Annotated in this window: 54 protein-coding genes and 1 tRNA gene (1 of these 55 cut by a window edge); 31 read left to right on the top strand and 24 right to left on the bottom strand. The window is 55.3% G+C overall.

The window, feature by feature from the left end; genetic code table 11:
• Positions 1 to 122, top strand: a protein-coding gene (gene prfB, locus CUC55_RS15970; RefSeq protein WP_170063900.1) for a peptide chain release factor 2 (it extends 1,010 nt beyond the left edge of the window). Within the gene, positions 1 to 122 belong to an annotated coding region that runs on past the window's edge; the region does not span the whole gene.
• A gap of 77 nt (positions 123 to 199) precedes the next feature.
• On the top strand, positions 200 to 670 hold the full coding sequence (locus tag CUC55_RS15975) for a cysteine hydrolase family protein (protein WP_067642815.1): 471 nt from the start codon (positions 200 to 202) through the stop codon (positions 668 to 670).
• Here the strand turns inward: CUC55_RS15975 and CUC55_RS15980 are convergent.
• Positions 667 to 1,161 carry a hypothetical protein gene (locus CUC55_RS15980; RefSeq protein ID WP_170063901.1) on the bottom strand — a complete coding sequence of 165 codons (495 nt, stop codon included), beginning with the start codon at positions 1,159 to 1,161 and terminating at the stop codon, positions 667 to 669. The genes CUC55_RS15975 and CUC55_RS15980 overlap by 4 nt on opposite strands.
• Before the next feature lie 11 nt (positions 1,162 to 1,172).
• Positions 1,173 to 1,946, bottom strand: a complete 774-nt coding sequence (locus CUC55_RS15985; protein ID WP_103088761.1) for an NAD kinase — start codon at positions 1,944 to 1,946, stop codon at positions 1,173 to 1,175.
• A gap of 209 nt (positions 1,947 to 2,155) precedes the next feature.
• On the opposite strand from CUC55_RS15985, the gene CUC55_RS15990 reads away from it, so the two are divergent.
• Complete coding sequence (locus CUC55_RS15990; RefSeq protein ID WP_103088497.1) at positions 2,156 to 3,067, top strand: PhzF family phenazine biosynthesis protein; 912 nt, start codon at positions 2,156 to 2,158, stop codon at positions 3,065 to 3,067.
• 408 nt (positions 3,068 to 3,475) lie between these two features.
• Positions 3,476 to 3,724: a hypothetical protein gene (locus tag CUC55_RS15995; protein WP_067642823.1), complete on the top strand. Its 249-nt coding sequence runs from the start codon at positions 3,476 to 3,478 to the stop codon at positions 3,722 to 3,724.
• Between the two features lie 576 nt (positions 3,725 to 4,300).
• Here CUC55_RS15995 and CUC55_RS16005 read toward each other — a convergent pair.
• Both CUC55_RS16005 and CUC55_RS16010 read right to left on the bottom strand, forming a co-directional pair.
• Complete coding sequence (locus tag CUC55_RS16005) at positions 4,301 to 4,444, bottom strand: DUF1127 domain-containing protein (protein ID WP_077100706.1); 144 nt, start codon at positions 4,442 to 4,444, stop codon at positions 4,301 to 4,303.
• A gap of 339 nt (positions 4,445 to 4,783) precedes the next feature.
• The gene (locus CUC55_RS16010; protein WP_082760104.1) at positions 4,784 to 4,930 is read right to left on the bottom strand and encodes a DUF1127 domain-containing protein; all 147 of its coding nucleotides are present in this window, start codon (positions 4,928 to 4,930) and stop codon (positions 4,784 to 4,786) included.
• Between the two features lie 546 nt (positions 4,931 to 5,476).
• On the opposite strand from CUC55_RS16010, the gene CUC55_RS16015 reads away from it, so the two are divergent.
• Together CUC55_RS16015 and tig are read left to right on the top strand one after the other, a co-directional pair.
• Positions 5,477 to 5,561, top strand: a tRNA-Leu gene (locus CUC55_RS16015).
• Positions 5,562 to 5,753: 192 nt separating this feature from the next.
• Positions 5,754 to 7,226: a trigger factor gene (gene tig / locus CUC55_RS16020; protein ID WP_067644152.1), complete on the top strand. Its 1,473-nt coding sequence runs from the start codon at positions 5,754 to 5,756 to the stop codon at positions 7,224 to 7,226.
• Positions 7,227 to 8,362: 1,136 nt separating this feature from the next.
• Here the strand turns inward: tig and sthA are convergent.
• The 3 genes from sthA to CUC55_RS16040 all read right to left on the bottom strand — a co-directional run bounded on the left by sthA (position 8,363) and on the right by CUC55_RS16040 (position 12,607).
• A complete protein-coding gene (gene sthA, locus CUC55_RS16030; RefSeq protein WP_103088499.1) occupies positions 8,363 to 9,775 on the bottom strand; it encodes a Si-specific NAD(P)(+) transhydrogenase in 1,413 nt (470 codons plus the stop codon).
• Positions 9,776 to 10,019: 244 nt separating this feature from the next.
• Complete coding sequence (locus tag CUC55_RS16035) at positions 10,020 to 10,559, bottom strand: DUF1003 domain-containing protein (RefSeq protein ID WP_103088500.1); 540 nt, start codon at positions 10,557 to 10,559, stop codon at positions 10,020 to 10,022.
• Between the two features lie 113 nt (positions 10,560 to 10,672).
• Positions 10,673 to 12,607, bottom strand: coding sequence for an LTA synthase family protein (locus CUC55_RS16040; RefSeq protein ID WP_103088501.1), 1,935 nt, complete (start codon positions 12,605 to 12,607; stop codon positions 10,673 to 10,675).
• 222 nt (positions 12,608 to 12,829) lie between these two features.
• Here CUC55_RS16040 and CUC55_RS16045 point away from each other — a divergent pair, with 222 nt between their 5' ends.
• Entirely contained in the window at positions 12,830 to 14,509 is a 1,680-nt protein-coding gene (locus CUC55_RS16045) for an NAD+ synthase (protein ID WP_103088502.1), read from the top strand.
• Between the two features lie 593 nt (positions 14,510 to 15,102).
• Positions 15,103 to 15,930: a TolB family protein gene (locus CUC55_RS16055; RefSeq protein WP_103088504.1), complete on the top strand. Its 828-nt coding sequence runs from the start codon at positions 15,103 to 15,105 to the stop codon at positions 15,928 to 15,930.
• Positions 15,931 to 16,006: 76 nt separating this feature from the next.
• Here CUC55_RS16055 and CUC55_RS16060 read toward each other — a convergent pair whose 3' ends face one another.
• Positions 16,007 to 16,174 (bottom strand): Thivi_2564 family membrane protein, encoded by a 168-nt coding sequence (locus tag CUC55_RS16060; protein ID WP_103088505.1) that lies wholly within the window; start codon positions 16,172 to 16,174, stop codon positions 16,007 to 16,009.
• A gap of 128 nt (positions 16,175 to 16,302) precedes the next feature.
• On the opposite strand from CUC55_RS16060, the gene CUC55_RS16065 reads away from it, so the two are divergent.
• Positions 16,303 to 16,725, top strand: coding sequence for an OsmC family protein (locus tag CUC55_RS16065; protein WP_067642847.1), 423 nt, complete (start codon positions 16,303 to 16,305; stop codon positions 16,723 to 16,725).
• Here the strand turns inward: CUC55_RS16065 and CUC55_RS16070 are convergent, their stop codons facing one another.
• Genes CUC55_RS16070 through CUC55_RS16080 form a run of 3 tightly spaced genes read right to left on the bottom strand, consistent with a single transcriptional unit; the run spans position 16,726 to position 19,870 of the window.
• Entirely contained in the window at positions 16,726 to 17,217 is a 492-nt protein-coding gene (locus CUC55_RS16070; RefSeq protein WP_103088506.1) for a peptide deformylase, read from the bottom strand.
• Between the two features lie 17 nt (positions 17,218 to 17,234).
• Complete coding sequence (locus CUC55_RS16075) at positions 17,235 to 17,564, bottom strand: hypothetical protein (RefSeq protein ID WP_067642853.1); 330 nt, start codon at positions 17,562 to 17,564, stop codon at positions 17,235 to 17,237.
• A complete protein-coding gene (locus tag CUC55_RS16080) occupies positions 17,564 to 19,870 on the bottom strand; it encodes an FdhF/YdeP family oxidoreductase (protein WP_103088507.1) in 2,307 nt (768 codons plus the stop codon). The genes CUC55_RS16075 and CUC55_RS16080 overlap by 1 nt, the downstream gene beginning before the upstream one ends.
• 378 nt (positions 19,871 to 20,248) lie before the next feature.
• Between CUC55_RS16080 and mgtE the strand changes: the two genes are divergently transcribed.
• Both mgtE and CUC55_RS16090 read left to right on the top strand, forming a co-directional pair.
• Positions 20,249 to 21,619, top strand: coding sequence for a magnesium transporter (gene mgtE / locus CUC55_RS16085; protein WP_103088763.1), 1,371 nt, complete (start codon positions 20,249 to 20,251; stop codon positions 21,617 to 21,619).
• Positions 21,620 to 21,784: 165 nt separating this feature from the next.
• Positions 21,785 to 22,171 (top strand): MerR family transcriptional regulator, encoded by a 387-nt coding sequence (locus CUC55_RS16090; RefSeq protein WP_067642862.1) that lies wholly within the window; start codon positions 21,785 to 21,787, stop codon positions 22,169 to 22,171.
• Positions 22,172 to 22,178: 7 nt separating this feature from the next.
• Here the strand turns inward: CUC55_RS16090 and CUC55_RS16095 are convergent, their stop codons facing one another.
• Positions 22,179 to 23,147: an acetyltransferase domain-containing protein gene (locus CUC55_RS16095; RefSeq protein WP_103088508.1), complete on the bottom strand. Its 969-nt coding sequence runs from the start codon at positions 23,145 to 23,147 to the stop codon at positions 22,179 to 22,181.
• Positions 23,148 to 23,210: 63 nt separating this feature from the next.
• Complete coding sequence (locus CUC55_RS16100; protein ID WP_103088764.1) at positions 23,211 to 23,906, bottom strand: DUF599 domain-containing protein; 696 nt, start codon at positions 23,904 to 23,906, stop codon at positions 23,211 to 23,213.
• A gap of 504 nt (positions 23,907 to 24,410) precedes the next feature.
• Here CUC55_RS16100 and cobU point away from each other — a divergent pair.
• The 5 genes from cobU to ccoP all read left to right on the top strand — a co-directional run bounded on the left by cobU (position 24,411) and on the right by ccoP (position 28,501).
• Positions 24,411 to 24,935, top strand: coding sequence for a bifunctional adenosylcobinamide kinase/adenosylcobinamide-phosphate guanylyltransferase (cobU, locus tag CUC55_RS16105; RefSeq protein ID WP_067642868.1), 525 nt, complete (start codon positions 24,411 to 24,413; stop codon positions 24,933 to 24,935).
• A gap of 169 nt (positions 24,936 to 25,104) precedes the next feature.
• Complete coding sequence (ccoN, locus tag CUC55_RS16110) at positions 25,105 to 26,727, top strand: cytochrome-c oxidase, cbb3-type subunit I (protein ID WP_103088509.1); 1,623 nt, start codon at positions 25,105 to 25,107, stop codon at positions 26,725 to 26,727.
• 12 nt (positions 26,728 to 26,739) lie between these two features.
• Complete coding sequence (ccoO, locus tag CUC55_RS16115) at positions 26,740 to 27,471, top strand: cytochrome-c oxidase, cbb3-type subunit II (protein ID WP_067642873.1); 732 nt, start codon at positions 26,740 to 26,742, stop codon at positions 27,469 to 27,471.
• A gap of 11 nt (positions 27,472 to 27,482) precedes the next feature.
• A complete protein-coding gene (locus tag CUC55_RS16120) occupies positions 27,483 to 27,635 on the top strand; it encodes a CcoQ/FixQ family Cbb3-type cytochrome c oxidase assembly chaperone (protein WP_067642876.1) in 153 nt (50 codons plus the stop codon).
• Positions 27,636 to 27,637: 2 nt separating this feature from the next.
• Positions 27,638 to 28,501 carry a cytochrome-c oxidase, cbb3-type subunit III gene (ccoP, locus tag CUC55_RS16125; protein WP_067642879.1) on the top strand — a complete coding sequence of 288 codons (864 nt, stop codon included), beginning with the start codon at positions 27,638 to 27,640 and terminating at the stop codon, positions 28,499 to 28,501.
• 50 nt (positions 28,502 to 28,551) lie between these two features.
• On the opposite strand, the gene CUC55_RS16130 is transcribed toward ccoP, so the two are convergent.
• Together CUC55_RS16130 and CUC55_RS16135 are read right to left on the bottom strand one after the other, a co-directional pair.
• Complete coding sequence (locus CUC55_RS16130) at positions 28,552 to 28,902, bottom strand: VOC family protein (protein ID WP_067642882.1); 351 nt, start codon at positions 28,900 to 28,902, stop codon at positions 28,552 to 28,554.
• A 9-nt stretch (positions 28,903 to 28,911) separates the two neighbouring features.
• Entirely contained in the window at positions 28,912 to 29,313 is a 402-nt protein-coding gene (locus tag CUC55_RS16135) for an SRPBCC family protein (protein ID WP_067642890.1), read from the bottom strand.
• 114 nt (positions 29,314 to 29,427) lie between these two features.
• On the opposite strand from CUC55_RS16135, the gene ccoG reads away from it, so the two are divergent.
• From ccoG to gndA, 5 genes are all read left to right on the top strand, one after another.
• A complete protein-coding gene (ccoG, locus tag CUC55_RS16140; protein ID WP_067642893.1) occupies positions 29,428 to 31,014 on the top strand; it encodes a cytochrome c oxidase accessory protein CcoG in 1,587 nt (528 codons plus the stop codon).
• Positions 31,011 to 31,511, top strand: coding sequence for a FixH family protein (locus CUC55_RS16145; RefSeq protein ID WP_103088510.1), 501 nt, complete (start codon positions 31,011 to 31,013; stop codon positions 31,509 to 31,511). Before ccoG ends, CUC55_RS16145 begins: the two co-directional genes overlap by 4 nt.
• A complete protein-coding gene (locus tag CUC55_RS16150; protein ID WP_103088511.1) occupies positions 31,508 to 33,805 on the top strand; it encodes a cation-translocating P-type ATPase in 2,298 nt (765 codons plus the stop codon). Before CUC55_RS16145 ends, CUC55_RS16150 begins: the two co-directional genes overlap by 4 nt.
• Positions 33,802 to 33,978, top strand: a complete 177-nt coding sequence (ccoS, locus tag CUC55_RS16155) for a cbb3-type cytochrome oxidase assembly protein CcoS (protein ID WP_067642901.1) — start codon at positions 33,802 to 33,804, stop codon at positions 33,976 to 33,978. The genes CUC55_RS16150 and ccoS overlap by 4 nt, the downstream gene beginning before the upstream one ends.
• A 127-nt stretch (positions 33,979 to 34,105) precedes the next feature.
• Entirely contained in the window at positions 34,106 to 35,536 is a 1,431-nt protein-coding gene (gene gndA / locus CUC55_RS16160) for an NADP-dependent phosphogluconate dehydrogenase (protein WP_103088512.1), read from the top strand.
• Between the two features lie 38 nt (positions 35,537 to 35,574).
• On the opposite strand, the gene CUC55_RS16165 is transcribed toward gndA, so the two are convergent.
• Positions 35,575 to 36,636 (bottom strand): LacI family transcriptional regulator, encoded by a 1,062-nt coding sequence (locus tag CUC55_RS16165; protein WP_103088513.1) that lies wholly within the window; start codon positions 36,634 to 36,636, stop codon positions 35,575 to 35,577.
• 419 nt (positions 36,637 to 37,055) lie between these two features.
• Here CUC55_RS16165 and CUC55_RS16170 point away from each other — a divergent pair, with 419 nt between their 5' ends.
• The 3 genes from CUC55_RS16170 (at position 37,056) to CUC55_RS16180 (ending at position 41,140) form a co-directional block, all read left to right on the top strand.
• Positions 37,056 to 39,512, top strand: coding sequence for a beta-mannosidase (locus CUC55_RS16170; protein ID WP_103088765.1), 2,457 nt, complete (start codon positions 37,056 to 37,058; stop codon positions 39,510 to 39,512).
• Between the two features lie 90 nt (positions 39,513 to 39,602).
• Entirely contained in the window at positions 39,603 to 40,637 is a 1,035-nt protein-coding gene (gene mgrA / locus CUC55_RS16175; RefSeq protein WP_067642913.1) for an L-glyceraldehyde 3-phosphate reductase, read from the top strand.
• Between the two features lie 176 nt (positions 40,638 to 40,813).
• On the top strand, positions 40,814 to 41,140 hold the full coding sequence (locus CUC55_RS16180; protein WP_067642916.1) for an RcnB family protein: 327 nt from the start codon (positions 40,814 to 40,816) through the stop codon (positions 41,138 to 41,140).
• 107 nt (positions 41,141 to 41,247) lie between these two features.
• Here CUC55_RS16180 and zigA read toward each other — a convergent pair whose 3' ends face one another.
• On the bottom strand, positions 41,248 to 42,453 hold the full coding sequence (gene zigA, locus CUC55_RS16185; RefSeq protein ID WP_067642919.1) for a zinc metallochaperone GTPase ZigA: 1,206 nt from the start codon (positions 42,451 to 42,453) through the stop codon (positions 41,248 to 41,250).
• 80 nt (positions 42,454 to 42,533) lie between these two features.
• Entirely contained in the window at positions 42,534 to 43,544 is a 1,011-nt protein-coding gene (gene znuA / locus CUC55_RS16190; RefSeq protein ID WP_103088514.1) for a zinc ABC transporter substrate-binding protein ZnuA, read from the bottom strand.
• A 102-nt stretch (positions 43,545 to 43,646) separates the two neighbouring features.
• On the opposite strand from znuA, the gene CUC55_RS16195 reads away from it, so the two are divergent.
• The 3 genes from CUC55_RS16195 (at position 43,647) to CUC55_RS16205 (ending at position 45,752) form a co-directional block, all read left to right on the top strand.
• Positions 43,647 to 44,540 (top strand): ATP-binding cassette domain-containing protein, encoded by an 894-nt coding sequence (locus CUC55_RS16195; protein WP_103088515.1) that lies wholly within the window; start codon positions 43,647 to 43,649, stop codon positions 44,538 to 44,540.
• Positions 44,533 to 45,351 (top strand): zinc ABC transporter permease subunit ZnuB, encoded by an 819-nt coding sequence (gene znuB / locus CUC55_RS16200; RefSeq protein WP_103088766.1) that lies wholly within the window; start codon positions 44,533 to 44,535, stop codon positions 45,349 to 45,351. The genes CUC55_RS16195 and znuB overlap by 8 nt, the downstream gene beginning before the upstream one ends.
• On the top strand, positions 45,348 to 45,752 hold the full coding sequence (locus tag CUC55_RS16205) for a Fur family transcriptional regulator (RefSeq protein WP_103088516.1): 405 nt from the start codon (positions 45,348 to 45,350) through the stop codon (positions 45,750 to 45,752). Before znuB ends, CUC55_RS16205 begins: the two co-directional genes overlap by 4 nt.
• On the opposite strand, the gene CUC55_RS16210 is transcribed toward CUC55_RS16205, so the two are convergent.
• Positions 45,749 to 46,276, bottom strand: coding sequence for a gamma carbonic anhydrase family protein (locus CUC55_RS16210; RefSeq protein WP_103088517.1), 528 nt, complete (start codon positions 46,274 to 46,276; stop codon positions 45,749 to 45,751). The genes CUC55_RS16205 and CUC55_RS16210 overlap by 4 nt on opposite strands.
• A 14-nt stretch (positions 46,277 to 46,290) precedes the next feature.
• Positions 46,291 to 46,980, bottom strand: coding sequence for a fumarylacetoacetate hydrolase family protein (locus CUC55_RS16215; RefSeq protein WP_103088518.1), 690 nt, complete (start codon positions 46,978 to 46,980; stop codon positions 46,291 to 46,293).
• A gap of 137 nt (positions 46,981 to 47,117) precedes the next feature.
• On the opposite strand from CUC55_RS16215, the gene dusA reads away from it, so the two are divergent.
• Positions 47,118 to 48,131: a tRNA dihydrouridine(20/20a) synthase DusA gene (dusA, locus tag CUC55_RS16220; protein WP_067642938.1), complete on the top strand. Its 1,014-nt coding sequence runs from the start codon at positions 47,118 to 47,120 to the stop codon at positions 48,129 to 48,131.
• Between the two features lie 9 nt (positions 48,132 to 48,140).
• Here the strand turns inward: dusA and CUC55_RS16225 are convergent, their stop codons facing one another.
• Both CUC55_RS16225 and uvrA read right to left on the bottom strand, forming a co-directional pair.
• Positions 48,141 to 48,941 carry a DUF72 domain-containing protein gene (locus CUC55_RS16225; protein ID WP_103088519.1) on the bottom strand — a complete coding sequence of 267 codons (801 nt, stop codon included), beginning with the start codon at positions 48,939 to 48,941 and terminating at the stop codon, positions 48,141 to 48,143.
• A gap of 42 nt (positions 48,942 to 48,983) precedes the next feature.
• Complete coding sequence (gene uvrA / locus CUC55_RS16230) at positions 48,984 to 51,905, bottom strand: excinuclease ABC subunit UvrA (protein WP_103088520.1); 2,922 nt, start codon at positions 51,903 to 51,905, stop codon at positions 48,984 to 48,986.
• Positions 51,906 to 52,194: 289 nt separating this feature from the next.
• Between uvrA and CUC55_RS16235 the strand changes: the two genes are divergently transcribed.
• Positions 52,195 to 52,725: a single-stranded DNA-binding protein gene (locus tag CUC55_RS16235; protein WP_067642947.1), complete on the top strand. Its 531-nt coding sequence runs from the start codon at positions 52,195 to 52,197 to the stop codon at positions 52,723 to 52,725.
• A 34-nt stretch (positions 52,726 to 52,759) separates the two neighbouring features.
• The gene (locus CUC55_RS16240; RefSeq protein ID WP_067642950.1) at positions 52,760 to 53,017 is read left to right on the top strand and encodes a hypothetical protein; all 258 of its coding nucleotides are present in this window, start codon (positions 52,760 to 52,762) and stop codon (positions 53,015 to 53,017) included.
• A gap of 537 nt (positions 53,018 to 53,554) precedes the next feature.
• Here CUC55_RS16240 and CUC55_RS16245 read toward each other — a convergent pair.
• The gene (locus tag CUC55_RS16245) at positions 53,555 to 54,184 is read right to left on the bottom strand and encodes a MarC family protein (protein ID WP_103088521.1); all 630 of its coding nucleotides are present in this window, start codon (positions 54,182 to 54,184) and stop codon (positions 53,555 to 53,557) included.
• Positions 54,185 to 54,436: 252 nt separating this feature from the next.
• Between CUC55_RS16245 and gyrA the strand changes: the two genes are divergently transcribed.
• The gene (gyrA, locus tag CUC55_RS16250; RefSeq protein ID WP_103088522.1) at positions 54,437 to 57,268 is read left to right on the top strand and encodes a DNA gyrase subunit A; all 2,832 of its coding nucleotides are present in this window, start codon (positions 54,437 to 54,439) and stop codon (positions 57,266 to 57,268) included.
• Between the two features lie 112 nt (positions 57,269 to 57,380).
• Here gyrA and CUC55_RS16255 read toward each other — a convergent pair whose 3' ends face one another.
• Complete coding sequence (locus tag CUC55_RS16255) at positions 57,381 to 57,644, bottom strand: hypothetical protein (RefSeq protein WP_067642959.1); 264 nt, start codon at positions 57,642 to 57,644, stop codon at positions 57,381 to 57,383.
• Positions 57,645 to 57,671 lie beyond the last annotated feature (27 nt).

The raw sequence follows: 57,671 nt of genomic DNA on the forward strand, positions 1-57,671 counted from the left end.
CAGGCGTTGAAAGCACGGCTCCGGGCAATGTGCTCGATGGCGAGTTGAACGAATTCATGGAAGCAGCTCTTGCCCACCGCATCAGCGGTGGTGCGGATGTCGAGGTTGCCGATATCGACTGATCCTCCGGGACTTGTCGATAAAAGATTGGCCTCTCCCAATATGTTTTGCGGGAGGTTTTTTGTTTTGGAGGTGAGCAGTGAAGCAGGTGCTTTATATCGTCGATGTTCAACCGAGTTTCAGCCCGCCCGCCAAACTCGTTGACGATATTACCGAATTGGCCAAATCACTGCCATCGATCGCGAGTGTTGAACGTCACGACGAAAGCGTAACGCCATTCGAGCGTCAGTTGGGCTGGAAGCCGGGCAAAGCCGATGAGTCTCTCGTTCCTGCCGACCGCATTTTCATCAAGCATGGTTATGCACCACCGAAGGCGGCCATAGATTACCTGTGCTCACTTGACCTCGACCGCGTTCTGGTCTGCGGCATCCAGGCAGATACCTGCGTTCTGGCTGCCGGCTTTTCATTCTTTGATGCCGGATTGCAGCCGACGCTCGTTCCGTGGCTCACCATCGGCTCCAGCCTCGACCGTTCCGGCGCTCTGGGCGCGCGCTTGTGGCAACACCATTTTGGCGCGGTGCTTGCGGGTCCAGACGAACTGGAAATCTAGTTGGAAGCTCTTTCGATCTTCATATCANCGAGCTCATCGATCAGAACCGTCCATGCGTCCGCTTCTGTCTGGGTGGGATCGGNTTTCAGGTGGACAGTAACGAAAAGGCCGGGAACATTGGACGCGCCAGATGAGCTTTCGGGCCTGATGTCCGTCACGTAAACCTTCATCTGCGTAAATTCTTCGAGTTCCACAGTCTCCACGAGGCTCGGGCCGTCTGCGGTATAGGCAAGCTGCTGGAGGTAAATTCTGGCCGTACCGTCGCCCTGACGCACGGCAACAACCTTGTAATATCCGCGTGTCGGCTCGCCGCCGTTGGTCTGCGGGACGGTTGCGCCATCCTGCATCTTGGCAGTCTGTTCCCACATGCCGCTGCTTGCAACGAAAATTACCGAAGCGGGCAGGGCGTCGATATCTGATGTCTGCGCCTGGGCTGGGGCGCAGAAGATGCTGGCTGCGAGGAATGTGGTGGCAACAAGTGTTTTGATCATCATTGTCTTCGTCAATTCGTGAATTGTTCGGCAAGCACACGGTCCGACCACGAACGATCCGGGTCCGACAGAATTTTTGCGGTTCTGTCCTTGGATTGCGCAATACGCACCATCTGCACCGACTTGACCTCGATGTGATCAGCCACCGCGTTGACGGGGCGTTTTTCGCTCTCGAGAACATGGATATCGACGGTTACCTTATTCGGAAGAAGCGCACCACGCCAGCGCCGAGGGCGAAAAGCGCTAACCGGTGTCAGAGCCAGAAGTGGTGATTCGAGCGGCAGGATGGGACCGTGGGCCGAAAAATTATAGGCAGTAGAGCCTGCTGGCGTCGCAACCATCATGCCATCGCAGATCAGTTCTTCGAGCCGCGTTTTGCCGTCCACATCGACGCGCAACTTGGCTGCCTGATGGGACTGGCGAAAAAGGCTGACTTCGTTCATTGCAAGGGCAGTAAATTCCTCGCCATTGGCATCGATGGCGGTCATTCGAAGCGGATGAAACTCATTTCCGGTGGCCTTGGCTACACGCTCCGGCAGATCATNGACACGATAATCATTCATAAGAAAGCCGACAGAGCCACGATTCATGCCATAGATGCGTTTGCCGGAATTCATCGTTTCATTCAGCACTTGCAGCATGAATCCGTCACCACCCAGAACGATGATCACGTCGGCCTCTTCGAAGGAGGTATTGCCATACTGCTTGATGAGAGTGTCTCGCGCATCTTGCGCTTCATCGGTGGTCGACGCTACGAAACATAGATGATCAGTTGAACGCGACATGCCGTCACCCCTGTTGACGGTCTGTGGTACATGAAGAAGTCCTGTCAGGACAAGCTCTTTCAAGCCAAAGCGCATCAGCAGGCGACAGACGCATGTCTGGCCAGTGAAAAGTCCACAGCTTCTTGCCGACGCGTGATTAATCGGGGTTGCGGAGGCCGGTGAGGTCGGGCAGTTTGCGACAACGAACATCGATACGGAAGGTGTGAGGCGTGGCGATAAGTTACAGTATCTACGATGTTTTCACGCGCCAGAAACTGGCGGGCAATCCACTGGCTGTGATGTTCGGTGCAGATGGCCTTGACGATGAAACCATGCAGGCTATCGCTCGCGAAATGAATTTGTCAGAGACGGTCTTCGTCAAGACGTCCGATAATCCAGCCTATGCCGCGTCCTTGCGTATTTTCACGCCCGCTTTTGAACTGCCCTTTGCCGGTCATCCCACCGTCGGTGCTGCCATTGCGATTGCCGAAAGCAATCATGGCGAAGGCGAAGTCGATATGGTTTCAGTGCTTGAGGAGCTGGTTGGGCCGGTACGCTGCGCCATCCGCATTCGCCCGGGTGAGGCGAGTTTCGCCGAGTTCGATCTACCCAGAAAATCGTCCCGCGTGATTTTGCCTCTGAATCATGCTCAAATCGCCGATGCCATCGGGTTGGCAGAGGCACAGATCGGCTTTGAGAATCACGCGCCGTCGCTGTGGACGGCTGGCGTGCCGTTTTTGGTGATACCCGTTCAAAACCTCTCTGCGATGCAGGAAGTCGATTTCGATCCCACTCTATGGCTGAAACTGGCGCCATTGGTGGAAGGACGTCTGGCCTCGGCCTATTTATATTGCCGCGGTGGCGTCAATCACGCCGCAAAGTTTCATACGCGCATGTTTTCTCCAAGCATGGGCATATCGGAAGATCCGGCGACCGGCGCTGCGGCTGCCGCTTTCTCTGGCGCTATTCACCACTTCGATAGTCTGGCAGATGGACATTACCCTATCCTCATCGAACAAGGCGTCGAGATGGCCCGACCCTCTCACATTCACCTGCATATGGATGTGAAGGNAAAGGAGATCGCGCGGGCACGAATCGGGGGTCACGCTGTGCGCGTGGCAACAGGCACTTTCGATATTTGACGCATTCTTTTTGATGTTCCGCCCCCGACGCCTCGACTTCGTAACGGGCTTGTGATGGGGCGTTAATAACTTTCGGTCGCAAATCTTAACCTTTGGCCCGCAGGCGAGGAACTAAAGCGCTCTTCTTCCGTTTAATTCGGCGAAGGAGACGTGACATGAAGTCGCAAAACAGTTCCGATACTCGCCGTATCATAGAAGCCGCCAATAACACGGCCGCCTCTACATACAAGCCCCTCATCATACCATTGAGAGGAACGTATGTTGCAATGANTTTCCGTCGCTCTCTTCAGAATAGACTCGATATGAGAAAGAATTAGCCCGATTTTTCATTTGGAATGATCCTCCATGAGGATTTCAAGTTTCCCAAGTAAAAGCAATGTTCAAACATAGAAACGAAGGGAGAATGACATGAAGGCAGCTCTCATCCTCGCAGCAATGGTTGGCCTCTCCGCATCGGCCGCCCTCGCTGACTCTATTGTACAGCCAGAAATTAACGCATCCATTCCGGTGGACCGAGAATTCAAGACCGCCAGTATCGCCATGCCGACGGAGCGAGCACAAAAGCCAGTTCTGGTTTTGAAAAAGACCAGTCGCTTGCTCGGTAACACCGAAACAGCAACAGCTTCCCCACAGTCTGCACTCGAACGCATGCAATGAGGCAAGTTTATACGCTCGNAAAAATCCCGTGCTAATGACATGTGGTACGGGANTTTTTGTGGCTGCTGCCAGCTTTAGTCTATGGGTGCATTTAGACCCTGCACGTAACCTTGTGCTGGCGCCCTAACTGTCCAGGCGAAGCGATAATTGCCTGCCGCCATTTTTCTTTAAAATATAAACCGGCTTTGCGGTCATATATTCCGTTCGTCTCTGTAGTTCGCGGCGACGCTCGAGCGCCCTTTCGCGAAGGCTCCGGGATTGAGCGACAAGGCTAAGAGCCNTTTCAATGGTTTTATCTGCTGCTGGCATTGCTGCAACTCCATTTGTTCACTTTATGTTCTATTGTTTGGTTTCTCGTGTCAAGCGAATCAAGTGGCATGAAGTAAATAATGGAGAGGGAAAGGTCTTGGGTATGAGATCGCGGAATCCTCGATCCGCTGTTACCACCCAATGATGTCAGTTCTGGTTCTCAATCCCAGAATCAAAAAACGGCGCACAAGGCGCCGTTTTTATTTCCTGTCGCTCGGTCAACCCGCGTCCGTGGGAGGTCGGTCAGCAGGTGACTGGTTACGCTGATTAGCGGAACGAACGGGAAGCTACGTTGCGGATGTCGTAACGTGTCAGGCCGATGTCGCTGAGCGTCTGGCTGGAAAGGCTGCCCAGTTCGTTCAGAGTGCGGCGATAAGAGATCCAGTTCTTTGCGATGCGGATAGGGTTCATGATGATTTCCTCAATCTTTGTTTCTTGATTTCTAAACTTGTTTGCCGAAGGCAGTTGCCTGCGTTCTGCTGTTGATGTGTATATACATATGCTGAGTGCTAATGTGGAGTGCAGTTTTTAGGCGACTGCCATGCATTTGTGCAATGTGTCGGCTATTTTTGCATCCTTTATCGTTCTGTGTATATTTTTTAGGCGCAACAGCAAAATCAAAAGCGAGCGTGGAAAAAAAGCTCGAAAACACGATAAAACAAAGAAAAAGGCCCCGGAGCCGAAGCTCGAGACCTTTTTTAAGGATAGCAACCGATAATGCGGAAGTTCCGCCTGCGGTATTTCGTATAATTAGATGCCGACTGCTGTACGTGCAACGCGACGGATGTCGCTACGGCCGATGCCGAGGTCAGTCAGTTCGCGGTCGCTCATGCGGCCGAGTTCAGTAACTGTCTGACGATACTTGCGCCAGTTGTTCAGCGAGCGAGTGATGTTCATAATCGTGTCCTCTTTGTCTGTGGCGCCGCTTGGGATCAGCGCTCAACTCATTTCCTGACACCCAATATAATCGGTTTAACGAGAACAAAAACAGACAATGAAGTATGCCACCTATGCGCCCGACGCATGGCGATCGTTAATTCCTAGGCGATTTTGTTAATGTTTGCATAATTGAGCGGCAGTTAATCGAAACTCTTGCTGCTATTTCTCTCAAAGGCTGCAAATTACCGTTGTGCAATTCTGTTTTGGTCGTTTGACGAATTGAAGCCGCGATATTGATGGAATTAATTACCTTCGATGCCAGGCGCGCTGTCTGTTCATACTCCGACTCCAACCGTCGGCAAGGGGAGGGTGCCTATGCGACGTGTCCTAGCGCATGAAATGTCCGTGCGCAGTATGTATAGAGAGTGGTGGAGCGGCGGAATGGTGCGAAATAGCATCGTAAAACCGTCATTTTTCCTTTGCGCTCTGGNAAACGGGTGATATAGAGACGCGCGCTCCGGAAGGCCTCGTGTGCCAGATGTTGTTTATGCAGGATTCAAGAGCGCGGGTATGGCGGAATTGGTAGACGCACCAGATTTAGGTTCTGGCGACGAGAGTTGTGGGGGTTCGAGTCCCTCTACCCGCACCAAATGAATCGCCGAGAGGTATGTGTGATGCTTTTGCTTCGCCGCCTCTCTGGCTCAAGCGCAGTTTTTGCCCAGCAAAATGCTTGTGCATGCAGTTTATATAGTTACGGCCGGTGAATTTAGGTTCCGGCGCTGTGCTCGAACATAAACCAACGGCTGTCTGAGCACCGCCGCCATGATGTGAAGGTATGAAAATGCAGGTTATCGAAACGCTCGCTGAAGGGCTGAAGCGCGAAATCAAGGTCGTTATCCCGGCCGCCGATATGAAGTCTCGCCTCGACGAGCGCCTTGCCGACGCCAAGGACAAAGTTCGCATCAACGGTTTCCGCCCCGGCAAGGTGCCAATGGCCCATCTTAAAAAGATGTATGGCAAGTCCATCATGGCCGACCTTGTGAACGAACTCGTTCGCGACAAGCCTTCTGAAATCATTTCCGGCCGCGGCGAGAAGTCTGCGACGCAGCCTTCGATTTCCATGACGGAAGATCAGGACGAAGCAGAAAAGATTCTGGCAGCCGAAAGCGATCTGGAATTCACACTCGCTTACGAAGTGATTCCAGCGATCGAGCTGAAGTCCAACGAAGGCATCAAGGTTATCCGCGAAGTCGTGGAAGTGACCGAAGAAGAGATCAACGAGCAGATCCTCAAGATCGCCGAGAGCGCTCGTACCTATGAAACAAAGAAGGGCAAGGCCGCTGAAGGCGACCGCGTCACCATGAACTACCTCGGCAAGGTCGATGGCGAAGCCTTTGATGGCGGCGCTGCTGAAGATGCAGAGCTCGTTATCGGCTCGGGCCGCTTTATTCCTGGCTTCGAAGACCAGCTCGTTGGCGTCAAGGCTGGCGATGAAAAGGCCATTACCGTTACGTTCCCGACCGAATATCCTGCGGCGAACCTCGCTGGTAAGGAAGCCGTGTTCGACATCACCGTCAAGGACGTCGCTTCCGCAGCTGCTGTTGAAATCAACGATGATCTGGCCACGAAGCTGGGTCTCGAATCTGCTGAAAAGCTGAAGGAAGTCGTTCGCGGCCAGATCGAAAGCCAGTACAGCAACGTCACTCGCCAGAAGGTGAAGCGTCAGATTCTCGATCAGCTGGACGAAGTTTACCAGTTCGACACACCAGCAGGTCTGGTTGATGCAGAGTTCGAAAACATCTGGCGTCAGATCAACACCGATCTTGCTCAGTCCGGCAAGACTTTCGCTGACGAAGACACGACAGAAGAAGAAGCTCGCGAAGAATACCGCAAGCTGGCTGAACGTCGCGTTCGTCTCGGCCTGGTTCTTTCCGAAATCGGCGAAAAGGCTGGCGTTGAAGTCACTGAAGAAGAAATGCAGCGGGCTCTGTTCGCACAGCTTCAGCAGTTCCCGGGCCAGCAGAAAGAGATCCTCGATTTCTTCCGCAACACACCAGGTGCTTCCGCTTCGCTCCGCGCTCCGATCTTCGAAGAGAAGGTCATCGACAAGTTGCTCGAAGAAATCTCTGTAACGGATAAGACCGTTACGAAGGAAGAGCTGCTGGCGGAAGACGCCGAAGAAGGCGAAAAGGCTGAGAAGAAGCCTGCCAAGAAGAAGGCAGCAGCCAAGGCTGAAGCTGCGGAAGGCGAAGAAGCCGCTCCGAAGAAGAAGGCGCCTGCCAAGAAGAAGGCTGCTGAAGGCGACGCCGAGTAAGCNTTTTTTCATAAAATTTTCGAGAGGCCGTGGCGTTCGCTGCGGCCTTTTGCGTTTGTGACGTTTGTTAACCTCTGTTACGTTTCGATCACATTGCAGCGCACAACGCGTTTTTGCTGCGTTTGCTCTTGTTCATCTACCGTTCATCTGGCAGTCTCRGGTCACTGATTTGTAGCGCTTGACGCTTGAACCAAATCCGTCGCGCGGAGTGCGTGGCCCGGCATTTTGCCCCTAGTTTCAACTCTCCATCTGGCATCGGCGGTTGCAGTCGTTATGCCCGATGATCACAGACGCGCCTGCGAAGCTGAATGCTACGACAGATGTGGGCTGAACCACGTCGCTTGCAGCGTCACCGGCAAACTTAAAGCGATTGCTCCTGAATGTGAGTGTCGTCGATAGCCAAACAAGGTGTTCCGTGTCTCCCAAGGACGGTGCGCTTTATGAAAGCTTGAGGAAGAGACATGTTTTTGAAAACGAAACACGGCGTTCTCGTCGCCACCGTCGCCATTGGCTTGTCATCAGGATTAGGTCATGCGCAGGAAAAAGGCCTCATCTGGGCTCCTGCAAAGAACTCCGACACATCCTATACTGCGCGGATCGGTGCGAAACTTCCGACCGAAACGCCCATACGGGCTGGCCTCGAAATGGGTATGAATGCTTCGGATGGTGGCGCGCTGTTGGATACGCCGGTCAAATTCTGGGGGACAGTCACGTTATTGTCCTCCAACCTGCCCGGCGCGAAAGTCGCTGGTGATATCGGTGTGTTGATGAACGCTCTGACGGGTTCCAGCGCCTGGACGATGACGACCTCGCAGAAACGCATTGCAACATCGGAACTTGATTTCGAATCGAATCGTAATGTGACGGTTCGCTATGATGGCACGGCGCAGCAGTGGAGTGGACTTGATGTGTCTCAGTCTCTGCGGTTGACCCGCTCAGCAACCGGCACCGCCTTTGTGCTGACGGGTGCCAGCCGCGATACGTTCGATGATTTTACCTCGAAGGTCGGCTTGGAACAGAAGCTAGGTNAAAATCTTACGGTATCCGGCAATCTCGACCAGGGGTACCAGGACCGGTTTCGGCCCTCCGTCAGCGCCCGCTACAATATCCGGTGGTAGGGGCGCTGCAAAGGTTGCTCAAACGGTTTCGTTCTTCTTGATGTCGCCCATACGGTTCCAAGCATCGAGACCGGCGATTTTGTAGGCCTCGGCAAGTGTTGGGTAATTGAAGGTATTTTCCACGAAATACTCGACCGTGCCTTTGAGGTTCAGAACCGCCTGTCCAATGTGAACGAGTTCGGTTGCACCTTCACCGACGATATGCACACCCAGAAGCCTGCGTGTCTTCAGCGAAAAGATGAGCTTCAGCAGGCCGGTGTCCAGCCCCATAATATGGCCGCGTGATGTCTCGCGAAAGCGCGCTATGCCGCATTCATAGGCAATGCCGCGTTCCTTCATTTCCTCTTCGGTCAGGCCGCATGTGGAGATTTCTGGCACCGCGTAGATGCCGTAGGGAAAATATTTCTGCGGCTCCATGCCGATGGCACCCACGGCCACGCGAGCAGCAATCCGGCCCTGTTCCATGGACGTAGAGGCAAGGCTTGGNAAACCGATGACATCGCCAGCTGCAAAGATGCCCGGAACCGATGTCTCGAAGGTTTCCGGGTTAACGGAAAGGCGGCCGCGATTGTCTGCTGTCAGGCCTGCTGCTGCGAGATTGAGTGTATCAGTCGCGCCGATCCGGCCCGCGGCGAACAGCACCATTTCAGTTGTCAGGGTGCGGCCGCTATCCAGCGTGAGCATGACTTTGCCTTCGGGCGTATGCTCGACCTTTTCGGCCTTCTGGCCCAGCAACAGTTTCATGTTGCGATCACGCAACTGATAGATGAAGTCTTCGACGATTTCCTTATCAATGAAGTCGAGCATTGTCGGCTTGGGATCGATAATAGTGACGGCGGTATCGAGCGCACTGAAAATGGTCGCATATTCGATGCCAATAACACCCGCGCCGATAACGACCATGGAACGCGGCAGCTTTTGCAGCTCCAGCAGTTCATCGCTGTCGATAACCTTCTTGCCATCGAAAGGCATGTAATCGGGGCGGAAGGGGCGGGTACCAACGGCCAGCAGAATGCTCTTGCCCTTGACGTGAATGACCTCGCCATCGTCCTTGGTGATTTCCATCGTATCAGGCGTGACGAATGCCGCCTTGCCGCGAATGTGAGTGACGCGGTTGCGCGCGAACTGGTGTTCCAGAACCTCGACTTCATGATCCAGCGTGATGAGCAGACGGCGGCGCAAATCTTCCGCACTGATTTCCTGCTTGACGCGGTAGGAACGACCATAAAAGCCGCGTTCGCGCCAACCGGAGAGATTGAGCGCCGTTTCGCGCATCGTCTTCGACGGAATAGTTCCGGTATGAACGGAGACACCGCCGACACGGCTGCCTTTTTCGATGACCAGGACCGTTTTATCCAGCTTCGCAGCCTGAATGGCAGCACGTCTGCCAGCGGGACCACTACCGACAACAACAAGATCATATTGGTTCATGAAAAAGACCTCGGAACAGAAATTCGATTTCCGGACTGAACGGTTCCAGCGCGGAGGCGTCGCTGCTCGGAAAAGCGTGATGCCATTCTGATACGGAAGTAACTTCCGAGTCGCTGCACCAAGAGTGCAATGCAACAAATGCCCGCGTCAATCTGTAGCGGAAGAATCTGACGGATTCGTAACCAATGTAGNAAAAGGCGCAAAACGACGATCGTTTACGAAAGACCTGTTGCCATCGTGCAAGTTACGCCCAGTCGCTGCCATTTTCACGGCGGTTGTGCAGCTTGGCTATCTCTTCTCGCAGCGCCGCCAATTCGGCAATTACTTTTTGGTCGATCTTTTCGTGCAGCGACAAGACCTCGAGTTCCGACTTGAGATTGACCTCATAATCTTTGGCCGCTTCGAAACGGTCGCGTGTACCTTGCCGATTTTGCGACATCATGATGATGGGAGCCTGAATGGCCGCCAGCATGGAGAGAATGAGGTTGAGAAACACGAAGGGGTAGGGGTCGAAAGCCTGTGTTGTCATCACTACCGTGTTGATGATGGCCCAGATGAACAGAAACACCATGAAGCTAATGATGAAGCCCCAGGAACCGCCGACGCGCGCTATGCCATCCGCAAGCCGTTCGCCGAATGTGGAGNTTTTCGNAAATGCGACGTTGGTATCCGTCGAAATAAGNTTTCGCTGATGTGCGACGTCGAGAATGCGCCGCTCGACCTCTCCGATTTCCTTGGACGATCGTTTGAAATGAGAGGCAATATAATCGGGGATAGCAGGCATTATCAGTCTCCAGCCAGGCTCGAAACCGCCATGGACGACGGGTCCGATATTCCTGATGAGTAATCCTGGCTACCGCCGAATTCAAATAAATTCGATGGTTCTGTCATTCCTCTTCAGATGGAAGGTTGAGCGGGATTAACCCAGACATATCCAGGGAAGAAACGATCTTTTCCGAATTGCCGTCCGAACATCATGTCGAACTGAAGCTGGCGATATTCGTTAATGGCAGAGGGAATGGCGACCGTGCCCGTGGACCAGTCGGGCACAGCCGACCCGTCCTTTTCCATCAGCATGTGCCGGTCGATAACCGAATAGGATGACTGCACTTTGCCAAGGACACCGGTGTAGAATGGGTCGTTGAAGCCGGCGGNTTTCAGAACATGATAGGGTAGCAGCGACGGGCTGATCGTGCCGATCCTGTTGTGCAGGCCGGTCTTTGACGACCAGACGACCAGCGGTGTCTCATGCTCNTTTTTCATGGTGTCCAAAGGTGCACGACGGGTCGCGACCATGTCGGCCATGTGGCCGCTTTCGACATAGACTTGACCCAGCGGTGGCAGATGATCTCCGNAAAGGACAATCACGGTATCGCGCTCGCGGTTTTTCGCCCAATCGATCAGGTGGGCAAAATTGTCGTCTGCTTCCGATACGCCTTGGGCGTAGGTGGCAAGCGATTCCGTTGCCTGTTCCGAAAGCGAGCCGTTGATCGAGATTGTGTTGTTGATATAGCGGTTCGGTTCATAAGGCCCGTGNCCCTGAAGAGTGACTGTGAACAGAAAAAGCGGGCTCTCCGCCGCATCCACGGTCTGCATGATCTCCGACGTCAATGCTTCGTCTGAAGCAAAGGTACCGCGCTTTTCCATGACCGGAAGCGTTTCTTCCGATCGAAATTCTTCGAAGCCGAAGGATTTGTAGACCTCGCGACGGTTCCAGAACCAGTCCTGAAACGGATGCATCGCAATGGCGGAATAGCCTTCGCTTCTGAAGAAGGTGGCGAGTGACGGCAGGGGCTGCCGTACATATTGTTGATAGGGGATGCTGCCATAGGGCAGGAAGGCGTTGGAAAAACCTGTCAGCGCTTCGAATTCGACATTGGCAGTCATGCCGCCGAATTCCGGAGAGAAAACGTGACCCGACTGCCTGCTTCGGATTGTCGGCATAGGGTCTCTGGAAAGTGATACATTGGGCAGCCGTGTCGGGTCCCAAAGCGATTCGCTCATGATCATGATGACGTCTGGAAAGGTGCTGTGGTTGACGGCATGAGCCGAGCCATCCGAGACGATGTCTNAAATCGTATTTTCGCTGTAACCTGCGGGAGCCGACACCTTTGCCATGGGAATGTTGAAGGCGAGAGCCATGAGAAAGCCGTTCTGGCGATAATTTTCCTTCTGGTCCCACATCATCGGAATGATATTCAGGCGGTCACGCAGCCAGGAGTTTTGCGAATAGTCCATCAAAGAGCCAATGCCAGCCAGCAGCGGGATGGCCAGCATCAGCCGCAACACGCGCTGTTTTGCCGCCATGACCGGCGCGTGGTCCCGGCATAGGCGCCACAGCATGACAGCCAACGCGGCAGCCATGATCAGACCAAGCGCGATGGCGATGGCCATAAGCGGCTGCGCTTTCAGCATCGTCGGCAAGAGCTGCAGGATCTGGCGACCGAACAGCAGATCGGAAGGGTAGAGCGGGTCCGAAAGATAGAGTTGCTTCTGATGCGACATGACGGCTGGCAACAGAAGAAGCGGTCCCGCGACAAGCAGAGACTGGTAGTGCCGGCCGAGCAGCGCATCGAACGCCAGCAGAACGAGGATGACGGCAAAGAGTGTCGTCAGTCCGGGCCGGGTGGTGGAGGTCAGGAATGTGCCTACGTCTTGCAGCGAGCCGCGCGCGATCCATTCCACGCAGACGACCAGCAACAGGGCCGCGAGCGTGAGGTTTATGAGGGGACGCACGTCCGACAGAACTCTGATAACGTTCCATGTCGAAGGGCGTGAAAGGACGCGTTTCGTCCTTCCGGCAGCCGTTATTTTGGGCACCGAATTCCGCACTATATTAAACTCCGGTCGTCTGTAATCCGCCGCGTGAATCGGGCGTCACGAGGATGTCATGTAACTGTCACATAAGCGGCGTGAATGCGATATGAACTATGCAAAATTCACAAGGTAGCCGAATAACCATTGCGTAAGGCGGTTGCCTTCCCGATGCGGTTATTTTGAGCGAGTTTAAAGGCTTGCGTTGCACGGCCTGCTTAGCCACGGTAAATGAGAGTCATGAGCCAAATACACACCGATCCCAATGTATTGCGAATTGCCGTAGGGCAGTTCAACCCCACTGTCGGCGATGTCGCTGGCAACCTTTCGCTTGCGCGGGAAGCCCGCGCCGACGCTGCCTCGCAAGGTGCCGATCTGTTGCTGCTGAGCGAGCTGTTCATCTCTGGCTATCCGCCGGAAGATCTGGTTCTGAAGCCTGCATTTCTGCAATCATGTCTGAAGGCAGTGGAGGAGCTTGCCGCCGAGACATCAGATGGCGGGCCGGGCATTATCATCGGATTTCCCCGTCAGGGCGAAACCGGGCGGCATAATTCCGTTGCGCTATTGGACGGTGGCCGTATCGTTGCCCTGCGCGACAAGGTGGATTTGCCCAACTATGGCGAGTTCGATGAAAAGCGTGTCTTTTCCGAAGGTTCGATTTCCGGCCCCTACAATTTCAGGGGAGTTCGAATCGGGATTCCGATCTGCGAAGAAATCTGGAACGACCTCGGTGTGTGTGAGACGTTGGCTGAAAGCGGCGCTGAAATTCTGCTAGTGCCAAATGGCTCGCCTTACTATCGCGGCAAGGTAGATGTGCGCCATCAGGTCGCCCTGCGGCAGGTGATCGAGAGCGGGTTACCGCTTGTTTTTGCCAATCAGGTGGGCGGTCAGGACGAGCTTGNTTTCGATGGTGCAAGCTTTGCTTTCAATGCGGACAAGACGCTGGCTTTCCAGATGAGCCAGTTCGAAGCGACCTTGGCCGTCGCGGACTGGAAGCGGACCGAAAAGGGCTGGCATTGCGACGAAGGACCGTTCTCGCAAATCCCCGAGGGCGAGGAAGCCGATTATCGCGCCTGCATGCTGGGCTTCCGTGATTACGTGAACAAGAACGGCTTCAAGAGCGTGGTTCTGGGCCTGTCCGGTGGCATCGACTCAGCGATATGTGCCGCGATTGCTGTGGACGCACTGGGCGAAGAGCGAGTGCGCTGCATCATGCTGCCCTATCGCTACACGTCGGAAGAGTCGTTCAAGGACGCGGCGGATTGCGCCAAGGCGCTGGGTTGCCGTTACGACATCGTCCCGATTGCTGAGCCAGTGGATGGTTTTCTGTCTTCACTGGCTGAAATGTTCGAAGGAACGGAAGAGGGCATCACCGAAGAAAACCTGCAAAGCCGCGCTCGCGGTACTATCCTCATGGCCATCTCGAACAAGTTCGGCTCCATGGTGGTCACGACAGGCAACAAATCTGAAATGTCGGTGGGTTACGCCACGCTGTACGGCGACATGAATGGTGGCTTCAACCCAATCAAAGACCTTTACAAGATGCAGGTCTATGCGATCTCCGCCTGGAGAAATGCCCACGTTCCGCCAACGGCGCTTGGTCCATCAGGCGAAGTCATCCCGGCCAACATCATCTCTAAAGCACCCTCGGCAGAACTGCGCCCCAACCAGACCGATCAGGACTCGCTACCGCCCTATCCGGCGCTAGACGATATTCTCGAATGCCTCGTGGAACTGGAAATGTCGGTGGAGGAGATCGTCGCGCGCGGTCACGATATAGCAACCGTCCATCGTATCGAGCATCTGCTTTATCTCGCCGAATACAAGCGCCGCCAATCCGCGCCGGGCGTGAAGATCACCAAGAAGAATTTTGGTCGCGACCGTCGCTATCCGATCACCAACCGCTTCAGGGATAGGTAGAAGGTGGAGATAGATGATCTTCCGTACCAGAAAATAAAAAGCCTTTTGAAGGAAGATCATAACGGCGTCTCCCTTAATCTCCGCGTGGCGGCGCTATTTCTTGTCATCTACGAAAACTTGAAGGAGCTTATTGAGGGAAAGGTAAAAGACTTTTTCACCTCTGAATGGGAAGTGGTTGACGGCAAGCTAGTTGGAAAGCCCAACTCGAAATATGGAGAACTTATNAAGGGTAAAAGCGTATTTCGGGCCTGCAGTAATTTCCACTTGGAAATCGGTGCAATTTCAGTTGAGGATGAGCAGCTTATTGATCGTTTCTCAAAGTACCGCAACGAAGTTGCCCATGAGCTTTATGCAATTTTGCTAGATGACAACAAAGACGCCCTTGATGTCGAACTGTTATTTGAGATTAACAAAATTGCGCGGAAGATTGATGTCTGGTGGATTTTGAATGTCGATATGGCGGTCGATCCAGAGTTTACTGAGGAGGACGTGGATGAAGCTAAAATTACGTCAGGACGACAACTATTTCTCGATCAGCTTATACGTGTTGCATTGAAAGACGTCTTCGATTCGATACAGGATACATAAGGATAATGCGCAGTTCCGTTGAAATCTTCAACATTCGCACGCGGCAAAACCGGGTGGTCTGGCAGATGCCGGAGCTGTTCGAGGCACCGAACTGGTCGCCTGATGGGCGATATCNTTTGCTCAATAGCGAGGGGCTGCTCTACCGCCTGTCGCTGGCTGGTGGTACAGCTATTGAGAAGGTCGATACCGGTTTTGCAAGCCAGTGTAACAACGACCACGGAATTTCGCCGAACGGCTTGCTTTACGCGATTTCCGACAAGGTGGAGTTCGGTAAAAGCACGATTTATTTGCTGCCATCCGCGGGCGGCACGCCGAAGCTCATGACGCATAACCTGCCGTCTTACTGGCACGGCTGGGCGCCGGATGGCAAAAGCTTTGCCTATTGCGGTATTCGCGATCAGATATTCGACATCTATTCCATGGACATCGAAAGCGGTACGGAGACGCGCCTGACGCATGGCGAGGGACGCAATGACGGGCCAGATTACTCGGCAGATGGGCAGTGGATTTATTTCAACTCCAGCCGCACCGGGCGTATGCAGATATGGCGGGTGAAGGTGGATGGCTCTGCTGTCGAGCGTGTGACAGACAGTCCATATGGAGACTGGTTTCCCCATCCGTCACCTAAGGGTGACAAGGTGGTCTTCATTTCCTATGACGCCGATGTCTTTGATCATCCGCGCGATCTGAATGTGCGCGTGCGCATGATGGATACGGATGGTGGCAACGTGGAAACATTGTTCGAATTGTTCGGCGGGCAGGGGACTATGAATTCCCCCAATTGGTCACCTAGCGGTGATGAGTTCGCCTATGTCAGATANTTTCCGGTTTAGTCAGTCGTCCTCATNAAAAAAAACCCGACCTCGATTTAAAATCGGGCCGGGCTTTTAGACATTTATGTCGGATCGATCAAAAGACTGCGAGATACTTCAGCAGCGAGATAATACCGATGATGATGACGATCACCTGGGCGATCTGCTTTGCGCTACCGCCGACCGGCAGGCGATTAATCAGCCAAAGAATGAGTACGATGACCAGAAATGTGATCAGAATACTAACGAGTGCGCCTGTAGCCATGTGTCCCAGCTCCTATTTTCTATAAATCTATAACGGTCGATCACCGTTCCGTGAGTAAAAGCGCAAGCGGGTAATTTGGTTCCATTGTGCNAAATGTAANTTTCGNAAATNAAAAAATAGGACATTGAATGAGCGATTTCAGGGTAAAAAAGCGCGAGACCGGCGCCACCGCAACGCTGAGACGGAAAGGCCACCCGCAGATTGAGACGCCAACTGGCGGGGAGCTTTCCGTGGTTACGGCTGCGTCAGAGCCCGGTTTCAATCCGCTTGACTTGCTTTATTCGTCGCTGGCCGCTTGCCTTGTCCTGAGCGCTCGTATTGCTGCAAGCCAGTTAGGCGTGCTTGATCGTTTCGAGAAGGCCGAAGCGAACGTTAGCGGTGAAAAGTCAGACGGCGAACCGGGGCGGATCATCCGCTTCGATATGCGGTTGGTCATCTCAGGTGATTTCGATGATGAGATGAAGCAAACCATCGCTCACACGGCGGAAGACATCTGCACTGTCAGCAACACGTTGCGTGGCGAACCGCAGTTCAATCTTACAATCGGCTGATCACCGCTGGGANTTTTCCCATTTGCGAATGAGTCGATCGCGCTTCAGTTTCGACAGGCGTTTCAGCCAGAACATGCCGTCCAACTGATCGATCTCGTGCTGAATGCAGATGGCGTGAAAGCCTTCCGCCAGTTCTTCGTGCCACTGCCCGGAGACATCCTGGAAACGAAGCTTTACACTCGACGGGCGCTCAACTTCCTCGGTAGAGCCTGGCATGGAAACGCTGCCTTCCATCTGCCGCATGGTGTCTGCCGACGTCTCCAAAATGTCCGGATTGACGTAGGTGCGCACATCGCCCGGCTTCAGTTCAAGAACGAATAGACGCTGGAGAACGCCAATATGCGCCGCCGTAATGCCGACGCCCGGCGCTGCGCGCATCGTCTCCAGCAAATCCCGGGCAAGCTGCGCGAGCTCAGGTCCAAAATCCGTCACGGGCTCGCACTTGGCCGCGAGTGCAGGGTGCGGATAGCGCACGAGAGAACGAATTGCCATATGACGCTCCATCTCTTCTATTCGGCTGAACCTGAGTGTTTCAGCAAGAGTTCAGAGGCGGATAGCGCCAGAGACGACGCCTCAGTGGTGAGTTCCACCCATGTTCGCTGCGTGCGCGTATCGCGTTTGACGACGGTCAGCACCTTGCCGGACAGAGCATTGATTTCCCGCAGCACGAGAGCATGCGCAATGCCGAGCCTGTTGGAAAGGGTGCGGCTGTCGGTGCCGATCCCCAGATGAATGGCTGCAACGAGCGCGGCCCCGGTGGCGTCCAGCGCAACCGGAGCCGTCAGGCTGATCTGCTCCGCCACCGCCATAAAGCGCGCGGCGGATTGATCCTCAGTCATCAGGCGGCCTCTGCCTCTTTGCGAAGGCGAACCGAAACCAGAACGGATTTCGATGTCGGCGTGAAACTGCCTTCGCCATAACTGTGCAGCGGTACCAGAACGTTCAGCTCCGGGTAATAGCCGCCGACGCTTCCCTCTGGAATATTGTACGGCACGAGGCGGAAGTTCTCGGCAATGCGCTCGATACCATCGCCATATTCACCGATCACGTCCACGCGCTGCTTGGCATGCGCACCCAGCNTTTCCATGTCCTTGGGGTTCATGAAAATGACCTGACGCTCGCCATAAACGCCGCGATAACGGTCATCCATGCCGTAGATGGTGGTGTTGTATTGGTCGTGACTGCGGAATGTCTGCAGAACGAAGATACCATTCTTGGACAGCGCTTCCTGATGGTCCGTCNTTTCCGGTAGGGCACCGGTGAAGAAGGTGGCTTTTTTAGCCGCCGTATTCCATTCGCGTTCCGCAGCTGCGTTTCGCAGATGAAAGCCGCGCGGCACGCGCACACGCTCGTTGAACTCGTGGAAGCCGGGAAGAACCCGCGAGATCATATCCCGGATCAGATCGTAATCGTCAGCAAGCTTTGCCCATTGAACGCGCTCATTGCCAAGCGTCGCTGCCGCAATGCCGGCAATGATGGCGACTTCCGAGCGCAGTTCCGGCGAAGCGGGTTCGTTGATACCGCCGGAGCCGTGGACCATGCTCATGGAATCTTCCACGGTCACGATCTGCGATTTGCCCTGCGAGTTGCGGTCGATTTCGGTGCGGCCAAGGCATGGCAGAATGAAGGATGTTTCGCCGGGAACCAGATGCGAGTGATTCAACTTGGTGGCGATGTTGACCGTCAGCTTCTGCTTCTCGAACGCCTTAATGATCAGCGGGCTGTCCGGCGTGGCGCGCAGGAAGTTGCCACCCAGTGCAATGAAGGCTTGCGCCTTTCCATCCAGCATGGCGGTGATGGCTTCGACCGTGTTGTGGCCGCGATTGCGCGGCATTGGCACACCGAGTTCTTTTTCCAACGCGTCGAGCAGGGCAGGTGGCGCCTTCTCATCGATACCGACTGTGCGGTCACCCTGAACGTTGGAATGGCCACGGACCGGGCAGAGGCCTGCACCGGGGCGACCGATATTGCCGCGCAGCAACATGAAATTGGTGATTTCGCGGATCGTGATGACCGAATGCTTGTGCTGTGTGATGCCCATCGCCCAGGTTGCGATCACCGCGTTCGAGGCCATGTAGATGCCAGCGGCCTCTTCGATCTGGTCGCGCGTCAAGCCGGACTGGTCGAGAATAGATTCCCAGCTGGTCGCCTCGACGGCAGCACGATAGGCCTCGAATTCCACTGCGTGTTCGGCCAGNAAATCGTAATCGATAATGGCAGGCTTGCCAGCGGCACGGGCCGCATCATCTGCAGCAAACACAGCCTTGCTCATGCCGCGAACGGCGGCCATGTCACCACCCTGACGAGGCTGGTAATAGTTGGTAGCAATCTTCGTGTTGCCGCCGGTGATCATTTCCAGCTTGTCTTGCGGGTCGGTGAATCGCTCCAGACCCTTTTCACGAATTGGATTTAAAACAGCGATGCGCGCGNCACGAATGGCGGCACGACGCAAGTCACCCAGCATGCGCGGGTGGTTGGTGCCGGGGTTCTGGCCGATCACGAAAATGGCGTCCGCCTTCTCGAAATCTTCCAGAAGAACTGTACCCTTGCCAACGCCAACGGAGGCCTTCAAACCAACGCCGCTTGCCTCATGGCACATGTTGGAGCAATCAGGAAAGTTGTTGGTGCCGTAGAGACGGACCATCAACTGATAAATGAAGGCGGCTTCGTTGGACGCGCGGCCGGATGTGTAGAATTCGGCACGATCAGGGCTGTCGAGGCTATTCAGAACCTTGCCGATTTCAGCAAAGGCATCGTCCCAGGACACGGGCAAATATTTGTCTGTCGCGCGGTCATAGCGTAGCGGGTCCGTCAGGCGGCCCTGCTTTTCGAGGCTGTAATCCGACCATGTGCGAAGCTCGGAAACCGTGTGACCCGCNAAAAAATCAGGCGGCACGCGCGCTTCGGTGGCTTCCCATGCAACGGCCTTCACTCCGTTTTCGCAGAACTCGAAGGAAGAGCCGTGCTCGGGGTCACCCCAGGCGCAACCGGGACAATCGAAGCCATCCGGCTGATTTGCCTTAAGCAGGGTTCTGGCACCGGAAATCGGCGCGCCCGATTCCAACAGGCGCTTACCCACACTCTTGAGTGCGCCCCAGCCGCCAGCCGCACTGGAAGCCTTGCCGATAAAATCCATCTTGCCCATTGAAAGGTCTCTTTCTGATATAATTCTTATCTTGCCGCTCGACTCCGGTGCCACCCGGAGCGATTGTTATTGCAGCATTTTGCTCCAGATTCCCGGATAACTATCATATGTCAACTCGTAACTTGCTCGCAACTTAAGCAGGGCGTTCAATTCAGCGAGACTGTTTCACGACTGGTTAAAGAAAAACCTCGCAGCTGAGCAGGATGGGGATAGGAAATTGCAACCTATTTTCTCCTATCCTGTTGTTGACATTGTGTTTTTAAAAGCCATTCTCCTGCGCTTTCGCGAAGCAGGGCACTCAGCCGGAAAAANGGGCGCAAGTTGACACAAGCCGACGACGATCATCGCGCGCCTGACCATGCCAAAAGGCCGGAAGTGATGGCTGACATCTACTCCGAAGATGGTTCGATTCGGTCTGACTTTCTGGCGATGGTGGGTGCGAGCATTGCGGATCGCGACGTGCTGTTTCTGCGTGNAAACGTAGCCCGCCTACACGAATCCGAACTCGGAGACCTGCTCGAATCCATTATGCCGGAACAGCGCCACGCCATGGTGCGCCTGTTGGGTTCCGACTTCGACATGACCGCGCTGACCGAGGTGGACGAAGCAATCCGCCTCGACATCGTGGAACAGATGCCGAACGACCAGATCGCTGCCGGTATCGGTGAGATGGATTCGGACGATGCCGTCTACATTCTCGAAGACATGGATCGCGAAGATCGCGAAGACATTCTTGCGCAGATGCCGTTTACCGAGCGCGTGCTGCTTTTGCGGGCGCTGGATTATCCGGAAAGTTCAGCCGGTCGGCGTATGCAAACGGAGTTCGTGGCGGTGCCACCATTCTGGACCGTCGGCCAAACCATCGATTACATGCGCGAAGAAGAGGAGTTGCCTGAATCATTCTCGCAGATTTTCGTCATCGACCCGACCTTCAAACTGGTTGGTGCGCTCGATCTCGACCGATTGCTGCGCTCCAAGCGGCAAGTGAAGATCGAAACGATCATGCACGAGACGAACCATCCCATTGCGGCGGAGATGGATCAGGAGGAGGCCGCGCAACTTTTCGAGCAGTATGACCTTTTGTCGGCTGCCGTGGTGGACGATAACGGCCGGCTGGTCGGTGTTCTCACCATCGATGACGTGGTCGACGTCATGCAGGAAGAGGCGGAAGAGGATTTGCTGCGCCTTGGCGGTGTGGGTGATGAGGAGCTGTCCGACTCCATCGCCGTCACCTCACGCTCACGCGTTCCTTGGTTGGCTGTGAATTTGATCACGGCATTCATGGCCGCTTCCGTCATCGGCCTGTTTGACGCGACCATTGAGCAGATTGTTGCGCTGGCTGTTCTAATGCCGATCGTTGCCGGTATGGGCGGCAACGCCGGCTCACAGACCATGACCGTGTCGGTGCGCGCGCTCGCGACGAAAAATCTCGATATTCATAATGCTGCCCGTATCATCCGACGCGAAGCGGGTGTTGGTCTACTGAACGGCGCACTGTTCGGCTGCGCAATCGGCATCATCGCCGGCCTTTGGTTTCAGGATGTCAATCTGGGCGGCATCATTGCAACTGCCATGATGATCAACATGTTTGCGGCGGCCATCGCTGGCATCATCATTCCCTTGTTGCTGGATAAATACGGGGCCGATCCCGCTGTCTCCTCTGCGGTTTTCGTGACCGCCGTTACCGACATCGTCGGTTTCTTCTCCTTTCTCGGCCTTGCAACATGGTGGTTTGGCGTTCCGATCTGATCGGTTGAAAATTGACTTTTACGTTAAGGTCAATCATATTGCTTTTCATGGAGATTGGGGTGTGAAGCATGAGCCGCTTCGTCATTCTATCTTGTTGTTCGAGCAACGGATATTCCGAAAACCGTCTGTCTGTTTCGGTCCGATGCTCCAGAATCGGATGAAGCCTTGAATAAATATTACAGCATTACGGAATTGACGCGCGAATTCGGGGTTTCCACCCGTACCCTTCGTTTTTATGAGGACGAGGGCCTGATACATCCTGAACGCCGTGGCCGCACAAGGCTTTTCCGTATGGCGGATCGCAGGCTCATTCAGGAGATTTTGCGTGGACGCCGTATTGGCTTCACCATTGCTGAAATCCGCGAAATCATTCAGGTCTACAAGGAGCCACCGGGCGAATCCGGCCAACTCGAACTTCTGATGAAGAAGGTGGACGAAAAGCGCGCCGACCTGCGCCAGAAGCGCAAGGACATCGAGGAGACGCTTGTGGAACTTGATAATGTCGAGGAAGCCTGTCTGACGCGCCTCGCCGAAATCGGCGTCGGCACTTGATCCACACTTACTGGACTGTCTGCGAGCACTGCGCCGCGATCTCGCCGATTTTTGTCTGCTGATCAGGAACAAGTGCGTTCGCCATCATCGGGTCGAACAGGCTTTCGGCCTGAAGCTTTTCCAGCGTGCAGCCACAGAAACTCTGGCAGAGCTCAAGTCCGTTCTGCTGTTGCATGCAGCCGGCCTCGCAGCTTTTCTTGTAGGCCTCGACCTGATCGACAGGGGGCGGTGGCACAATGAGCGACGCCAGATAGACGATTCCGATCAACACCGGCTGGTGAACGATATAAAAAAGCAGACTGTGACGACCGAACAGGGCGAAAATGTCTCGCCTTGCGCTCGGCTTTCTAAACCGGTCCAGCCAGCCACGCGGCGTTACGAATTGCGAGACGGCCAGGCCCAGAAGGAAGGGACCTAGAAACGGCAGAAGCGGCACATAGTCGTTGGAGCGCGGAGGCGTCGTTGACAGACCGATCCATGATAGCCAGATAGGGTTGAAGGCATCGGAGCTTAGATAGATCGGTGCAATGAGCGCAGCTGCCGCGCCCACCAGCGTGACGACCATCGGAAGCCGCAGGAATATCAGGCCGATGAGGCTCGCAACGGCAATGTTGTGCAGAATTCCGAAGAATATCCAGCCATCCGGCACCGCGAAATAGGTTGCGATGGAAATCAGAAGTGCGGCACCCGCCACCATGGCGAAACGCTTGCCGAAGGAGGTCCATTGGATGCCGCGCCGATGGGCAAGATAGATGCTGAAGCCTGCAAGGNAAAGGAATGAGCTTGCAATTCCCCGCGCGTAGAGCCGCCACAAGCCTTGCGTTGCTGTACCCGGATCGAGATAACCGAACATCTCCAGATCCCAGGTGNAATGATAACTCGCCATGGCAATCAGCGCGATACCGCGCAGCGTGTCGAGCCCGCCGATCCGGCCTTTCGACGTTGACACCGCTGGAGCTGCCGGATCGTTACTCATTTATCCGTCCTTTACAACGGTTACAGTCTGCTGCCTGCGCTTCGCCTGTGAAGTGCGGCGATTTCATGGCGCGTGGAAATCATCCATGATGGCGCGGCGCGCTTCAGAGAAATATTGTCGGCGCAGCAGGGCTACGGTGATGATGACCGTGGATGCGATGAAGACATAAGGGCTGATGAACCAGCCGAGATAACCGATGGACAGAAAGATCGTTCTCAGCCCGTCGTTGAAGTTTTTCGCGGCGATGATATTCATGCGAATGACGTTTTCGGCGGCATGTTCCGCCGCCTGCCTGTTGCTATTCGTTTCGTGCAACATCGGCATCGCACCGAACAGAATGGTGCAGTAGTTGAACAAGCGGTAGGACCAGCCGAACTTGAAGAAGGCATAGCCGAACAGGCATGTCAGCCCGATGACCTTCACTTCGAATGCGGTGCGACCGGCATAGTGCACGAAGGGCATATCGCGGAAGACCGATTCCACCTGGTCAGTCGCGCCCAGCAGCGCGAAACATCCACCAATGGCAAAGATCGAGGTGGAGGCGAAAAACGCCGTACCGTTCTGCAGGCCCGCCATGATCTGGGTATCGATCANTTTCAGATCGCGTGTCAGCGAATTATAAATCCACTTACGACGGCGGTCTGCCATCGCCTGGTTGAGGCTGGTGCGCGNAAACGGCGNTTTGGCGGTGGTGATATAGGTGTAAGACGTCCACAGCACCATGAAAACGATGAGGGCGACATAATCCATTGTCGTCAATATGATCACTGCATATCCTCTGGCCGCAGGGTTGCGAATCTCCCGCGCAATATTGATGCGATTTCAAGCTAAGGCAATCTGGCTGGAAAATTCCCTTATCGGCTGTTTTCGTTGTGGATGCTAACCATCCGGTAACACTCTGCCTCTATGACTTTGCATGCACGCCGGATTTGGTTTTGCGTACCGGTGCTGCCTTAGCCTTTCATGTTCCGAAAGGCGCCTCGTTCTCCGCAGGCTAGTGCATCACGTGCTTGGCTTTTGTTGATTTGACAAGAACCCTGAGTGGACCTATTTTCTTCCTAACGATCCGGCGCTTTTGTATCGTACGAATTTGCTGACATGTCCGCATGCCGCGGGCGGGTAAACAAGCCTCGATACACCACCGCGCAAGCATGGCATGATTGACCGGGAGAACGCCTCCATATCTACGAATCGTTCTCTTTTCATGTTTTCGTTTCCGCGGCTTGCGATTGGTATCGCAATGGCTACCGGATCGTTTTTCTCATGACCTCCATATCTCGCTGTGTGCTGGTGCTGGGCGGAGCGCGTTCCGGAAAATCGACGTTTGCCGAAAATCTGGTTCTTTCGGGCGACGGATCTGCGCATTACATTGCTACAGGCCGCGCCTGGGATGACGAGATGAAGCAGCGTATTGCGCTGCATCGAGAGCGGCGGGGCGACGTGTGGAATATCCACGAGGAGCCGATTGACCTTACACATGTCCTGCAGCAACTCGATCAGCCTGATAATGTCATCCTCGTTGATTGCCTTACATTGTGGGTTACGAATCTGATGCTGGAGGAGGGCGCTGATGTCGAAGGCGCGTTTTCCGCCCTCGTTCAACATGCAGCAAAGGCGCGTGCAAATATTGTCTTCGTGTCTAACGAAGTCGGCCTCGGCATTGTGCCTGACAACCGTATGGCACGGGAGTTCCGCGACCACGTCGGGCGTTTGCATCAGCAGATCGCGTCTGTGGCCAGCGAAGTCTACTTCATTGCGGCGGGGCTTCCTCTTAAAATGAAGGGCTAGGCTATCTCCGTCAGCCGCCGCACCTAAACGTCTCAACTTGATTTGGATCAAGGCCGCTCGTCCAAGGCGGTGGCAAAGCAGCAAACGACGCGAAAGCACGTTTGCTGCTGTTCTATGAGTGGTCCGGTGACCCGCGTCATATCTGCGATGACGTTGGGGGAAACCAACAATGAACTCTCTATTTGGAACGGCGATGGTGGGCATTGGTACTTTCCTCGCTTTGCTCGGGGCGGCTTTCGCTTACGATGAACTTTTCGCCGCTCATATGTGGGTGCTGTTTGGCGTGCTGATGATTGGCGCGGTCATCATGTTACGCTGCGTATCCTTTGCGCCGGTTGACCCTGCCGCAAAGGAACGGCTTCAATCTGAATATTTCGATGAGGTCATTCGCTACGGCGTGATTGCAACGGTGTTCTGGGGTGTCGTCGGCTTTCTCGTCGGCGTCATAATCGCCCTGCAACTCGCCTTTCCTGATCTCAACATCGAGCCGTGGTTCAATTTCGGGCGTGTTCGTCCGCTCCATACGTCAGCCGTGATATTTGCCTTCGGCGGCAATGCGCTCATCGCCACGTCGNTTTACGTCGTGCAGCGGACGTCGCGTGCGCGGTTGTTCGGCGGCGATCTCGGCTGGTTCGTGTTCTGGGGCTACAATCTCTTCATCGTCATGGCGGCGACGGGATATCTTCTGGGTATCACCCAGAGCAAGGAATATGCCGAGCCCGAATGGTATGTCGATATCTGGCTGACGATTGTCTGGGTCTGTTATCTCATCACGTTCCTGGGTACGATCCTGAAGCGCAAAGAGCCGCACATCTATGTCGCGAACTGGTTCTACCTCGCTTTCATCGTCACCATCGCCATGCTGCACATCGTCAACAACCTGTCGATGCCGGTGTCGTTCCTCGGGGTCAAAAGCTACTCGGCTTTCTCGGGCGTGCAGGATGCGTTGACGCAGTGGTGGTACGGGCACAACGCTGTCGGCTTCTTCCTGACGGCCGGGTTCCTCGGCATGATGTACTATTTCATTCCCAAGCAAGTGAACCGCCCGGTCTATTCCTACCGGCTGTCGATCATTCACTTCTGGGCGCTGATTTTCATGTATATCTGGGCTGGTCCGCACCACCTGCACTATACGGCTCTGCCTGACTGGGCGCAGACGCTGGGCATGGTGNTTTCCATCATGCTTTGGATGCCGTCCTGGGGTGGCATGATCAACGGCCTGATGACGCTGTCGGGCGCATGGGACAAGATCCGCACCGATCCGATCGTTCGCATGATGGTTATGGCTGTTGCCTTCTACGGCATGGCGACCTTCGAAGGTCCAATGATGTCCATCAAGGCCGTCAACTCGCTCAGCCACTATACCGACTGGACCATCGGCCATGTTCACTCCGGCGCACTTGGCTGGAACGGCATGATCACCTTCGGTGCGATCTACTATCTGACGCCAAAACTGTGGAACCGTGAACGCCTCTACAGCATGCAGATGGTCAACTGGCACTTCTGGCTCGCAACGCTCGGCATCGTCGTCTACGCCGCCGTCATGTGGGTAGCTGGCATCCAGCANGGGCTGATGTGGCGCGAATACGACTCGCAAGGTTTCCTGGTCTATTCCTTCGCTGAATCGGTCGCCGCACTCTTTCCCTACTATGTGCTGCGTGCGCTGGGCNGGGCGCTGTTCCTCGGGGGCGCGCTGATCATGGCCTACAACGTCACCATGACAATTCTGGGCTACCAGCGCAACGAGGCGGGCTTCAAGACCGCAGCGCCCAAGCTGCAGCCTGCGGAATAAGGAGTTTCAACGATGTCTATTCTCGACAAACACGGCGTCATCGAACGAAACGCGACCTTGTTGCTCGTCGGTTCGCTAGCGGTGGTTTCGATCGGCGGTATTGTGGAAATCGCACCGCTTTTCTACCTCGAAAATACCATCGAGAAGGTGGAGGGTATGCGGCCATATTCGCCCTTGGAACTGGCGGGGCGCAACATTTATCTCCGCGAAGGCTGTTACGTCTGCCACAGCCAGATGATCCGCCCGTTCCGTGACGAAGTGGAGCGCTATGGTCACTACAGCCTGGCCGCAGAAAGCATGTACGACCATCCATTCCAGTGGGGATCGAAACGCACAGGGCCAGACCTTGCGCGTGTGGGTGGACGTTACTCCAACGAGTGGCACGTCCAGCATCTCATTGAACCGCGCGACGTCGTTCCGGAATCCGTGATGCCCAGCTATTCATTCCTTAAGACGACGCCACTCAAGGTGACGGACATCTCCATGGATCTGAAGGCCAACCGCATGGTCGGCGTTCCCTATAGCGACGAGATGATCGAAAACGCGGCAGCGGACTTGAACGCACAAGCCGACCCCAATGCCGATACGACGGGGCTGGAGGCGCGCTATCCGAAGGCCAAGATCGGTGATTTCGACGGCGACCAGTCCAAGGTCACCGAAATGGATGCGCTGGTCGCCTATCTGCAAATGCTCGGCACGCTGGTCGATTTCTCGACCTATGACGATGCCGCCGGATATCGGTGAGGAGAAACGCCATGGAAACCTACACGGCCATGCGCCACTTCGCCGACAGCTGGGGCCTGCTTGTTATGACACTTTTCTTCGCAGGCGTCGTCCTCTTCACGCTTCGCCCGGGTTCCAGGAAATCCGCCGATGATGCCGCCCGCATTCCGCTCAGGGAGGACTGATCATGTCCGATAAACACATTGACGACATTAGCGGCGTTGAAACCACCGGTCACGAGTGGGATGGCATTCGAGAACTGAACAACCCCATGCCGCGCTGGTGGGTGTGGACTTTTTACATGACCATCCTCTGGGCTATCGGCTACACGATTGCCTTTCCGGCATGGCCGTTGATATCAGGCAGTACGCAAGGTCTTCTCGGCTGGCATAGCCGCTCAGATTTCGTCGCTGACAGCGAGCACGCCAAGGCTGCGCAAAATGTCTATCTGGACAAAATCGCTTCGTCTTCGCTGGAGAATATTCAAGCGGATAGCGAACTCATGCAGTTGGCAGTGGCTGGCGGCGCTGCCGCCTTCAAAATCAATTGCGTCCAGTGCCACGGCTCTGGTGCGGAAGGCGGCAATGGCTATCCAAATCTCAACGATGACGACTGGTTGTGGGGCGGGACTGCCAACGACATCTACACCACGATCACGCATGGCATCCGGTTTACCGAAGACGCCGACACCCGGATTTCGGAGATGCCGGCCTTTGGTGAAATGCTGAAGAGTAACGAAATCCGCGAGGTTGCTGCCTATGTCGTCAGCCTCACTGGAACCGCGCGTGATGCGTCCATGGTGGAGCCCGGCGCGCGAATTTTCGCGGATAATTGTGCGTCCTGTCACGGCGACGATGCCAAGGGCAACCGCGATATGGGTGCACCAAACCTTGCCGACGCCATCTGGCTGAAGGCGCATGGGGAGGACGGAATTGTCGCGCAGATTCGCATGCCCAAGCACGGCGTCATGCCCGCCTGGGGAGAGCGTCTGAGCGACACGACAGTCAAGCAACTGACGTTGTTCGTTCATTCTCTTGGTGGCGGGGAGTAAAAGCTGCCGCCCGGAAAGCGAGAGGGCCGCGTTTTGCGGTCCTTTCCATTTTACCGATCCGACCAGACAGCAAGTTCGTAACCGTCCGGGTCCGCGAAGTGGAAACGCCGTCCACCGGGAAACTCGAAGACTGGCGTGGTGATCTTGCCACCGGCATTTTCGACGCTGGCCTGCATGGCAGCGATATCATCCGCAAACAGAATGATCAGCGCGCCGCCCTTGGCATTCACTGGCCCTGTCGTCGTGAAACCACCCGTCAGCCTGCCGTCCGAAAACTCGCAATATGCCGGGCCGTAATCCTTGAACGTCCAGCCAAAGGCAGCATTGTAAAAGCTCTTTGTCTTTTCGATATCGCTGACGTTGAACTCAATATAGTCAATATTGCGATTGCGGCCGGTCATCGGAAGTTCCTATTTCTTCTCAAGCATATTTTTGAGCGTGGTCAAATCCGCAAATACCGCAGCGGCATCACGTTCAAAATCCGCATCGCTCATACCCGGCATACGGAGTAGCGTAAATGCGATTTCCGCTCCACCACAATTGGGTGTGACACGTAGCGCATTGTAGACCTCCGTCCCGTCCGGCAGGGTGACGATGTGGTCGATGACGCCGTAGTCATTCTGCTGGGCAAAGCTGACGCGGACGTCGCCAAGCGGGCCGGACGCAATCCATTTATCGCCATCCTGCGTCAAACCGCTGGCAAGACCGGCGGCCCACTGCGGCATTCGTGCAGGGTCAGCTGCAAAGGCGTAGACCTCTTTCCAGGGACGCTCGATCGGAATGTGGACGATGCGGGAAAACATGGTGGTCATTGCGGCCTCCTTATGGTGCGTGGCCTGCGCCACTTTGTCTTGACTTGACCTAAGTCAAGGATGGTTGCCCGGCGAAATGCCAAAAGGCAAGGGTAAGAAACCGGGCCCACGACCATGAACATCTACAACGCTGTCACCAACGGCAACAGCTCAGACACGGTTGAGAGACTGAACGCGGAGCCGGTCAATTCCGCTAAAATCAGACAACCGCTTTACGAATCCCGCAGGAAGATATTTCCCAAGCGCGCCGAAGGCCGGTTCCGGCGCTTCAAATGGATCGTGATGCTGATCACGCTCGGCATCTATTATCTGACGCCGTGGATTCGGTGGGACCGTGGACCTTATGCGCCGGATCAGGCTGTGTTGATCGACATTGCCAACAGGCGCTTCTATTTCTTCTTCATCGAAATCTGGCCGCAGGAATTTTTCTACGTCGCCGGATTGCTTGTTATGGCCGGGTTCGGGCTGTTTCTGCTGACCTCTGCGGTAGGCAGAGCTTGGTGCGGTTATACCTGTCCGCAGACCGTGTGGGTTGACCTGTTTCTGGTGGTCGAACGTTTTATCGAAGGTGATAGAAATGCGCGGATGAAGCTCGATGCCGGTGAATGGACATTCGACAAAATACGCAAACGGGTACTCAAGCATTCCATATGGCTTCTCATCGGCGTTCTAACCGGTGGTGCGTGGATTTTCTACTTCGCCGACGCGCCAACGCTCGCCATGCAGTTTCTGACCGGCGAGGCGGCGATGGTCGCCTATTATACCGTGGCTACGCTGACGGCGACGACCTACGTGCTCGGCGGGCTGATGCGCGAGCAGGTTTGTACTTACATGTGCCCGTGGCCGCGTATTCAGGGTGCCATGCTGGACGAGCATTCGCTGGTCGTGACCTATAATGACTGGCGCGGTGAACGGCGTTCACGCCATGCCAAGAAGGCCATTGCCACTGGGGAACCGGTGGGTGACTGTGTGGATTGCAACGCCTGCGTTGCGGTTTGTCCCATGGGCATTGACATCAGAGACGGCCAGCAGATGGAATGCATTACCTGCGCGCTTTGCATCGATGCCTGCGATAGCGTCATGGACAAGCTTTCCAAGCCGCGCGGCCTGATCGCCTATGCCACGCTGAACGAATACGAAGACAACATGGCGCTTGCCACTGATGGTGATGCGCATGACATCCGCCCCGCCAACGTTCGAAACGCGGATGGAAGCTTCGTCAATGGCATCAGGCACTTCAACTGGCGCATCATTTTTCGCCCGCGCACGGTGTTCTATCTAACGGTCTGGTGCCTCGTCGGCATCGTCATGCTGGTGACGCTGGCAACCAGAGAGCGGCTGTCCGTTAACGTTCTGCATGATCGCAACCCGCAATATGTGATGGAATCGGATGGCGCAATCCGCAACGGCTATACCGTGCGGTTGCTGAACATGATTGCTCAACCTCGGACCATCACCCTTTCTCTCAATGGCTTGCCGAATGCGGTGATGAAGATCAACGGCATCGCGGATGCGCCCGCCCGGTCCTTCAGCATCGAGGTGAAGCCGGATGAGGTGACCAATCTGCGGGTTTTCGTAACGACGCCCAGCGGCACAGCTGCCAGCACAGCCGAAGATTTCATCTTCATAGCGATCGACGACGAATATTCCGAAACCGCGTATTACAAGGCCGTCTTCAACGGGCCGGGAGCAAGGAAATGAGCGCTGAACAACGTAAGAGACAGCACTTTACCTTTACCGGCTGGCACATGCTGGCGATCATGCTGCTGTTCTTTGGCACGGTCATCTCCGTGAATGTGACGATGGCCTGGAACGCCGTAACAAGTTGGAGCGGACTTGTGGTGCCAAACACCTATGTCGCCAGCCAGCAATTCAACGGCAAGGCGGAGGCGGCAAAGGCCCGCGCCGCCACCGGCATCGTCGGTGAGCTTCATATCGATGGAAGCATCATCGAATACGAGGTGTCCCATCCGCAGCGCGGGGGCATCGACACCGATACGGTGACGTTGAACTTCCGCCGTCCGGTGGGGGAGCATCAGGACTTTTCACTTCCTCTCGNAAAACACAGCCCCAACACATTTTCCGCGCGGCACGAGCTGGCCGCAGGCGACTGGATCGTTGAAGCAATCGCCGTNAAGGATGGGGCGATCATCGTGCACGAGGGAAAACGCATCGATATTACCGGAGGTGTGAGATGAGTTGCTGCGCACCTGGCACCGAAATTGCTCTTGAGCAGGCGGGATTGAAGAGAGCATTGCCGTCTTCAGAGGAGTTGATGCTGGCAAGCCGCGATCTTGGGCAGGGGCTGCGGCAAACTGATCTTTCCGTGCCTGGTGTTTACTGCGGCGCCTGCATCACCACGATCGAAAACATGCTGACACGGATGNCCCAGGTGGAGCGCGCCCGCGTCAACCTATCGTCAAAGCGGATTTCCATTGTTTGGATGGAAGAGGTTGCTGGTGTTAGGACGGACCCTGTCGATCTGGCAAAGGCCGTTGCGGCTACGGGGTACGAGGCGCATCTGTTCGGCTCCGGGCTGGAGATATCAGATGACATGCGCAACAAGCTGATCCGCGCCGTTGGCATTACCGGCTTTGCGGCTGTCAACATCATGCTGCTGTCGATTTCGGTCTGGTCCGGGGCCGATGCTGCAACTCGCGACATGTTTCACTGGATTTCTGCGCTGATCGCTGCACCGGCGTTGATTTACGGCGGGCGGTTTTTCTATCGATCTGCCTACAACGCACTGAGGCGCGGTCGCACCAATATGGATGTGCCGATCGCTTTGGCGATTACGTTGTCCTATGGCGTGTCCATTTGGGAAACGATGCACAGCGGCGCCCACGCCTGGTTCGATGCGACTGTCTCGCTGCTGTTTTTCCTGCTGATCGGGCGGGCTTTGGATCATGTCATGCGCGATCGGGCGCGTTCCGCCATATCAGGGTTGGCACGGCTTTCGCCCCGGGGTGCGACCATTCTGCTTGATGATGGCAACCGTGAATACCGAGCCGTCAGCGAAATTACACCCGGTGACCGGGTGGCGATTACAGCGGGCGAGCGGATACCGGTCGATGGCAGGATTGTCAGCGGCAACAGCGATCTGGATGTCTCCATTGCTAATGGTGAAAGCGGGCCGCGTGTGGTGCATGCCGGTGATCTCATCCAGGCCGGGACGCTCAATTTGACAGGGCCGCTGGTGATGGAAGCGACGGCGTTGGCGCGGGACTCTTTCCTATCCGAAATCATCGGGCTTATGGAGGCTGCCGAANGGGGCAGGGCGCGTTATCGCCGTCTGGCTGACAGGGCCGCGCAATATTATTCACCGGTCGTGCATCTGCTGGCGCTGACGTCATTCATTGCCTGGGGCGTCTTGGGTGGTGACTGGAAGCAGGCAATGCTGATTGCGATTGCGGTTCTGATCATCACCTGCCCCTGTGCGCTCGGCATCGCCGTTCCGGTCGTGCAGGTGGTTGCCGCTGGAAGGCTGTTCNAAAACGGTATCATGGTCAAGGACGGCTCAGGGATGGAACGGCTGGCGGAGGCCGATACCGTTCTGTTCGACAAGACCGGTACGCTGACGCTGGGGCAACCACAATTGATGAATGGCGCTTCTATCTCGCTAGAGGCGATGCAAATTGCCGCAAGCATCGCTGCAAATTCACTGCATCCTCTTTCGCAGGCGCTGTTGCGTGAAGTTGGCGGCCCGTTGACGGTCTTCGAAGAGATCGTTGATATCCCGGGTTCGGGCATGGAGGTCAGAACATCGTCCGGCACGTATCGGCTGGGTAACAGGCGTTTTGCTTGCCCAGATGATTCCATCGACACTGAGACGCGGCATTCGGCATCGGAGGTGGTTCTTTCGATCGACGGACGCGAGATCGCACAGTTTCAGTTTGAAGACCGGATTCGTCCCGGCGCGACTGCTGCCATCGCCCAACTCGAGCGTGCTGGTTTCACAATGGAAATCGTCTCTGGCGACCGGCCGCGGGCTGTCGAAGCGGTTGCGCAGCGTGTCGGCATTTCGATGTGGAAAGGTGAGCTGTCACCCGCTGATAAGGCCAATCGTTGCGTAGTCCTTGAAGGCGAAGGTCGGCACGTTTTGATGGTCGGTGACGGCATAAACGATGCGCCCGCGCTCGCGGCTGCCCACGTATCGATGGCGCCCGCGACCGCAGCAGACATTGGGCGGCAGGCGGCGGATTTCGTTTTCATGCGCGATGATCTGCGCGCAGTGTCGTTCGCAATCGATATCTCCAAGAGGGCGGGTAACCTCATCCGCCAGAATTTCGCATTGGCCATCGGCTACAACATCATCGCTGTGCCGATTGCGCTTGCTGGATATGCGACGCCGATGATTGCGGCCATCGCCATGTCGACATCTTCGCTCCTCGTCGTCGCCAATGCTCTGCGTCTCAACGTCTTCGAAAAAACGCCGGATGCCATCGGAGAGACGCCCGTGACCGGACAATCTTCGGGAGTTCGTTTTGCATGAATATGCTGTTCTTCCTCATTCCGGTGGCGCTGTTCCTGGGTGCTCTCGGGCTTTTCGCGTTCATGTGGTCGCTGAAAAACGGACAATATGAAGACATGGACGGGGCGGCATGGCGCGCGCTGGACGATGGAGACGATAAGCCATGCGGTAGGGGGCAAGTGGGTAAAGGCTAGTCTCATGCGTCTGTCGCAAAGCTGAGTTGCGTCATCAAAATTTAATCGTTTCAGATCGCAGCAGCCTTGCCGTTTCCACATTAGAGTGCCACAACATCGCCGTTATAAGCAATTTGGAGATACATCCGTGGAACAGGCAGAAATCGGTTTGATCGGTCTTGGCGTAATGGGTTCGAACCTTGCGCTCAACATCGCGGAAAAAGGCAACAAGATTGCTGTTTTCAACCGAACCCCGGAAGTCACGAAGAAATTCTATGCCGACGCAGGCGAATTGCAGGGCCAGATCATTCCTTGCGAAACCATCGAGGAATTCGTCGCCGCTATCCGCCCGCCGCGCCCGATCATCATCATGATCAAGGCTGGCGATCCGGTCGATCAGCAAATGGAAATTTTGAAGCCTCATCTCGNAAACGGCGACATCATGATCGATGCCGGTAATGCGAATTTCCGCGACACCATCCGCCGTTTCGACAACCTCAAGGACAGCGGCCTGACCTTTATCGGCATGGGCGTTTCCGGCGGTGAAGAAGGTGCGCGCCACGGTCCGTCGATCATGGTTGGTGGTACGGAAGACAGCTGGAAGCGTGTCGAAAAGGTTCTGACATCGATTTCCGCCAAGTACGATAATGAGCCGTGCGTTGCGTGGCTTGGCAATGATGGCGCAGGCCACTTCGTCAAGACAATCCATAACGGCATCGAATATGCCGACATGCAGATGATCGCCGAAATCTACGGCATCCTGCGTGATGGCCTCAATCTTTCCGCGTCTGAAATCGCTGATGTCTTCGCCGAGTGGAACAAGGGTCGCCTCAATTCGTACCTCATTGAAATCACGGAGAAGGTTCTGCGCGCTGCGGACCCGATCACCGGCAAGCCGATGGTCGATCTCATTCTGGACAAGGCTGGCCAGAAGGGCACAGGCAAGTGGTCCGTGATCGAAGCGCAGAATATGGGTGTTGCAGCCACTGCCATCGAGGCCGCCGTTGCCGCACGTATTCTGTCATCGCAGAAAGACGAGCGCGAATCTGCCGNAAAGATTTTCGGTCTGCCAAAGGCGTTGGCAGCACCTGCTGACAAAAAGGCATTCATCGCCGATCTGGAAAATGCGCTTCTGGCGGCAAAGATCGGTGCTTATGCACAGGGCTTTGCTGTGATGTCTGCCGCTTCCAAGGAATTCGGCTGGAACCTGCCGATGCCGACCATCGCCCGCATCTGGCGCGCTGGCTGCATCATTCGCTCACAGTTCCTAGATGAAATCACCTCGGCTTTCACGAAGGATCCGCACGTTGCGAACCTCATTGTGACGCCCGCTTTCTCACAGATGGTGAAGGACACGGACGCACCGCTTCGCCGGGTCGTCTCTCATGCCGTTCTCTCTGGCCTGCCGGTTCCGGCCTTGGCATCCGCTCTTGGCTATTTCGACGCTTACCGCCGCGCCCGTGGCAGCGCCAATCTCATTCAGGCGCAGCGCGACTTCTTCGGCGCGCATGGNTTCGAGCGCATCGACGGTGTGGACAAGCCGCACGGTCCATGGGGCAGTGGCCTGGACATTTTCTGATCCTGACATTGAAAGGCCCGCTTACTGCGGGCCTTTTGTTATTCGCTGAATTTTGGTGCGCGGCTGGACCAGACCGGTTGGCTGAGGCTCTGCAATCCCGCTACCGGNTTTCCATCGATACGCGCCAGTAGCGCCCTTGCCAGTTCGCGACCAGCGAGCTTGATATCTTCGTTCATCGTGTGAATTTCAGGGCGAAGCCAATTGAGGAAATCCGCCGACTGTTTAGATACGACGTCGATGTCCTTGCCAATTTTCTTACCTGTCTCTTCGACGCCTGCGACGAAGGCGATGGTGGAGGTGCCACTGATCGACACCAACCCGTCGGGACAATCTGCTGCACTCATCATCGTCCGGCTGACCTCCTTGATCTGGTCCAAAGGCGTGTCGTTGCTGATGATGCCGTTCAGCGGAAATTCATGGAGACCGAAATCGCGCAGGCCGCGGTCAAAGCCGCGCCGGGCAAAATCGTGATATGAAAATTGTGTCGGTGGTAAAAGGACGGCAATTCTCTTTCGCCCGCATTGTGACAGCCGTCTCACTGCCTCATAGACGTAAGCCTCATTATCNAAATCATGATAGGGATGTTCGATGCCCATGTCGGTGCGCCCATGAGCGGCGAATGGCATGTTGCGTTCGGTCATGAAACGGACCCGTGGATCGTCCGGCTGCATCTTCGAGATAATCACGCCATCGGCAGAGCCCGTGTCCAGAATATAGCGGATCGGGATCATCGGGTCTTTGGCATGGGTGTGGGGCGTAACGACGAGATGGTACTGGGTGCTGGACAGCACCTCGGTAATGCCGAATACCATCTGTGTGGTGAAGCCCATCAACTCTTCATCCACGCTCAAGACCAGCGCGATGACATTCGTCTTGCCGGTGCGCAGACGAACTCCGGCGCGATTTGGCTGGTAGCCGATTTGCTGGGCGACCTTGCGCACTCGCTCCTTCGTGTCGGCGCCGATATCAGGCGCGTCTTTCAAAGCTCGAGAAACTGTGGTTATGCCAAGGCCTGTCATCAAGGCGATTGTCTTGAGCGTTGGCCGCTCATTGCCGGGCAGCGGTTGTCCACCCGGTTCAGTCTCTATGCCATCATTCATGTCGCCACTCGCATTACCTTGCGGGGGACCATGGTAGATTGCNTTTTTGCCATTGCATAGCAAAGACGCCGCCGCCCTCCATGATCGGGCGTTGTGCCAACGGCCATGACAAGGCTTTGAGGAAGGGAATTTCCTTTTTCAAGGATATACTTTACACTAATAAATTNAAATAAATATTTGATATATAATGTTTTTATTCGAATTTAATTTTGTTTTTTGGCGTCTTTCAAACTGATCCATCGACTGTTTTCATTCGCTCGTGACGCCTTGCTATTTTTACAGTAACGTTACCGATGGGAGGACGATCACAGAAAATTCGCAAATTACCTGCTCATTGGGTACGAGGCTGGCTCCCGAATTTCGACTCTGTGTTTCATTATCCTCACATGGTGCATTACGACAATGACAAGGCATGGGACATGACATCTTCTTACGCAAGCGACGTTGCAATCGATCTCTCCGGCATATGGAAACTGTCATCGGCTGAAGGCGATCATCAGGTGCGTATGGATATACCCGGCGATGTGCACACGGCCTTGCGCGATGCTAAGGTCATTCCCGATCCTTATTTCGGGCGCAATGAAAACGATGTGCAATGGGTGGGGCATCGCGACTGGATCATTGAACGCAGTTTTTACGTCGATGAGCCCGATGCTACCTGGTATCTGGACGTCGATTATCTCGATACCGTTGCTGTCGTCTTCCTGAACGATATTCCCGTTCTTTCGGCTGATAATTGTTTCCGACGCTACAGGCCAGATGTTTCCAGCGCCCTGCAGCAGGGTGAAAATACTATTCGCATCCATTTCCATTCCAGCATCAAGGCGGGTGCAGACCGCCAGGCATCGCAACCGTTTTATGTTCCCTACCATCCCGGTAATTCGCCGATCCCGCACGGCAATATGCTGCGCAAGCCGCAATGCCATTTCGGCTGGGATTGGAACATCGCACTGGCACCCCTTGGAATCTACGGCACAATTGCCCTGCGACGTCTGGACGTGGCGCGTATCGACCATGTCAGCACTTCGCAGCATCATGTCGATGGCGGCGTGGAACTGCATGTCGAACTGACGCTTCATGCGGCGCAGCCAGCCAGCGTGCCAACCCATCTGTCGCTGGGCGATGAGCGGCTGCGGCTGGATTGCGGTGTGAGCGCCGGCGACACCGTTATTCGCCACGTCTTCTTCGTGGAAGACCCAAAGCTTTGGTGGCCTGCCGGAAGCGGTGAGCAAGCGCTTTACACGCTGACCGTGGAACTACCGGACGAGACCGTCACCAAGCAGATTGGCTTTCGTAAGGTGGAATTGCTGACGGATAAGGACGAGGCGGGCAGCCGCTTTGCGTTTCGCATCAACGGCCGGGAAATCTTCTGCCGTGGCGCGAACTGGATACCGGCCGATGCTCTGCATTCGCTGACCAGCCGGGAGAAAACCGAGGACCTGTTATCATCTGCTGCTGAAGCCAATATGAATATGATCCGGGTCTGGGGCGGCGGCTTTTACGAGCAGGACTGGTTCTACGATCTTTGCGATCGTTTGGGACTCATGGTCTGGCAGGACTTCATGTTCGCCTGCAATCTATATCCCTGCACAGACGATTTCCTCGACAATGTCGAACACGAGGTCGATTATCAGGTCAGACGCCTGTCGTCGCATCCGTCAATCGTGCTTTGGTGCGGTGACAATGAACTCGTCGGTGCGCTGAACTGGTTCGAGGAATCTCGCGATAACCGTGATCGCTACCTCGTCGCTTACGACCGCCTGAACCGAACCATAGAGCGAGCCTTGAAGAAGGCCGCTCCATCGGCGCTGTGGTGGCCATCCAGCCCGGCGTCCGGTTATCTGGATTACGGCGATGCCTGGCACGCGGATGGTTCCGGAGATATGCATTACTGGTCCGTCTGGCACGAGAACAAATCTTTCGACAATTACCGGGCCGTCAAGCCACGGTTCTGCTCGGAGTTCGGCTTCCAGTCCTATACGTCCATGCCTGTGATCAGGACCTACGCGGACGAAAAGGACATGAATATTTCGTCACCGGTCATCGAGCTTCACCAGAAGAATGCGGGCGGGAATGAACGGATTGCTGGCACGATCTTCCGATACTTCCGCTTCCCGAAAGACTTCGAGAACTTCGTCTATATCAGCCAAGTGCAACAGGCGCTGGCGATTAAGACCGCGGTAGAATATTGGCGGTCGCTCAAACCACATTGTATGGGCACGCTCTATTGGCAGTTGAACGACACATGGCCTGTGGCCTCGTGGTCAAGCCTGGATTATGGCGGTAGTTGGAAAGCCCTGCATTACGCCGCGCGGCANTTTTTCCAGCCCGTTGCAGTTTCGGCCATTCCATCCGAAGGCACCAACGTTGTGCAGTTCTCTACCGTCAACGATACGGCGGAGGAGGTGGAGATCGACATGAACATCTTCGCACTGTTGACGGATGGCACACGCATGCCGCTGAAGTCCGCAAGCGGCGCTTGCGGGCCGGATGCGGCAGTCATCATGGCCGATGTGGATATGGCCCAGCTACCTGACGGTGCGTTGCTGTCGTGGAATTTCATCGCTTCCAATGGCATGACGGGCGAGGGGCACCACGTGGCCGAGACCTACAAGGCGCTCGAGCTGCAACCTCCCGGTCTCGCACACAGTGTCAAAGCGCTGGATGACGGGCAGTTCGAGCTGGAGGTCAGCGCCACCGGGCTTGCTTTGTTCGTGATGGTCGAGGCCGATGTCGCCGGGCGCTATTCAGACAACCTGTTCGATCTGACGGCCGGAGAAACACGACGCATCATCTTCTCGCCGCTAGATAAGACGCTAACATTACCGCCGTCTTTCAAGCTTTTTGATCTGTTTTCGTCTCAGTCGCACGGTTGACGAGACGTTTCATCTCTTTAAGTTCAAACCACCACATCAGAGCCTGCGGAGTTCTTTCTCAGGCAAATAATTGTTTAGGGAGGACTACCCATGGCTTGGCAACCGGCTGAGAACCGTTACGCGTCCATGAAATATAACCATTGCGGCGCATCGGGCCTCAAGCTTCCAGCGATATCGCTGGGACTGTGGCACAATTTCGGAAACGACTTCTCGCACAAGACCAAGCAGGATATTTGCCGAAAGGCCTTTGATCTCGGCATCACCCATTTCGATCTCGCCAATAATTACGGCCCGCCTCCCGGCAGCGCCGAAACAGCCTTCGGTGAAATACTGAGGACCGATTTTGCGGGATACCGTGATGAGTTGGTCATCTCGTCCAAGGCTGGCTACAATATGTGGCCTGGTCCTTACGGTGAGTGGGGAAGCCGCAAATATCTGATCTCTTCCTGCGACCAGAGCCTCAAGCGCATGGGTCTGGATTATGTGGACATTTTCTATTCACACCGCTTCGATCCCGATACGCCATTGGAAGAAACCTGTGGGGCACTCGATCACATCGTTCGCTCGGGCAGGGCGCTGTATGTCGGCATCTCCTCCTATAATTCGCAGCGCACGCGCGAGGCTGCCGCTATCCTGAAAGAGCTGGGAACCCCGTGTATCATTCATCAGCCCAGCTACTCGATGATCAACCGGTGGATTGAGGAAGACGGTCTCGTCGATACATTAGAAGAGCTTGGCATCGGATCAATCGTGTTCTCTCCGCTGGCTCAGGGCATGTTGACGACGAAGTATCTGGGCGGTGTGCCAGACACGAGCCGCGCCAGCCAAGGAAAATCTCTGAACCCTGCGTTCCTCAATGAACGTAACATCGAGAACATCCGTGGGCTGAACGCGATTGCTGAACGCCGTGGCCAGACGTTGGCGCAGATGGCACTTGCCTGGGTGCTGCGCGGTGGGCGAATTACCACGGCGTTGATTGGTGCCAGCCGTCCGGAGCAGGTCGAAGATTGCGTCAAGGCCCTCGATAAGCCCGACTTCACCGTGGAGGAACTGGCAGAAATTGACCGCTTCGCTAAGGATGCGGACATCAATCTATGGGCCAAATCCGCAGAACTTAAAAAATAAAACCACGCCGCCCTGATGTCTATCAGGGCGGCTTTTCGTTGATTGANTTTGAATGTAAACTTTAATTGATCCAGCTAAGCATTAAGAACCATTACAGAATTGTAATTTCAAAGTTCAGTTTCCGTTCATCCGTGTGACGATAATGTCGTGTCATCACTTCACGAAAGGAAGCATCCATGAAAAAGCTCTTCTCCATTCTCATTGCCGCTACCGTTCTCGCAGCCCCTATGGCGCAGGCACAGAGCCGTCATGATGACCGCCCAGGCCACAGAACGATGGAACGAACTGTGACCACCAAGAAGGTGATCATCAAGAAGCATCGCTGGGATCGCGGTCAGCGCCTATCTGCGGCGGAACGTCGTAACATTATCGATCGCCGTGATTATCGCCGCCATAGCCTGAGAGAGCCTGGTAGGGGTCAGCGCTGGGTTCGCGTCAACAATCAGTACCTTCTGATCAACGTTGCTAACGGCATTATCATCGGACTGTCCGGCGCGCGCTAAGCCGTCGTGCGACGTCACCTGCGGTCGTGGATATNCCCCATGGCCGCAGTCTTCGTTTGAGGAGGTATCATCCGTAACATCCGTGCAGTGGAAGTTCGATACCTTTCTCATGCCGCTTTCCAGTTCCAGTCTGGGAACGGATCTTTAAGATGACGCCATGCGGTCGGCGTAAATACCTTTGCGTCGACCAGACATTGATCAAGTGCTGCGCGAAGTTCGTCCTCCTTCATGGGGTCGGCACCGATAAAGACAATTTCCTGCCGCCGGTCTCCCCATACATTATCCATGTAAGGTTGAAGCATCCGCTCGAAACCCGGGTCTTCCGGCCATCGCTGTTTGGGTACGGATGACCACCACAGCCCCATCTTTCCTGTCTTCACCTGCGCGCCGGCCTGGCTTATTTCTCCAACATGGTCGGGTCTCGTGGCCAGCCAGAAAAATCCCTTGGCGCGGATAACCCCGGGCCATTCGCGGTTGATGAAGTCATGAAAGCGTGCAGGATCGAATGGGCGTTTTGCCCTGTAGACGAATGAACGAATGCCGTATTCTTCGGTTTCAGGAATGTGCTGCTTGAAGCCATGCAGTTCCTTGAACCACAGTGGGTGCGTTTCAGCCTCTGCAAAATCAAAAAGACCTGTGCCCAAAACGCGCTTGGGCTCAACCCTGCCGAAGTCCGCTTCGATCATTTTTGCATCCGGATTGAGGCCGATAATGATCTTTCGGGCGGCATCTCGCTCGGTCTCCGTGGCGGTGGAAACCTTGTTCAATATGACGACATTGGCGAACTCGATCTGCTCCACCAGCAAGTCGATCAATGTTCGATTGTCGCCGTCACCCGCTGTCTCGCCACGATCCGCCAGAAAGTCTGCTGAGCCATAATCCTTGAGCAGATTGGCGCAATCAACGACCGTCACCATCGTATCCAGCTTTGCAACGTCAGAGAGGCTGTTTCCGTCTTCATCACGGAAATCGAACGTTGCGGCAACGGGCAGGGGTTCTGCGATGCCTGTGGATTCGATCAGGAGATAATCGAACCTGTCCTGCTCGGCCAATTGCCGAACCTCATTCAGCAGATCGTCCCGCAAAGTGCAGCAGATGCAGCCATTGGTCATTTCCACCAACTGCTCCTGCGTGCGGGAAAGATTGGCGTCACCATCCCTGATCAGCGCGGCGTCGATATTGACCTCGCTCATGTCATTGACGATTACGGCGACGCGAAGCCCTTCGCGATTGCTTAAAATGTGGTTGAGAAGAGTGGTTTTTCCGGCACCAAGAAATCCCGACAAGACAGTTACAGGCAGTTTTCCAGCCATTGTGAAATCCTATTGTAATAGTATTACATTGATAGTTAAAATGAAAGGCGGCAAGCGCCACCTTCCACATCAAGTCCGATTTACGAAAGGCATTCTTTCAAGGATGTGGCGATATTGCGCATCATCTGGAAGTAGAGATCAGGGCCGGCTTTCAGGGTTCCCGCTTCAGGATCAAGTGTGCCGGACTTGGCATTGGTGCCTTCTATGACGACGTTGACAAGCTTCGGCTCGAACTGGGGTTCTGCGAAAACGCATGTGGCGTTCAGCGCTTTCACCTTGGCATGGATTTGCTTGATGCGGTCAGCACCGGGTGTGTTTTCCGGGCTGACGGTTATCGAGCCGGCGGTCTTCACGCCATAGCGATGCTCNAAATACTGATAGGCATCATGGAAGACCACGAAGGGCTTGTCCTTGATCGGCGCCACGGTCGCAACGATTTCCTTGTCGAGAGCGTCGATGTTATCGACCAACTTTTTGGTGTTGTCCTGATAGGTTTGGGCGTTGGCGGGATCGGCCGTCATCAGCGTCTTGCCAATTTCAACGGCCATGGCTTTTGCATTTTCGGGATCAAGCCAAAGATGCATGTCGTACTCACCCTCGTCATGATCGTGGCCGTGTCCGTCGTCGTGCTTATGTTCTGCCTCATGCTTGTGGTCTTCCCCATGCGCATGATCATGACCTGTCTCGTGAGCATGATCGTCGCCTTCGTGCTCGCTGTGGTCATGGGCTTCGAACGGACCGCCCTCCCGGAACTTCAGTTTTTCGATGCCTTTTGCGTCATCCAGTTCCACAACTGTTGCCTTTCCTGCCAGTGACTGAAGCGGNTTTTCGAGAAACTTTTCCAGCCCATCGCCAACCCAGAACACCACGTCGGCGCTTTCGATGGCCTTGGCATTGGAGGGTTTCAGGCTGTAGGTATGAGGGGAGGCGCCGCCATCCACGATCAATGTCGGGTCGCCCACTCCTTGCATGATTGCAGCAACGAGAGAGTGGATGGGCTTGATCGAAACCACCACGTTCGGTGCAGCCATGGCGTTGGAAGACGCGATCATGGCAGCGGAAGCGAGGAGGATGGCGGCGATAGTCTTCATTCGTAAGCTCCACTTGTATGCGTATGTTATGTTATTACATATGTTGCGTAACGCTATAACGTATGCAATAGCCTTAGGCAACAGCGACAATTGGNAAAACATATGCTTCATTCTCCGGCCCGGAATGACAACGATCTCGTTTCACTTTCCAATGCGGGCGTAAAACGAAACGGCCGCTGGCTGGTGCGGGGCGTGGAGTTTTCCGTTCGTCGTGGTGAAATCGTCACCCTGATCGGCCCGAATGGCTCTGGCAAATCGACCAGTGCAAAAATGTCGACTGGCGTTTTAAAGCCGGACGAGGGTAGTGTTGCGCGCATTGCCGGATTGAAAGTCGGCTATGTGCCGCAAAAATTGTCCGTCGATTGGACGATGCCACTGACTGTTCAGCGGTTAATGACCCTGACCGGGAAATTGCCTGTGGGCGAAATCGAAGCGGCTCTTGATGCCACCGGCATTGCTCATCTAGCNAAAGCAGAGGTACAGCATTTGTCTGGCGGCGAGTTTCAACGTGCGTTGCTGGCTCGCGCAATTGCCCGCAAGCCTGATCTGCTGGTGCTGGATGAGCCAGTGCAAGGGGTGGATTTCTCGGGTGAGATCGCCCTCTATGACCTCATCAAAAACATCCGAAATTCCACAGGCTGCGGTATTCTGCTGATCTCGCATGATCTGCACATCGTCATGGCTGAGACGGATACCGTCATTTGCCTGAACGGGCATGTCTGCTGCCGCGGCACGCCGCAAGCAGTTAGCCGGAGTGCTGAATATATGCGTCTGTTCGGCGGCGCTGCGGGGAAGGGACTTGCCANTTACAGCCACCAGCACGACCACACGCATCTTCCAGACGGTCGCGTGCAGCATGCCGATGGAACGCTGACAGATCATTGTCACCCCGATGACGGCCACCACCATGATCTCGAACATGCGGAAGATAGTCATGGATGCGCTAACCAGCACCATGATCATGGACAGCACAGCCACGGAGCCAAGCATGTTTGACGATTTCTTCGTCCGTGCCATCGTCGCGGGCGTGGGCGTGGCATTAATGGCTGGCCCACTCGGCTGTTTCGTCGTTTGGCGGCGCATGGCCTATTTCGGCGATACAATGGCGCATTCCGCGCTTCTGGGCGTCGCACTTTCCCTGCTGTTCCAACTCAACCTGATCGTCAGTGTCTTTATCGTCGCGTCGGTCGTGTCTCTGATTCTGCTATTCCTGCNAAAGCGTCAGGCTTTATCGTCCGATGCGCTGCTTGGCATTCTCTCACACTCCGCGCTCGCCTTCGGTCTCGTCATCGTCGCCTTCATGACCTGGGTTCGTATCGATCTCGTGGCATTCCTGTTCGGTGACATTCTGGCCGTGTCCGTGTCCGATATCCAATTAATATGGGGTGGCGGCATCATCGTACTTTTGGCGATCGTCTATTTGTGGAAGCCGTTGCTGGCGTCCACTGTCAATGCAGAACTTGCGGAAGCCGAGGGCATGCGTCCCGAGCGCTCCAAGCTGCTTTTCATGTTGCTTATGGCTCTGGTCATCGCCATTGCGATGAAGATTGTCGGCATCATGCTGATCACGTCGCTTCTGATCATACCCGCCGCCACAGCTCGCCGGTTTTCTGCTACGCCAGAAATCATGGCGGTTCTGGCATCCGTGATCGGCGCTGTCGCGGTCATTGCAGGGCTGATGGGCTCATTGCAATACGACACGCCGTCAGGGCCATCCATCGTTGTTGCCGCTGTTATGCNTTTCATCTTGAGTCTCTTGCCTGCGCCCGGATTTCTGCGCAAGGCGGAGCAAGGAGGCCGCTCATGACCACACCAAATCTCACCCGCAACCAGTCGCTGGTATATGACGCGCTGTCGCGCACGCAGGCACCACTCAGCGCCTATGTCATTCTCGACAAGCTGCGTGATGCCGGCTTTCGAGCGNCCCTGCAGGTCTATCGGGCGCTGGAAAAGCTGATTGAATTGGGGCTGGTTCACCGCCTGGAAAGTCTCAATGCTTTCGTCGCTTGCGCTCACACGCAAACAGATTGCTGTACGCATCATCATGGAAGTGTGGCGTTTGCCATCTGCAATGCCTGTGGCCAAGTCACGGAGTTTCATGATCATCAGGTCGATCACAGCTTGGGCCACTGGGCAAAAAGCCAGAAGTTCAAAGCTGAAAAGACCACAATAGAAATTCGCGGACTGTGCGAGGCGTGCGCGTCCTAGAGCGGCTGCAGATCTTTTGCAAAGCGTTGCCAGTTGCGCACGTAATTTTTGGCAGACTGCGTTAAGGCTGCGACAGCCGCGTCATCGAGAGTGCGAATAGCGCGTGCAGGTGAGCCGACGATCAGTGAGTTGTCAGGAAATTCCTTGCCTTCCGTCACCAAAGCATTGGCACCGATGAGACAGTTCTTGCCGATCTTCGCCCCATTCAGCACGGTGGCGCCCATGCCGACAAGCGAGTTATCGCCAATCGTGCAGCCGTGAATGATCGCGTGGTGACCAATGGTGCAGCCTTCACCGATCGTTGCGGGNAAACCGGGATCGGCATGCACCATGACACCTTCCTGAATGTTGCTACCGCGCCCGACCGTTACAGGTTCGTTGTCTCCCCGCAGCGTCGCGCCGAACCATATGCCGACATCCTCTCCCAACGTGACAGACCCGATAACATTGGCATCGGGTGCCACCCAGTAGCGGTCATGATCCGGGGTTTTGGGGACGCGTTCGCCGAGGCGATAAAGCGGCATGGTTTTCCTCCGTTTCAGACGATCTTGACCGACAAGGTGCCGATGCCGCCAACGCCACAATCGATACGATCACCGACAACGATGGGACCGACGCCAGCGGGCGTGCCGGTCATGATAACATCACCTGCTGCGAGCGTGAAAAGCTTCGACAGTTCGGCGATGATTTCCGCTGNTTTCCAGATCATCTGGTCGAGATCGCCGGATTGCTTGCGCTCGCCATTCACCTCCAGCCAAACAGCGCCATTGGCTGGGTGACCAATTTTGGAGGCCGGAACGAGAGGTGAAACGGGAGCGGAATGCTCGAAAGCTTTCGCGCTTTCCCAGGAGCGGCCCATTTTCTTGAGCGCATCCTGCATGTCGCGGCGCGTCATATCGATGCCGACCGCGTAACCCCAGACATGGTCAAGCGCCTGCTCCACTGGGATGTCCGATCCACCGCTTTTCAGCGCAACCACGCATTCAACTTCGTAATGTACATTGGACGAGAGGGCAGGATAGGGNAAATCATTGCCCGCNGGCAGAAGATTTTCAGCANTTTTCTGGAAGNAAAATGGTGGCTCGCGGGACGGATCATGTCCCATCTCTATCGCGTGATCAGCGTAGTTGCGCCCTACGCAATAGACCCGGCGCACCGGAAATGTCTCGCTCGTGCCATCAACGGGCAGAAGAACGGACTGAGGAACGGGAATAACGGTCGCGGACATAGCGCTTGGCTCCTGATTTCAGGGGATGTTTGTCCCGCGATTCTGCCGGAATTTCCAGTTTAAAATCACACTCGGCAGTAAACTGGCTTTATCGCACACATTGCGCTAAAAGCCCCGCNAAAGAGGTGTCACAATCCATGTACGAAGAAGCTCTCGCAACCGGTGGCAAGATATTTGCAGTCGCGCCGATGATCGACTGGACGGATACGCGGTGCCGTTTTCTTCACCGGCAGTTGTCCAGTCATGCTTTGCTGTACACGGAAATGATCGTGGCCGACGCCATTATCTACGGGCAGCGTGACAAGCTGTTGGGCTATCACGCAGCCGAGCATCCAGTCGCGCTCCAGCTTGGTGGCTCGGACCCAGGGAAGCTTTCGGAAGCGGTGAAGATTGCCAGCGGTTACGGATATGACGAAATCAATCTGAATGTCGGCTGCCCTTCCGACCGAGTGCAATCGGGCACGTTCGGCGCCTGCCTGATGCGTGAACCGGAAACGGTCGCTCGCTGCGTAGCGTCCATGAAGGCGGTCACGACCGTGCCTGTTACGGTGAAATGCCGGATCGGCGTGGATGATCAAGAACCTGAGACGGTATTGCCGGACTTCATCTCCAAGGTGGTAGAGGCCGGTGCGGACGCTGTTTGGGTCCATGCGCGCAAAGCGTGGTTACAAGGTCTTTCGCCAAAGGAAAACCGTGACGTACCTCCGCTCGATTACGAACTCGTATATCGGATGAAGCAGGATAATCCTGGCATTTTCATCGGGATCAATGGAGGGATTACCGACCTTGATCAGGCGGAAGCGCACCTGAAGCACATGGATGGCGTCATGCTGGGGCGCGCCGCCTATCACAACACGTCGATACTGGCGGATGTCGATCACAGCATTTACGGCAAACCGGCGCAGGATGCCGATTGGATGGCGTTGCGGGACACGATGATGGAGTATGCGAGAGACTATATCGCGAAGGGCGGTCGGCTCAACCACGTTACTCGGCACATGGTCGGGTTGTTTCAGGGCATGCCGGGCGCAAGGCGGTTTCGCCAGATTTTATCGAGTGACGCAACGAAACCGGGCGCGGGTCCAGAGGTAATTACCGCCGCTTTCGCGGCGATCAATTTCGACATTGCCGATAGCAATATTGCGGTCTAGCAACAGGCGCTAAACCATCGTCTGCATCAACCGCGCACCATTCGGTGCATTGACTTTGCCGCCGGTGATGAAGAATGCAAACACGTCCCGTGCTTTTTTCTCCGCTTTCCGGTCAGGTGCGATCAAGGGCAGATCGTCGGGAGCGCCGCCTTGCGCATAGGTCTTCAACCGCTCGCTCCAAGCCTTCATGTCCNTTTCCGGATAGCAGGTTTCGATATCGTCTTCGCCCTTTTGAAGACGGCAATAGACGAAGTCTCCCGTTACGTCCGGCAGCATCGGATAGTCGTGATGATCGGCACAGACGACGGCGACCTTGTGTTTTGCAAGCAAGTCGATGAATTCTGGCACCTGAAAGCTCGGATTACGGACTTCAACGACGTGCTGAAGCGTCATCCCGTCCTGCTTTTCCGGCAACAAGGCGAGAAATGCTGCGAAATCATCAGGCTCGAACGACTTTGTCGGTGCGAACTGCCAGAGGATCGGGCCGAGATGATCGCCAAGCTCGGTCAACCCCTGGGTCAGAAACTTGGTCATTGATTCACCGGCCTCAGCCAGTACCTTGCGATTGGTCACGTACCGGCTCGCCTTCAGCGAAAATATAAAGCCATCCGGCACCTCCGATGCCCATTTGGCAAAAGTTTCCGGCTTCTGGCTGCCATAATAGGTGCCGTTTACCTCAATGGCTCGCAACTGGCTGCTGGCATGTTCAAGCTGGCGTCTTTTTACCAGCTTGTCAGGATAGAACGTGCCTTCCCAGGGCTCAAAGGTCCAACCGCCGATACCGGCTCGGATCGTGCCTGTCTTGCTCATCNTTTCCTCCCTCCACGCATCCATTGCACGTCAGAACGTCTATTACTCTGCCGCCTGTATCTTCTTATCGGAACGGCGCTCCAGAAGTTCCTTGAGGAACTGGCCGGTATAAGAGCGTTTTTCCTTGACGATCTGTTCTGGCGTTCCGGTCGCGACGACTTCGCCACCGCCGGTGCCACCTTCGGGACCGATGTCGATCACCCAATCCGCCGTCTTGATGACTTCGAGATTGTGCTCGATGACGACGACGGAATTGCCCTGATCGACCAATTCGTGCAGCATCTCCAGAAGCTTCTTGACGTCGTGAAAGTGCAGGCCGGTCGTTGGCTCATCGAGGATGTAGAGCGTACGTCCCGTCGAGCGCTTGGATAGCTCCTTGGCCAATTTCACGCGTTGCGCTTCACCTCCCGACAGAGTGTTGGCCTGCTGGCCAACCTTGATATAGCCGAGACCGACATCGAAGAGCGACTGCAATTTGTCACGCACCGCAGGCACGGCTGCGAAGAATTCAACACCTTCCTCGACGGTCATATCGAGCACGTCGGCGATCGACTTGCTCTTGAATGTGACATCAAGCGTTTCGCGATTGTAGCGCTTGCCGTGGCAGACGTCACAGGTCACATAGACATCCGGCAGGAAGTGCATCTCGATTTTGATGACGCCGTCACCCTGGCAGGCTTCGCAACGTCCGCCCTTGACGTTGAAGGAAAAGCGACCGGGTGCATAACCACGCGCCTTCGCCTCGGGCAGGCCGGAGAACCAGTCCCGGATCGGCGTAAATGCACCGGTGTAAGTGGCAGGGTTCGAACGCGGTGTACGGCCGATAGGCGACTGGTCGATATCGATGACCTTGTCGATAAATTCNAAACCATCGATCCGATCATGATCTGCCGGAATTTCACGTGCGCCCATGACGCGTCGCGCCGCGGACTTATAGAGCGTCTCGATTAGGAACGTCGACTTGCCGCCGCCTGAAACACCCGTAACCGCCGTGAAAACACCAAGCGGCACTGACGCCGTCACATTTTTCAGATTGTTGCCGCGCGCGCCGACGACTTTGATCTCTTTGCCNTTTTTTGGCTTGCGGCGCTCTGACGGAACTGCGACACCCAACTCACCGGACAGATATTTGCCCGTTAGCGACTTCGGGTTGGCCATCACCTGTTGCGGCGTTCCCTCAGCAATCACTTCGCCGCCGTGAATACCAGCGGCAGGGCCGATATCAACCACGTAATCGGCAGTAAGAATGGCGTCCTCATCATGCTCGACCACGATGACGGTGTTGCCGATGTCACGCAGATGTTTCAGCGTGTCCAGCAAGCGGGCATTATCGCGCTGATGCAAACCGATCGACGGTTCATCCAGAACATAGAGAACGCCGGTGAGGCCAGATCCGATCTGCGATGCAAGACGAATGCGCTGACTTTCACCGCCAGACAAGGTCCCGGAATTTCGTGACAGGCTGAGATATTCCAGCCCGACATCGTTCAGGAACCGCAGGCGTTCGCGGATTTCCTTCAGAATCCGGGCTGCGATCTCATTCTGCTTAGTATTCAGCGATTCGGGCAGAACCTCAAACCAGTCTCGGGCTAGCTTGATCGACATTTCGGTGACTTGACCGATATGAAGTTTGTTGANTTTGACAGCCAGCGCTTCCGGCTTGAGGCGATAACCAGCGCAGGCCGGGCATGGTGCTGCCGACATATAGCGTTCGATCTCTTCACGTGCCCAAGCGCTGTCAGTTTCCTTCCAGCGCCGTTCGAGATTGGGAACGATGCCTTCGAAGTTTTTTACCGTCTTGTAGGAACGCGCGCCGTCCTGATACTGAAACTCGATCTTGTCGTCGGTTCCGCGCAGGATCGCCTTCTTTGCGGCGTCGGTCAGATCGTCCCAGCGGCTGGACAGCTTGAACCCGAATGCCTTGCCCAAAGCTTCCAGCGTCTGATTGTAGTAGGGTGACGATGATTTGGCCCAAGGTGCCACGGCACCATCTTTCAGAGTTCTCGCAGGTTCCGGCACGATGAGTGCCACATCCACCTTCTGCTGCGAACCAAGACCATCACAGGTAGGGCAGGCACCAAATGGATTATTGAAGGAAAACAGACGCGGTTCGATTTCCGATATGGTGAAGCCGGAGACGGGGCAGGCGAATTTTTCCGAAAACAGCACACGCTCATGCGTTTCATTCAGAGACTTGTTTGCAGATCCGCCCGCCGCTGTTTCTTCAGGGGGTAAAGGCTTGTCTGCAAATTCGGCAACTGCGAGACCATCTGCAAGCTTCAATGAGGTTTCGAGACTGTCTGCAAGACGCGCGGCCATATCCGGACGCACCACGGCTCGGTCCACGACGACATCAATATCGTGCTTGTATTTCTTGTCGAGCGCAGGGACATCGGCAATTTCGTAGAACTGCCCGTCAACCTTTACGCGCTGGAAGCCCTTTTTCATCAGGTCTGCCAGCTCNTTTTTGTATTCACCCTTACGCCCGCGAACCATCGGCGCGAGAATGTAGAGGCGCGTTCCTTCCTCTAGCGCCAGTACGCGATCGACCATCTGGCTGACGGTCTGGCTTTCAATCGGCAGGCCGGTGGCTGGCGAATAGGGAACACCTACGCGCGCAAAAAGCAGGCGCATATAGTCATAGATTTCCGTCACTGTGCCGACAGTCGAGCGAGGATTGCGCGATGTCGNTTTTTGCTCGATGGAAATCGCTGGAGACAGGCCTTCGATTTGATCGACATCCGGCTTCTGCATCATCTCCAGAAACTGGCGAGCGTAAGCGGACAGGCTTTCGACATATCGTCGCTGGCCTTCCGCATAGATCGTATCGAAAGCAAGCGAAGATTTGCCAGAACCCGAAAGCCCGGTCATGACGATCAGCTTGTTGCGTGGCAGGTCCAGATCGATGCCCTTGAGATTATGTTCGCGGGCGCCGCGGATCGAAATCGTCTTTAATTCACTCATGACAAGGCTCGGGATACTCGTTGGGAGGGGCAGGCTCTTATGTAATGACGCAGACCGGCGTGTCGAGATGTATTAACCTTTTCACGTCCGCTTTTCGTTGCACTTGACTCATCAATACAGCCTTAATAGAACAAAATAAGAACGAATTGCAAGACTAAGCGACCTGAAAGAACATTCCTTGTGGATTGTCGTTCCATCTGGTGCACATCAGGCCGAACGATGGGCTATGGTGTCCAGGATTTTAAAGATAAAATACTGGCCATGAGGGTCGGTAGACAGGATTGAGAAGATGGCTGGCAGCGTAAATAAGGTAATTTTGCTCGGGAACGTCGGCGCTGATCCGGAAATTCGCCGCACACAAGACGGTCGCCCGATTGCAAATCTTCGTATCGCGACGTCTGAAAGCTGGCGTGATCGCACGTCCGGCGAGCGAAAAGAAAAGACCGAATGGCACTCTGTCGTGGTCTTTAATGAAGGTCTTTGCAAGGTTATCGAGCAATATGTGAAAAAGGGCGCCAAGCTTTACATCGAGGGCGCGCTTCAGACCCGTAAGTGGCAAGACCAGACCGGCAATGACCGTTACTCCACGGAAATTGTGTTGCAGGGCTTCAACTCCACGCTGACGATGCTGGATGGCCGTGGCGAAGGTGGTGGTGCTGGCAACCGTGGCGGTGACGACTTTGGTGGTGGCGCATCCTATGGAGGCGGCAGCGGAAATTACGGTGGCGGTAATGACCAGCCTGCGCGCGGCGGCGCTTCCCGTGGTGGCCAACCAGCTGGTAATTTCTCCAATGATATGGACGATGATATTCCGTTCTGATTGATCGGAAAACGTATAGGGGCAAGGGTTGGCTATGACAGAAACGACGACGCCAGCGCGCCAGCCATCGACTTGGCGTATCGTGCTGGCCGCAATATTGGATTTCTTCACTGCGTTCTGGATTTTTGGTTTTATCGTCGCATCCGTCTCTGGCGGGCGCACGGAGGACGGATTCAGTGTTCAGGGCATGCCAGCGGTTTTGGTCTTTGCGCTGATCGTTGCTTATTTTCTTGTTTTTAATCGCTTCCTGGGCGGCACGATCTGGAAGCGGATTTTGAGGGCAAAGCGGTAACCCTCTAGTTCTCGGCTTTGTCTGCCAACATCGCGATCATCAGGGCTGACTGAGAAATGATGCCTGAGAGTTTGGCGTTTACTGACGACCGGCGAATTAATGCGGGCCTTGTTCCGCTAATATGATGATGGTGTTGTCTATGGCCGTATCCGGCGAGACGGTCTTGACCGGGTACGTCATAATGTTCTCGACCCTATCAATGGCGCGCTGCTGCCAGACAATATCAGCGCACAGGGCGAATTAGCCCGACTGCTGGGCGGCCTTTCGTCCAGCTAGGCTTGTTGAGGAAATCCGTCTGAGTACCGATACCGACGACTTCTGCCTTGTCGTTGTGATCGGTACTGCCTTGNAATGATGGTCGCGCATCATCGGATGAGGGGCTTTGACAAGCAACGCGCCTATACCGTGGCGCGCGGACGTTTCTTATCACTGACCGGCATAGCCTCCAGCCCGATAGTTCAGCAGATTTCGCATTCTCAAGGCTCTCGAATGTCAACGTGAATTGGCGTTTTAAAAGAGCATCCGGCGTTGTCTCTTTCAGGAAGCCATGGTGGACTTTACGCCATCGACCACGAACTGAACCGAAAGAGCCGCTAGCAATACGCCCAAAAGACGTGTGAGGATGGCACGACCGGTATTGCCGAGAAAACGGTCCAGCCGGTCGGCGGCGAGCAGTGTCAGNAAAACCAGCAGCATGCTGAAGGCCAGCAGAAGAATGAACAGGATTTTGTCAAAGCTGGTTTGCATGGACCCTGAAATCAGCACCGTGGCCGAGATTGCGCCCGGTCCGGCGATCAATGGTAGCGCCAAGGGGAAGACGGCGATGTTCTGCATGTGATCCAGCGTAATCGCCACTTCCGAGGTCTTTTCTTTACGCTCCTGCCGTTTTTCGAAAATCATTTCGAACGAGATCCAGAACAGCAGCATGCCGCCGGAAATGCGGAAGGCGCCCAGCGAGATACCAAGCATATCCAGAATGGACGACCCGAACAGCGCAAACATGGTAAGGATGCCGAAAGCGATGATCGAGCCGCGAAGGGCGACCTGACCACGTTGGGCGCGCGTCATGCCAACCGTAAGGGCCAGAAAGACAGGCGCGAGACCGGGCGGGTCTAGCGTGACAAGCATCGTGGTGAGTGCGTTGAGAAGAAGTTCGGTGCTTGCCATGTGTCCCCGCCATCCATCCTGGNAAATCAAGGCAAACGCCTCGGTCTCAGGTCGATTTTTCGTGCTATGGTAGGTAAGTCTGCATCCGTTTGGAACCCTGATCCATCCGTTTTCGCCATGCTCAGGGATAAAACTGTGCATCGTCTTGCAAATGACGCNAAAGACTGTTCAAAACCGCGCTGGAAATTGGCGCTTTCGTGCTGTTTCCGCTATAAAAATCCATCCGATTCTTAACATAGAATGTGATCCGATTTGACTGACCAGAGCCCCCCAGGCGGCGGAAAGCTTCCGCCAGGCATTGAGCCGATTTCCATCATCGAGGAAATGCAGCGGTCGTATCTCGATTACGCCATGAGCGTTATCGTCAGCCGTGCACTTCCAGACGTTCGCGATGGACTGAAGCCCGTTCATCGCCGAATTCTTTACGGGATGAACGAACTCGGTCTCGACTGGAACAAGAAATACGTCAAGTCCGCCCGCGTGACCGGTGACGTGATGGGTAAATACCACCCGCACGGCGACTCCGCGATCTATGACGCCTTGGCCCGTATGGCCCAGGACTGGTCGCTGCGCATGCCGCTGATCGACGGTCAGGGCAATTTCGGCTCTATCGACGGAGACCCGCCGGCCGCCCAGCGTTATACCGAATGCCGTCTCGAGAAGGTGGCACACGCGCTGCTCGACGATCTCGACAAGGAAACAGTCGATTTCCGCGACAACTATGACGGCACCATGTCGGAGCCCGTCGTGGTTCCTGCCAAGTTCCCCAACCTTCTGGTCAACGGCGCAGGCGGCATCGCCGTCGGCATGGCAACCAACATTCCGCCGCACAATCTGACCGAAGTCATCAACGGCTCTATCGCTTTGATCGACAACCCGGAAATCGAATTGCCGGAAATGATGGAAATCATTCCCGGCCCGGATTTTCCGACGGGTGCATTCATTCTTGGACGGTCCGGCATTCGCTCCGCCTATGAAACGGGCCGCGGCTCAGTGATCATGCGTGGTCGTGCTACCATCGAGCCTATGCGTGGCGACCGCGAGCAGATCATCATCACCGAAGTTCCTTTCCAGGTGAACAAGTCGTCGATGATCGNAAAAATGGCCGAATTGGTCAAGGACAAGCGCGTCGAGGGCATTTCCGACCTTCGCGACGAGTCTGACCGTCAAGGCTATCGCGTCGTCGTGGAATTGAAGCGCGATGCCAATGCCGAAGTTATTCTGAACCAGCTTTACCGTTACACACCGTTGCAGACGTCTTTCGGCTGTAACATGGTGGCGCTGAATGGCGGCAAGCCGGAGCAGATGACGCTTCTGGATATGCTGCGCGCTTTCGTTTCCTTCCGCGAAGAAGTCGTCAGCCGCCGCACGAAGTACCTGCTGCGCAAAGCGCGTGACCGCGCGCATGTGCTGGTTGGTCTGGCGATTGCGGTTGCCAATATCGATGAAGTCATTCGTGTTATCCGCCAGGCACCGGACCCGGCGACGGCGCGTGAACAGTTGATGACTCGCCGCTGGCCGGCATCTGACGTGGAAAGCCTGATCCTTCTGATCGACGACCCGCGCCATCGCATCAATGAAGACAAGACCTACAACTTGTCTGAAGAGCAGGCACGCGCTATTCTCGAATTGCGTCTTGCTCGACTGACAGCTCTGGGCCGTGATGAAATCAGTGATGAGCTGAACAAGATCGGCGCCGAGATCAGTGAATATCTCGACATTTTGTCCTCGCGCATTCGTATTCAGCAGATCGTCAAGGATGAGCTGGCTGCTGTCAGGGATGAGTTCGGCACGCCACGCCGCAGTCAGATCGTTGAAGGCGGTCCTGATATGGACGATGAAGATCTCATCGCCCGTGAAGATATGGTCGTAACGGTTTCGCATCTTGGTTACATCAAGCGCGTACCGTTGACGACCTACCGCGCACAGCGTCGCGGCGGCAAAGGCCGTTCCGGCATGGCGACCCGCGATGCGGATTTCGTCAACCGTCTGTTCGTGGCAAACACCCATACACCTGTGCTGTTCTTCTCCTCACGTGGCATCGTCTACAAGGAAAAGGTCTGGCGTCTGCCAATCGGCACTCCGCAGTCCAAGGGCAAGGCGCTGATCAATATGCTGCCATTGGCGGCTGGCGAACGCATCACCACCATCATGCCATTGCCGGAAGACGAGACGACGTGGGAAACACTCGACGTCATGTTCTCCACAACCCGTGGAACGGTACGCCGCAACAAGTTGTCCGATTTCGTTCAAGTCAACCGCAACGGCAAAATCGCCATGAAGCTGGATGAAGAGGGTGACGAAATCCTCTCCGTCGAAACCTGCACCGGTCCGGATGCTCTTGGCGAAGTGGCAGGCGATGACGTTCTGCTGACGACGGCGCTCGGCCAGTGCATTCGCTTCCCTGTTGATGATGTGCGTGTGTTTGCGGGTCGTAATTCGGTCGGTGTTCGCGGTATTAATCTCGGAACGGGTGATCGCATCATTTCGATGACGATTGTCAGCCACGTCAATGCAGAGCCATGGGAGCGTGCAGCTTACCTCAAGCGCGCCGCTGCTGAACGCCGTGCCCTGACGGGTGAGACCGACGCCGAGGAGATCGCACTGGTCGGTGAAGAAGTGACGGAAGAGGGCCACCTCACCGAAGAACGCTACCAGTTCCTCAAGTCACAAGAGCAGTTCGTTCTGACGGTTTCGGAAAAAGGCTTCGGCAAGCGCTCCTCTTCATATGACTTCCGCACCTCGGGCCGTGGTGGTAAGGGCATCCGCGCAACCGATACGTCCAAGACGGCGGAAATCGGTGAACTGGTTGCAGCCTTCCCGGTCGATGAGAAAGACCAGATCATGCTGGTTTCCGATGGTGGTCAGCTGATCCGCGTTCCCGTCGGCGGTATTCGCTTTGCAAGCCGCGCCACGAAGGGCGTGACGATCTTCTCTACTGCGAAGGACGAAAAGGTCGTGTCCGTCGAACGTATCAACGAACCTGAAGGCGATGATGATGTCGAGACTTTGAGCGACGCTGAAACCGACGGTATCGAGACAAATGCCGGTGCAGCACCTGAAGGTGACGGCGAGGGCGTATAAGACAGTGGCGGCGGGCCAGTGAGGGTCCCGCCGCTATCGTTATCATAATCTACNAAATAAAAAGCCCTGCGAAACGTCGATTTCGCAGGGCTTTTTTAATGACTTGAAAGGTTTAACGCAGGCGCAAATGGATTGCACCACGACCTGATTTCGACGCGATATGAAGGTGTATTTTCGCTTCGGGCTGGTTGCTGCGCCAAGCGCGAGCGCCATGGGACAGTAACAAATTCACGAGATCGCGGGTCTTGTGTCGCGATTTGTTCAAGCCCAGGTCGGCGATTCTCATCGCCGCTTCATGGATCGGATGCAGTACGGAAAGACTTTGCTGTCTGCCTTTACCTGCCGCAATGTCCGAATAGTTTTCGTTGATCGCCATCTGGAAAGCCTCGTTACACAATACAAT

This window comes from Agrobacterium bohemicum (genome assembly GCF_002896715.1).
Classification (GTDB): domain Bacteria; phylum Pseudomonadota; class Alphaproteobacteria; order Rhizobiales; family Rhizobiaceae; genus Agrobacterium; species Agrobacterium bohemicum.

Bases quoted from the DNA above. Each gene is read 5' to 3' on its own strand.
- CUC55_RS16005 (WP_077100706.1), bottom strand. From the start codon at position 4,444: ATGAACCCTATCCGCATCGCAAAGAACTGGATCTCTTATCGCCGCACT.
- CUC55_RS16235 (WP_067642947.1), top strand. From the start codon at position 52,195: ATGGCTGGCAGCGTAAATAAGGTAATTTTGCTCGGGAACGTCGGCGCT.
- CUC55_RS15995 (WP_067642823.1), top strand. From the start codon at position 3,476: ATGAAGGCAGCTCTCATCCTCGCAGCAATGGTTGGCCTCTCCGCATCG.
- tig (WP_067644152.1), top strand. From the start codon at position 5,754: ATGCAGGTTATCGAAACGCTCGCTGAAGGGCTGAAGCGCGAAATCAAG.
- CUC55_RS16010 (WP_082760104.1), bottom strand. From the start codon at position 4,930: ATGAACATCACTCGCTCGCTGAACAACTGGCGCAAGTATCGTCAGACA.
- ccoS (WP_067642901.1), top strand. From the start codon at position 33,802: ATGAATATGCTGTTCTTCCTCATTCCGGTGGCGCTGTTCCTGGGTGCT.
- ccoG (WP_067642893.1), top strand. From the start codon at position 29,428: ATGAACATCTACAACGCTGTCACCAACGGCAACAGCTCAGACACGGTT.
- CUC55_RS16135 (WP_067642890.1), bottom strand. From the start codon at position 29,313: ATGACCACCATGTTTTCCCGCATCGTCCACATTCCGATCGAGCGTCCC.
- CUC55_RS16120 (WP_067642876.1), top strand. From the start codon at position 27,483: ATGGAAACCTACACGGCCATGCGCCACTTCGCCGACAGCTGGGGCCTG.
- CUC55_RS16130 (WP_067642882.1), bottom strand. From the start codon at position 28,902: ATGACCGGCCGCAATCGCAATATTGACTATATTGAGTTCAACGTCAGC.
- mgrA (WP_067642913.1), top strand. From the start codon at position 39,603: ATGGCTTGGCAACCGGCTGAGAACCGTTACGCGTCCATGAAATATAAC.
- CUC55_RS16060 (WP_103088505.1), bottom strand. From the start codon at position 16,174: ATGGCTACAGGCGCACTCGTTAGTATTCTGATCACATTTCTGGTCATC.
- cobU (WP_067642868.1), top strand. From the start codon at position 24,411: ATGACCTCCATATCTCGCTGTGTGCTGGTGCTGGGCGGAGCGCGTTCC.
- zigA (WP_067642919.1), bottom strand. From the start codon at position 42,453: ATGGCTGGAAAACTGCCTGTAACTGTCTTGTCGGGATTTCTTGGTGCC.
- CUC55_RS16065 (WP_067642847.1), top strand. From the start codon at position 16,303: ATGAGCGATTTCAGGGTAAAAAAGCGCGAGACCGGCGCCACCGCAACG.
- CUC55_RS16255 (WP_067642959.1), bottom strand. From the start codon at position 57,644: ATGGCGATCAACGAAAACTATTCGGACATTGCGGCAGGTAAAGGCAGA.
- dusA (WP_067642938.1), top strand. From the start codon at position 47,118: ATGTACGAAGAAGCTCTCGCAACCGGTGGCAAGATATTTGCAGTCGCG.
- CUC55_RS16180 (WP_067642916.1), top strand. From the start codon at position 40,814: ATGAAAAAGCTCTTCTCCATTCTCATTGCCGCTACCGTTCTCGCAGCC.
- CUC55_RS16240 (WP_067642950.1), top strand. From the start codon at position 52,760: ATGACAGAAACGACGACGCCAGCGCGCCAGCCATCGACTTGGCGTATC.
- ccoP (WP_067642879.1), top strand. From the start codon at position 27,638: ATGTCCGATAAACACATTGACGACATTAGCGGCGTTGAAACCACCGGT.
- CUC55_RS16075 (WP_067642853.1), bottom strand. From the start codon at position 17,564: ATGACTGAGGATCAATCCGCCGCGCGCTTTATGGCGGTGGCGGAGCAG.
- ccoO (WP_067642873.1), top strand. From the start codon at position 26,740: ATGTCTATTCTCGACAAACACGGCGTCATCGAACGAAACGCGACCTTG.